This window comes from uncultured Tissierella sp., from assembly GCF_902479755.1.
Classification (GTDB): Bacteria; Bacillota; Clostridia; order Tissierellales; family Tissierellaceae; genus Tissierella; species Tissierella carlieri.
Window position 1 is genome coordinate 57,672 of sequence record NZ_CABSQO010000013.1, and the last position, 43,430, is coordinate 101,101.

Here is a 43,430-nt window from a genome sequence, read left to right on the forward strand (position 1 = left end):
CCAGTTATATTTCTTACATCAAAAAGTTCCCTTTCAGATAGAGTTAAGGGATTGACATTAGGTGCTGATGATTATATAGTAAAACCCTTTGAAATGGTGGAATTACAGGCACGTGTTGAAGCTTTGCTACGACGGACAAATAAGGCTCAAAAGTTTTTTGTACTTAGCAATGTTCGTGTGAATTTAGATGGACGACAAGCATTTCTCAATGATAAATTAGTCGATATTACACCACAAGAGTTTGATTTGCTAGTTGTATTGATTCGAAATCGAAATATTGCTCTTTCACGTGAAAAATTACTAGAACTAGCATGGGGATATGATTTTGAAGGTGATACAAGAACAGTAGATGTTCATATCACAAAGTTGCGGAAAAAACTAGGCTTAGATAATTATATAAAGACAGTATATAAATTAGGATATAGACTGGAGGTGCTGGATTGAAGTTCAGAACATTCGTTGCCACCTTTACTTTATTTTTGATAATATTTTTTGCCAGTTTGTTTTTTATTTCAGCTTTTATTTTTAATAATCAGATGACTATTATAAAAGAACGAGGAATAAATGAGCACTATTTTATTTCTTCTTCATTTGGTAAAGACCTAATGGCTGTTGTCAATCGTGGAGGAGACTTAGATGAAGCAATAGAGCAGCTTTTTGATTTCTATACAGAGTACTATCAAAAGCAAAATGTATTTTTAGAATTATTTTCGCAAGAGGAGATGATATACAGTAGTTTATCAGAACGTCAAGATAAATTAGGACGCTATTCTACAGAAATAGGTATGAGAAAAGCAACTTTTGAAGATATAGGTGATGGCGTTTATTTTAAGGTCATTGGAGAATTGCCGGGAACTGATAATAAATTTAGCATTCAGTATCTTTACGATATTTCGGGTGAATTGAAGGGATGGAAGGATATACAGCGTATTTTGTTGTTAGTTGGTATCATGTTTGCCATTATTTTAGCCGTAAGCCTTCAATATCTTCTAGGACGTGTTTTCAAACCATTGGATATGGTGTCAGCTGCCTCAAAGAAAATTGCTGATGGACAATATGATAACCGTATTACCGTATCTGGAAGCAATGAAATTGCTGAAATGGCAGGGAGTTTCAATAACATGGCAGAGGAAATCCAACGACGCATTACTCAACTTGCGGAAGCGTCGGAGCAAAAACAGCAATTTATAGACAATTTAGCACATGAGATACGCACCCCCCTTACTTCGGTCTATGGATTCGCTGAATATATTCAGAAAGCTACTATAAGTGACGAAGAAAAAATACTAGCTGCCGATTATATAATGTCTGAAAGTCAACGTATGCTCAATATATCGAACAGACTTTTAGAGTTAGCTACATTAAGGAACCAGAAAATTAAAATGAAAGAAGTAGATGTAAAAAATCTATTTGAACACTCTTATAAATCCCTAGCGGCGAAGCTGACTGAAAATCAGATTTCACTTAAGTGGAAAAGTCAGATAGATACTATTTATGGCGATATGGATTTATTACAAAGTCTGCTTCTTAATTTTACTGATAATGCTATAAAAGCTTGCAATTCTAAAGGGGTCATTATATGGAATGCTTATATTGAAAACGGATGTCATGTTCTATCTGTACAAGATAATGGTGAAGGTATTCCGCAAAATGAAATTAACAAAGTAACAGATCCATTTTATCGTGTAGATGAATCACGAAATCGAGCAAAAGGTGGTGCAGGACTTGGACTCTCTATTTGTGAACAAATAGCTCATTGTCACAATGCTATGCTTTCAATTGAATCATTACCAAATATGGGTACTATAGTAAAATTAACTTTTACAAGTTCATAACAAGTTCATAATAATTCAATAATATCTTATGATTATACTTTATTTGTGTCTATCACTAAAATAAATTTGAAAGGAGATTCATCTATGGCACAAAGAAAAGAAATAAAGAAAAAAAGTATCTGGAGGACAGTAGCATCAAGTACAATTGCTATAGGCTTATGTGGTACGATTTTTGTAGGAGCCAGCAATACAGCAATGGCATTAGCATTGGATAAAGAGGAATCAATTCCTACAACGTACAATATTAGTACTACAGTAATTGATAAAGCTGATGATTATGTAAAGGCTGACTACAATGTTTTGGAGAACAAAATCATGTCATCTACAAATGCCAGTGCATTGCCAATTGAAGAGGCAGCTGAGATTGGGGCCCAATATCTTTGGGATATGTTTCAGATTGATTTAGAGGGTAAGACAATTTATATGTCCTACTTCGTTGACCCTTCTGTTGCCAAAGCATACTGGAGTGGCGATATTATTGAAACGGGCAGTGATATTTCAGATGGACCACCAACTTACAGCTTCGTCATCGAAGCTATATCTGGTAAAAGAAATTCTGTTTCAAAGCAATACGGAAGAAAAGAAACAACTGTACCTTTTAACTATCAAAAAGTTACAGAAGAGTATAAAAATAATTGTGATGAATACTTACAGTTGGCAAAGCAATTTACTGAAAAACATTTTGGAACTAAAGCAATTGCAGCAGAGTTCAAAGATATAGCTGCATCTATCGATGGAAAAAGTATTCCAGCTGGAAAATCGCCTTCTGATGCAAGAGCCTATGAAATATTTGTTGTTGTTCTTGTAACCGATGAGGAAGGACAGCAGACAGAAGTCACCATATCAACTGATAGCAAAAATCTCCAAACTATTAATACCATCGATCCTGATAGGAATAATGATGATAATTATCTTGGTTAATAAAAAAGGTTTTTAAGGGTTATTGGGTTATATATTATAATTAATTTATGATATGTTTCTTTATTGTTTCAGTAAAAAATTATTATATACCTTTATAGGATTCAAAAAGCTATATTTTACTTCTCGAATACTTAGAGAAATTACTAATCAAGGCTAGATATCCTTGACTTTAAGTAGTATAATATATTAATGAATCCCACTTTATTGTGGGATTTTTAGACTAAAATTTCAATTAAGGAGAGAAGTAGATGAATGAATTTTCAAGAACCGAGCTTCTGCTTGGAGTTGAAGGTGTAGATAAATTAAGAAACTCATTTGTTGCAGTATTTGGTATAGGTGGAGTTGGATCATTTACAGTAGAGGCTTTGGTAAGAAGTGGAGTAGGTAATATTGCCATAGTTGATGATGATAAGGTCTGCTTAACAAATATAAATAGACAGCTGATAGCAACAAGAAAGACTATAGGAAAACACAAGGTTGAGGTCATGAGAGATAGGATATTGGAAATAAATCCAAAAGTTAATGTAGAGATACATCAGACCTTCTACACTGTAGATAATGCAGATGAGTTTGATCTATCTAAATATACTTATGTAGTAGATGCTATTGATACTGTCTCTTCAAAGTTAACTCTAATTGAGAAAGCAAAGAAATGTAACACTCTAATTATTAGTTGTATGGGCGCAGGAAACAAACTAGACCCAACTAGATTTGAAGTAACTGATATATATAAGACAAGCATATGTCCGCTTGCCCGAACAATGCGTTCCGAGTTGAGAAAAAGAGGTATTGATTCCTTAAAGGTGGTATATTCAAAGGAACCAGCATTAAAGCCGATAGAAAACGAAGAAGATAATTGTAAGAATAAATGTATTTGTCCTCCAGGTACAGCTCGTAAATGTACTATTAGAAGGCAAATCCCGGGAAGTGTATCATTTGTTCCATCTGTAGCAGGTTTAATTATTGCTGGAGAAGTAATAAAGGATATCATTGAATTATAAAGAAAATAAGATATTAATTGTTAATGATAATTTAATATAGTATTAAAACAAAATTTATTAGAGCAACTATTTATTTAGTTGCTCTTTTTTGTATTTTAAATTAATAAGAAAATAATTAAAGTAAGTACTTGGTTAGAAGAAATTCATAATCCTTTGTAAATTTCTATAGAGATGAAAAAAATAGCTATAAATTAGCTAATAAATGCAAATACTGTTTAGGAAATACTAAATGATTGTAACCATTACTATATAGGGAGATGAAAATATGAATGAAGAAAGGAAAAATAAAAGGAAGAAAAGGTTTGAATTTCCCACAGCCTTTACAGTTTTATTTATAATTCTAATACTTGCTGCTATATTAACTTATATAGTTCCAGCAGGATTTTATTCAAAATTACAATATGATTCAGATCAGAATGTTTTTTTGGTAGAAAATCATCAGGGGGAAATAAACACACTTCCGGCGACTCAAGAAACACTAAATACCTTAAACATTAGGATGGATATTAGTAAGTTTACAGATGGTAGTATTAAAAAACCTATAGCTATACCGGATACTTATCAGACTATACCACAGTCGCCACAAGGAGTTTTATCAGTTATCATGTCACCTATTGAAGGTATTATGGATACTGTTGATATTATGGTTTTTGTCCTAATCTTAGGAGGAATTATAGGTTTAGTTAATAAGACTGGAACATTCGATGCAGGGATTGCTGCCCTATCAAAGAGAACAAAGGGAAAAGAGTTTTTATTAGTAGTGTTTGTTACATCACTAATAGCCTTAGGAGGAACTACCTTTGGATTAGCGGAAGAAACCATTGCTTTATATCCTATACTTATGCCTATATTTGTAGCTAGTGGATATGATGCGATAGTTTGTATTGCAGCAATATATATGGGATCTTCAATTGGGTCCATGTATTCAACTGTAAATCCTTTTTCAGTAGTTATTGCCTCAAATGCTGCTGGAATTTCATTTAATGAAGGGCTTACATTCCGTATTATAGCTTTAGTATTGGCTACTATAATAACTTTAATATATATCTACTACTATGCCAGAAAAGTAAAGAGAAATCCAAAGGATTCTTTAATATATGAGGATATGGAAAAGATAGAGGAAAGATTTTTGAAAAATTATGACCCTGAGAATGTAGCTCCCTTTAATTGGAGAAGAATCCTGATACTTGTTATATTTTTAGGTGCATTTCCATTTATGATTTGGGGAGTTTCTAGAGGTGGATGGTGGTTCCCAGAAATGGCGGCATTATTTTTAGCAGTAGCTATTGTCATAGTGTTCTTGTCAGGACTATCAGAAAAAGAAGCTATTAATACATTTATAAATGGTGCAGCAGACTTAGTAGGTGTTGCACTTATAATAGGAGTTGCAAGAGCAATTAATATTGTAATGGATAATGGAATGATATCTGATACATTGCTATTCTATACATCATCTATCATTAGAAATATGAATGGCGGTATTTTTGCAGTAGTTCAGATGATACTCTTTAGTTTTCTAGGATTTTTTATACCATCTTCATCAGGGCTAGCCACACTCTCTATGCCTATAATGGCTCCACTGGCAGATACAGTAGGAGTATCTAGAGATATTGTAGTTACGGCATATAACTGGGGGCAAGGTTGGATGGCATTTATTACACCAACAGGGTTAATTTTGGCAACACTAGAAATGGTAGATGTAACATATAATAAATGGCTAAAGTTTATACTGCCATTAATGGGAGTAATCGGAGTATTCTCTATGATAATGCTTATTATACAAACATTACTATAAGATTACTTTAATCGAAAGGATGATTATATGGATAGAATCGTTGAAAGATTTAAAAAGTATATTGCTATAGATACGAAATCTGATGAAAATAGTAGTACCTGTCCTAGTACTCCAGGTCAATTGGAGCTAGGTACTTTATTAGTGGATGAGCTAAAGGAATTGGGACTTGAAGATGTTAAGCAGGATGAAAATGGATATGTATATGCTACTCTCAAATCTAATACTGATAAGAAAGTACCCACTATAGGATTTATCTCCCACTTAGATACTAGTCCAGATTTAGATGGTAAATGTACAAATCCAAAGATTTTCACATATAGGGGCGGAGATATAGAGTTAAATGAACAATATAGTATAACTATAAAAGAATTTCCTTTCCTAAGAAATCTTATAGGTAAGGAGCTTATTACAACAGATGGAACAACTCTATTAGGGGCTGATGATAAGGCTGGAATTTCTGTAATTATGGATGCGATGGAATATTTAGTCAAACATCCGGAAATAAAACATGGAGATATTAAGATTGGATTTACACCAGATGAAGAAATTGGAAGAGGAGCAGATTTATTTGATATAAAGAACTTTAAAGCGGACTTTGGATATACTGTTGATGGGGGTCCTGTAGGCGAACTGGAATATGAAAATTTTAATGCTGCAAGTGTGAAGATAGAGATCCGAGGAAAAAACGTACATCCAGGTACGGCGAAAAATATTATGGTAAATTCACTTAGAATAGCCATGGAAATTGAATCTATGCTGCCAGTAAATGAAAAACCAGAATATACAGAGGGCTATGAAGGATTTTATTTATTAGATGAAATAACTGGAAGCATAGACCATACAGTTATTAGCTATATTATTAGAGATCACTGTAAGGATAGGTTTGACAAGAAAAAGGAAGATTTTAGAAAGATAATAAATTTCTTAAATGATAAGTATGGAAATACAATTACCATAGAGATTAAAGATAGCTATTATAATATGAAAGAAAAAATCGAACCGCATATGGAAATCATTGAACTTGCTAAAAGGTCTATGATAGAACTAGGAATTCAGCCAATTATTCAACCTATTAGGGGAGGAACTGATGGGGCGAAGCTTTCCTATATGGGTCTTCCGTGTCCTAATATCTTTACGGGAGGTTATAATTTTCATGGAAGATTTGAGTTTATCCCAACAGAAGCAATGAAGCTAGCATCACAGTTAATTGTAAAAATTGTTGAAAATAACGCAAAATAATCAAGTAAAGGGTAGTAAATTAATATAAAAAGATCAAGGATGTGAAGAGAATAAAGTTTTCACATCCTTGATTTTATAAAATTATATTATTACCTAAAATCAAATTGCTTTATTATTATATCATTTATTGCCTTTAACAGTATTGCATATACAGGAATTGAAAGTGCTTGTTTAATACCAGCTTTCCACATATAGAACCATATAGTATTTCTACCAAAAAGTAAAGATGTGAATATAGGTACCATTATTACAGAAGTTATGGTTTGTCCAACAAAAATCCCAATAAAGATTTTCCATAGTTTATAATCTGGATATTTATCTCCTAGAAGTCTTGTTATAAGTATTGGTATTGCTCCGGTTAAAGCTGATGTTAAAGTAAATAAGGGATTAAATGATCCTGTTGAAGATGGTCTAATTAGAAAGCCTACTACATCGGCTAATCCTCCAACTATAAATCCCATTAAAGGCCCAAGGGCATAGCCTGAAAATATTATAGGAAATCCCCCAAAACTTATACTTCCTATTCTCATGGTGTTGATGGCTACGGATAGTGCTACAAATATAGCTCCGTAAGCGATTTTTTTTGTTGTAAAACGACTTTCCTTAATCATTAAAAAAACTCCTTTCTTTTATGACCTGCACATAAGAAAGAAGTCTTATGAGCAGTGAACGCGATAACAAACCGCAAGCATAGCTTTTCGTCTTGAGACAACGTTCCATTCTCAAACACTTAACGCTTGTTATCTACTCTGTCATATATTATTTTATTTTCCAAATTCTATAATAACATATATTAGAATTGATTTACAGATAATTTGTTTATTTATAGATTTTAATTTGCATGGACGAGATTTTAAATATCCAGTAATAAGGTGTTTTTACAGGATATTGATATTATAGTGAAGTTAATTCCCTATGGCAAGTGTACATAAGGTAATTCCTGACTAAGATCAGGATGGAATGTTTTGGAGAATTCTAATGGACCAAACAGCTTTTATTCTGGTTATTCCTTAATCAGAACTGAAATTTTAATTACAAAATTTTCATATCCGACAACAGATAACTCATCTAAAACCGCATCTTCAAAAAAATATTCTATTAGCTGTAGTTGATGCTGCTCTGCAAAGGTAAGTATTTTTTCATAAGTTTCCTCAATTGAAGAATAACCATTTGTGTGATATGCAGTTAAGTATCGACCTGACTTTTTAAGATAAATATCAACCTTTGGTAGTTGCGTAGAAACCTTTGTATAGAAATAATCATAGGCATTAAAATCCTTTTCAAGAATGTTTGAACTACTAATCATCTGACCTACAGAATAAGGGATAAAGATATTATTTTCTATACAAGATTTTATGTGATTTGCAAAGGATATGAATACACTGCGTTCTCCTGTCCATGGTAGAGTAGGTGTTAAAAGCAATAACTCTTCCTTTTCTTCTGATATAGAAATATTTTTTGTATCTACATTAAATAGAGATTTAGTAAGCTGTGATTTTTGCGAAATTAATTCCTTCATGGCAAGAAGCCGATCAATTTTTTTGTCGATTTCATCTTCCTGTTTATTCAATAAATCAATAAGTTTTTCTGGTCCCCGTATATCTAAATAAGCTTTAATTTCTTTCAATGGCATTCCCAATTCTTTTAATGCAGATATGACATAGAAAGGTTCAACTTGAAAAACAGAATAATATCTGTATTCATTTTCTCCTTTTAGTTCTGGAGAAAATATACCTATTTGATCATAATGGAATAAAGTGTGTTTTGTAACCCCTACAATTTTTGCAAATTCTCCAGTTGTAAAGTAATTCTGTAAGTTTTTGTTCATAAATAAAATCTCCTCTTGACTATCGGGTAACACTATACTTTATTATAATCAATGTTATATAAATTATCAATAGGAGAAAATCATCATGAAAAATTCGATAGATAAGGAATTTAGCTTCTATTCACTATTTAAATTTGCCCTTCCAACTATAGTGATGATAGTTTTTATGTCATTGTATACAATTGTTGATGGACTGTTTGTATCTCGTTTTGTTGGCACAACAGCATTATCGGCAGTTAATATTGTATATCCAATTTATAATGTAATTATTGCTATAGGGCTTATGTTTGCTACAGGAGGAAGTGCAGTGATTGCTAAAAAAATGGGGGAAGGGGAAAGTCAAGCTGCAAGAGAAAACTTTAGTTTGATTGTTTTAGTTGGTGTTATGATAGGTTTGATTATTTTGGTAGTAGGTATTGCTTTTATTAAACCCCTAGTAGTTTTATTAGGAGCCAATGAAGCAGTACTTCAGCTATGCCTTGACTATGGGAGAACATTTTTATTTTTTACTCCCCTTGCCATACTTCAAATGCTGTTTCAATGTTTTTTTGTTACTGCTGGAAAACCTGAGCTTGGACTTGTAATGACTATTGTTGGTGGTTGTACAAACATTGTACTTGATTATATCTTTATTGTTCCAATGCAAATGGGTATTGTAGGTGCTGCAATTGCTACTGGAATAGGTATTACAATTCCAGCTGTTTTTGGAATGCTCTATTTTACTTTCCTCAGAAAGGGAACATTATATTTTGTAAAACCAAAGCTAGATAAAAAAGTTCTATGGGACAGCTGCTTTAACGGTTCATCTGAAATGGTGAGCAATATTGCACTTGCTGTGGTTACCTTTTTATATAATATAATAATGATGAAGTATTTAGGAGAAAATGGTGTTGCAGCAATTACTATTATGCTATATGCTCAATTCTTATTAAATGCTGTATTTATGGGATTTTCAATGGGTGTATCCCCAATTATTAGTTTTAATTATGGAAGCCAAAATATAATACAAATTAAAAAAATTTTTCGATACTGTATAACTTTCATTGTGGTAAGCTCGATTATATCCTATGCTGTTGCGACGTTATCTGCACCATTACTCGTTCAACTGTTTGTTCCTAAAAACAGTGTAGTATATAATATTACTATAGAAAAATTTTATATTTTTAGTATCAATTTTCTCTTTGCAGGAATAAACATATTTACATCTGCTATGTTTACTGCATTTTCAAATGGTAGGGTTTCAGCAATTGTTTCTTTTATGAGAACTTTCGTATTTATTACAGCAGGACTTATTATATTGCCATTAATTTGGGGTATAGAGGGCGTATGGTATGCTATGACCATAGCCGAATTTTTAGCTATGATAATGTGTATTATATATTTGGCTGTTTTTAGAAAAGATTATCATTATGCCTAAATATTAGATTAATATAGAGGTTTTATTTATGGTAACGTAAGTCATGGAGTTAGAGGCTAAAAAATAGATTATGACTTAGAGGGATATTAAAAATATATGTATTTTCAAGGGGAGTCTTTTGACTTCCCTTAATTCAATTTTAAAAGAGAATATACATGATACCTGTAAGAGAAAGATGATTAAATAAAATATATGACTATTAAAATAGTCATTGACAGAATATGACTATCGTGATAGTGTAAAACTATACTATTGCAATAGTCATTAAGGAGGATAATATTATGGAGATCAAATTATTTGATTCTGAATTAAAAGTAATGGAAGTATTATGGCGAGAGGGGGATTTGACCGCTGGTGAGATTGCTAAAATCTTAAAAGAAGAAATTGGATGGAATAGAAATACGACATATACCGTAATTAAGAAATGCGTTGAAAAAGGAGCTATTAAAAGGCTAGAGCCTAACTATACCTGTAGGACGTTAATTTCTAAAGAGCAGGTACAGGAACAAGAAACTATAGAACTTATTAATAAAATGTTCGATGGTTCGGCTGAAATGTTTTTCGCTACATTTATTAACAGCAAGCAGTTAAATCAGCATGATATTAATAAGTTAAAGAAAATTATAGATGAACTAAAGTGAGGGGATTTTAATGAGCATTCTTCAGAGAAGTGTTTCAACAGGTATACTCATTATCATTATTGTGATTTCAAGATATTTCTTAATTAACAAACTACCTAAAACAACTTTTAAGGTATTGTGGGGAATTGCAATATTAAAATTACTTATACCTTTCTCTGTGACCTCAGAATTTAGCGTGTATAATCTATTTCATATATCCATTTGGAGTGTACAATCAACAATAAGACGATTACCAGATATTTCTCAAAATAGAAGCCTTAGTAGTTCTTATATTATAGGGAATATTACAGCTAGTAGAATGATAAAATTTAATTTAATTGAAATATGCTGGGGAATAGGATTATTGGCTCTTGTAACTCTTTTTATAGTAGCTTTTTATAAAAGTTATAAAGAGTTGCAAACTGCATTGCCAATAAAAAATAACCCCATTATAAATGAGTGGCTGAGCGGGCAAAGGCTACATCGTAATTTAAAGATTATGGTATCAGATAGAATCACAACTCCCCTGGCCTATGGATTGCTGCATCCCAAAATTATTCTGCCTAAATCAATGGATTTTAGCAATCAACAACAAATAAATTATATTCTCACACATGAATTAGTTCATATTAAAAGCTTTGACATATTGTGGAAGGTTATAATGATCCTTTGCCTATGTTTCCATTGGTTTAATCCTATGGTATGGGTCATGTATATAATAATGAACAGAGACATAGAACTTGCTTGTGACGAAAAGGTTATCAAAATTTATGGTGAAACAACAAAATCTGATTATGCATTAGCTCTAATCAATATGGCAGAAGAAAGAAATAAGTTTAACCCATTATATAGTGGGTTCAGTAGAAATTCAATCGAAGAAAGGATTGTGTCTATTATGAAATTAAAGAAGGTTACTATTTTAAACATTGCTTTTGCTTTTATTTTGGTGATTGGTACTACGGCTGTTTTTGCAACGACGGCAAATGCTACAAGAAAAAATGGGAACGAAAATATAATAATGGATAAGGAAATTGGTTATAGAGAAATCAAAGAGGGAACATCAGTGATTTTAAGTTCGGTAATTCTTGATGACAAAACTGGGAAAATGATGGTAAGTGTAGATGAGGGTAAAACTTGGATGACAGAAGAAGAATTTGAGGAGGCATATCCATCTCCTAAAGTAGAGTGGTATACTTACGATGAATACAAATCTTGGTTAGATGAAGAGAAGAAAGTTCTGCAACAGATGGTGGATGATGGTGAAAAAGGATGGAATCCTTCGGATGGGTGGTTTGTCTGGACACAGGAAAGAGCTGATGAGGCTATTAGACGATACGAACAGATATTAGAAGATATCAAGAAGGGAACATTGGTATCAAAATTAGTAGATGGAGAAGATAGTGTTATGATGTCTTTTATACCTAGCAATGTTGGAATTAGTATAAATCATAGCACTCTTATAAACTTTGATGATGGAGAACTAGTTGAATTTGGACCTTATGAAACAAAAGAAGAAATGATATCTGCTGTGAAATTATATACTGATAGAGAGTTTAAGGCAGGAAGAATAACAAAGGAAGAAGCCGACGAAATATATAAACATATAAATAAGTAAAAACAATATGTTGAAACAAGGGGTTTATAGGAATTAAGAATTATTATAAATCCCTTGTTTAGTCAAATATTTAAAACTATACTTAATTTTAGATGAAAACCTAATTATTATAGAGATTTCTGACATAATTATGATTCTTATTGTCAACATTAATGGAAATTGGTTTTCAAGCTTTTATAGTCTAGTTCTTTTTTTCATCATAAACTTATGGGATTCTCTAGTAAAACCATATTGCTCATATAATCCGTGGGCGTCTTGAGTAGCTAGAATACCTAGCAATCCTTCTAATTCTTTAGTTGTCATAATATTTTCCATCAGTTTTTTTCCTAAACCATTGTTTCGATGATTTATGTCAACTATTATGTCACAAATCCAATAAACTGTAGAGTAATCTGTAACCACTCTACCAAATCCAACTAATTTGCCATTCTGATATACTCCATAACAGATCGAATTTTCAATAGATTTAAATATTGTTTCTTCAGTTCTGTCATTAGCCCAATAAGATTGTTTTAATAATGATTTTACTGATTCAATATTTAATTTTGACTTATCTGTAGAGATATAATATTCAAAGTTGTTCATTTTATTACCTCCATAATTTTAATGATAATTTACCTAATAGCAGATAGGTTATTTAAATTTTATAGTTGAATCAGATTCTAGAATAAGTTCAAGAGAATTGCATAGGTTATCGATTTCTTCACTCTTAATTATTAATGGAGCATAGAAATGTAGATAATTATGAACATCTGAATATCCAATGAAAAAACCTCTTTCGAGAAGGACTTTAAATACTTCTGATGCTTTATGTCTTTTATCAAGAACCGCAACGTTCATCATTCCTCTTCCACGTACTTCCATTATTCCACCTGTACGTTCACCTATTTCAGCTAGTTTATGACGAAAATATTCTCCTATTTTATTTCCGTATTCAACGAGATTTTCATTTAACATGACTTCAATTACTTTCCTTGCGACCATACAACCTAGAGGGTCGTCCGTATGAGATTGGACGTATCTAAAATCTATTGACTCTACTATATCTGCCAATTCTGAACGAACCAGCAAGCTGCTTATAGGATAGCCGTTTCCAAGACCTTTACCTAGCGCAATAAAATCAGGGGAACTTGATTCACAGTCAAAGACCTTATAGTGTTGAAATCCAAACCATTTACCAGTCCTGCCGAAGCCTGTCGTAACTTCATTTGCTATAACAAAGCCTCCTGAATTTCTAATATTTTTAACTAGAAATGTGATTAGCTTATCTGGTGGACATAGGACAAGGCCCCCTGAATTCCCAGGCTCCAGAGCAAATGCAGCAATATATGAGAAATCTATATGATTATACTTACCACATTCTTCGCAGTTGGAATTTTTTGTACAGTTGAGGCACTCATATACATTTAGGTCTACCCATTGATTAGGGTTTCTAGGCATTCTCAGTTCCGGAGATGTACCAAGATAAGAAATTGATAAGGAAAGTTTCTTTAGTCTACCAGTAACAAGTTCAGCCAGTAAAACAGCTAGAGAAACAGCCTCACTTCCCGATGACATAAAGGTTCCTTTATAGTTTCCATTAAGTTTAGACGCTTCAGTAAGTTCTTTTACTAATGCCCCCGGGTGTTCTGTATCAAAATATTGATGAGTATGAAATAAATGTCCCGCATTTTCAACTATAGTCGCCACGACTTCTTTCTTGCTATGACCTAGGACAGCAGCCCAACATCCTGATTCAAAATCAATCAGTTCTCCATATTCTTTAGTTTTGATTCGAGTACCTAAAGCTTCCATGACTGTTATGGAAGTATCTGGATTTGTAAACATTTTCATGCATCTATCTTTGTATAGTTCATCCACCTTTATTACCTCCAATATATTGTATTATTTTAGGTTAAGTATATAATGAAAAATATAGTAGTTCAATTATGTAAAATTCATTCTGTACTATTACAAAATATGGTGTAGAGGTGAAAAATGATGAAAAAAAGTAAAGTTGAGGTGGTTAAGGATTTTATATTTAGAGAAATTAAGGATGGGAAAATAAAAAATGGTCAGCGGCTTCCCAGCTGCAGAGAAGTATCTTCATACCTTTCTATAAATAAAATAACTGTAAATAAAGCATATAACGAATTGGAAAGGGAGCATAAGGTATATAGTATTCCTCGCGGAGGTTTTTACTTGATTGATTCAGAAGAAAGATTAAAGGTGGTGCAGGAAGAGGTGGATTTTAGGACAGTTAAGCCAGATGAAAAACTTATTCCATATAGAGAGTTCACTCATGTAATGAATAAGGCGGTTGATATGTATAAAAATACATTGTTTGAATATGAATCTAGCGGTGGACTATCTTCTTTAAGGGATACATTGAAGTATGAATTCGAGAAGGACGGAATATATACTGCTGCCGAAAGGATAATAATTACCAATGGAGCCCAACAAGCTATAGGGTTAGTATTTCAATATCTATTTGGGAAAAGTAAAGGTAAATTACTTGTTGAATCTCCTACATACAGTCTTGCTTTAAAATTGGCAGATCATTTAGGTATTGATATTATAGGAATTGAAAGGAGAGTTGATGGTTTTGACTATAAAGAAATGGAAATAATATTTAAGTCAGGTGAAATTACTGCCTTCTATGTTATACCAAGACATCATAATCCTACCGGTTATACTCTTTCTGAAAAAGACAAGCAGAAAATTGCCGAACTCTCTTATAAATATAATGTGCTTATTATAGAAGATGACTATTTAGCAGATTTAGGCTCAAGAAAAGGTTCTATGTCAATACATTATTATGATATAAGCAAAGGCACTATTTATATACGAAGCTTTTCAAAGGCTTTCATGCCTGGAATAAGGATGGGAGCAGCAGTACTTCCAGAATCCATGATTGAGGAAGTGATTAATATTAAGCATATTAGTGACTTGAATACATCAAAAATTCCACAAGCAGCACTGGATATTTTTATAAAATCAGGAATGTACGAAAAACATATTAAAAAAGTCAAAAAATCTTATGAAACTAAACTTAAGAAGGCAGCTAAAATCGTTAAATCATTAAGCCCGTTAGGTTTCAGTTGGTATGTTCCAGAACATGGAATATTCATATGGCTCCATCTGCCTGAGAATATAGAGGCTGTAGAATTTGAAAAGAAACTTAAGCATCATGGGATTCTTGTAAAAGCAGCATCAGAATTCTTTCCAGAAGAATGGTCTAAAGAGAAGAATCAGAGGAATTGTAATTACATAAGGATTTGCATATCAGGTGTTCCAGAAGAAAATATGGACGCTTTGGCTACTATAATTTCAGTTATGGAAGCTGAAGGAAAATAATAATATTTATAAAAGTTAGAGAAAAAATTATACTTTTGTAGCTTGATTATGTTATTACTATGGGATATAATCAATATAGTTAATATTTGCAGGGGGACTACAAGTAGTTGAGAAGGTAAAACCTGACCCTTTGAACCTGTTGGTTAATACCAACGTAGGGAAGCAAATCATTTATGTTATTTGTATTTGATTAGGGTGCTTCTCCGTATAGAGAAGTATCCTATTATTTATTTAAAATAGAGTTACTAAGTATAAAAAATGAATATAGTTAATATTTGCGGGGGGACTATAAATAGTTGAGAAGGTAGAACCTGACCCTTTGAACCTGTTGGTTAATACCGACGTAGGGAAGCAAATCACTTACATTATTGTATTTGATTAGGGTGCTTCTCCGTGTAGAGAAGTGCCCTAATTTATTATATATAAAGAACAAAGGGAGGAGTTTCAATGAAAAAGGTACTTAGTATTGCTGGATCAGATTGCAGTGGAGGTGCTGGGATACAAGCAGATTTAAAGACGTTTTCTGCACATGGGGTGTTTGGAATGAGTGTCATTGTTTCAGTAGTAGCAGAAAATACGAGCCGTGTTATCGATATACAAGATATTACTCCAGATATGATTGAGAAGCAGATTGATGCAGTATTTGAGGATATTGAGGTTGACGCTGTGAAAATTGGTATGCTGTCTACACAACTTTGTATGGAGGCAGTAGCAAGAAAACTGGAGCAATATAAGCCGTGTAATGTTGTAATTGATCCTGTAATGTATGCGAAAAATGGTTGCCCGCTTATGGACCCCGATTCCATAGATACGTTGATCAAGGTTGTACTACCTTATGCTGATTTACTTACACCTAATATCCCAGAGGCTGAGAAGATATCAAATATTAAGATAAGCAGTACAGAAGATATGAAAATAGCAGCAAAGCTTATTTATGATATGGGGTGTAAAAATGTTCTTGTTAAAGGTGGTCATGCTATTGGAGATGCACTGGATATTTTATATGACGGTAAAGAGTTCTATTATTTTGAAACCCAGCGTATAAATACAAAAAATACTCATGGAACAGGTTGTACTTTCTCTTCGGCTATTGCTTCCAATCTTGCACTTGGTATGACTATGCCTATTGCTGTAAAGCAGGCTAAAAAATATATTACTACAGCAATTGAGCATTCGTTAAACATTGGTAAGGGTAATGGGCCAACACATCATTTTTATGAGCTATATAAAAATGGTTTGAAAATTAAGGAAAGTAAAGGAGATTTATAATGAAAAGTGAAAATCAAAAGGTGTCTACCTTTAGTCAAATATTATTATGGTTCGGTGCAGCAGTATCGATTGCTGAAATTATGACAGGAGCTTTACTTGCTCCTTTGGGACTAGTCCAAGGTATTTGGGCTATTATTATTGGACATGTAATTGGAGGGGCTATTCTTTTTCCAGCGGGACTGATTGGTGCAAAAACTGGTCTTTCTGCCGCTGAATCTGTTCGTATTTCTTTTGGTAAATATGGGTCCTTTGGGTTTTCGTGGATTAATATATTACAGCTTCTTGGTTGGACTGCGATTATGATTATTAACGGAGCAAAAGCATTTGATGGAATTACAAATCATCTTTGGGGCTATCAGAATGAAAAGTTATGGTGTATGGTTATTGGATTACTTATTTGTATTTGGGTAGTAATTAGTATTAAAAATCTGTCAAAATTAAATACTGTAGTGATGACGGTCTTGTTTATATTTACAATTATTCTTGGTTTTACGGTTTTCAAAAATACTAGTGGAGTAATTGTAATGGAAGAAACTATAAACTTTGGCACGGCGGTTGAACTTAATGTAGCTATGTCCCTTTCTTGGCTTCCTCTTATATCTGATTATACAAGAAAGTTGGAGAAGAAAATCACAGGTACTTTGTGGAGTGTAATAAGTTATTTTGTTGGTAGTACAGTGATGTTTGTAATTGGACTCGGTGCAGCAATTTACGCTGGCACATCGGATATTACAGCCATATTAATGTCTGCAGGACTTGGCTTGGTTGCTCTTGTAATTGTTCTATTTTCCACAGTTACCACTACATTTCTCGATGTTTATTCTGCAGGAGTAAGCACAGCGAATTTAAATAAAAAGGTAAATGAAAAGTTTGCTGCTGTTATTGCATGTGTCGTAGGTTCATTACTTGCAATGTTTGTTCCTATTAGTCAATATGAGAATTTTTTATATCTTATAGGTTCTGTATTTGCACCTTTATTTGCCATCCTGTTTGTGGATTATTTTCTGCTGCATAAAAAAGATATAGACCCTAGTCGCTCCCATAGCATAAGAAACATAATTTTATGGGTGATTGGATTTATCGTTTATCGTTTACTTATGCCTTATAACTCTATTATAGGAATCACGTTACCTGTAATGGTAGCAATGGGTGTTATATGCTTCATTATAAATAAAAGAAAGGTTGGAAATACTAATGAATCACTTAACTAATGCTTGCATGGACTTACTCCGCGAAGTCAGGATAAAAAATCCACTGATTCACAATATCACTAATTATGTGACAGTAAATGATTGTGCAAATGCCATTTTGGCAATAGGAGCATCTCCTATTATGGCAGATGATGTTGCAGAAGTAGAAGAAATCGTTTCAATATCTTCTGCTCTTGTAATTAATATAGGAACTCTAAATCAACGAACTATTACTTCAATGATTATAGCAGGAAAAAAAGCCAATGAACTTCATATTCCCGTAGTTTTAGATCCTGTTGGAGCAGGTGCCTCCTCACTGCGAAACAAAGCAACGCAGGAAATTCTCTCAGAAGTAAAAATAGATGTAATTCGTGGAAATTTATCAGAGATCTCCTTTGTAGCTGGACTAAGTGTTTCTACAAAAGGAGTTGACACTTCAAAAGCAGATGAAAGAAATGATGCGGAAGCTATTGCGAAGTCAGTGGCTAATAAATATTCTTGTGTTGTAGGAATTACAGGACAGGTAGATATCATTTCAGATGGCATTCGTGTTGCTAAAGTAGCCAATGGTCATAAACTGCTTTCCAAAGTAACTGGTACAGGCTGTATGACATCTGCACTTGCAGGTAGTTTCTGCGGTATAACAAAGGATCATTATACAGCAACGGTTACAGGAATTACTGCAATGGGAATTGCTGGTGAGATTTCGTTTGAAAAAACTAGAGAAATGGAAACAGGTAGCTTTCATATTGGTATCATTGATACTTTATCAAATATGGATAGCACATATTTTGTAGAAAGGGCGAAGATAGATGAAATCAAATATTGATTATACACTTTATCTTATAACAGATAGAGAGCTTATGAGTACAGAAAAACTGGAAACTGCTGTAGAGCAAGCCATTTTAGGCGGTTGTACGGTAATACAATTGAGAGAGAAAAATTGTTCATCTTTAGAGTTTTTTGAAATAGCAACGAAAATAAAAGAAATTACAGATAGATATCAGACTCCATTAATTATTAATGACCGAATTGATATTGCATTAGCGGTTGACGCTGCAGGTGTACATATTGGTCAGAGTGACCTACCTGTAACCATTGCAAGAAAATTGATTGGTGACAATAAAATTCTTGGTGTATCTGCATCTACCTTTGAAGAAGCAATAAAGGCGCAGTCAGAGGATGCAGACTATCTTGGTGTCGGAGCAATGTTTACAACTGGTACGAAAACAGATGCAAAGATTACATCCATAGATGAACTTGCACGAATACGAGAACATATTAAACTGCCTATTGTGGTGATTGGAGGAATTAATAAGACTACAATACCAAAATTTGAAGGCATAGGTATCCATGGGCTTGCAGTGGTCTCAGCTATTATTTCACAGCCAGATATAAAAGAAGCGGCTAAGGAGTTAAAAAGTATGTTTAGGAAAGGAAAAAATTGATGACTGCTTTTAGAATTATATATTTGATTTAGATGGTATAGTTTTCAAGAATCAACAGATAATTTTTAAATTATTTGTTGACTCTTACACTATGGCATACTTTATACTATAATTGAGCTCAAAAAACACATATATGTGAGGTAAGATAAATGTTAAAAATAGGTGATTTTTCAAAACTATCAATGATCAGTATAAGAATGCTACGTCATTATGATGAGATTGGTTTACTTATTCCCGAGAGTATAGATGATTTTACAGGTTATAGGTATTACAGTGAAGCACAATTGCCTCTTGCAGGTCGTATTAATGCACTAAAAGATATGGGATTTAGCCTAGCATCTATTTCTAAAATACTGAAAAATTATGAAAATCCACAGGCTCTAAAGGAATATTTATTGTTAAAACAGACAGAAATTCAAGAACAAGCGGAGGAAATAAATCGACGTTTACTGCTCATTGAGACTACTATTCAGAGACTTGGAAAGGATGATAAGACAATGAATTACAATGTAACGTTAAAAGAACTTCCTGAAAGATATGTGGCAAGTGTACGTAAGATAATTCCTAACTATGATCAGGAAGGAATGCTTTGGAATATTCTCATGGAAGAAACAGCATCTCTTCATATGCAAGATGGTGAACCGTGCTATACCTTAGCTATCTTTCATGATGGAGAGTATAAGGAAAGCGGAGTAGATGTAGAAGTTCAGAAATCAGTGCGTGGAAATTATGAAGACACTGAAAATGTTAAATTTAAGACCGTTGCTCCCATTCAAATTGCATCAGCTACCTACAAGGGAAGTTATGACCAAGTTATAGAAGTGAATGAAGCTGTAGCCAATTGGATTCGAGATAATGGATATGAATTTAATGGTTTATCCTTCTGTATTTACCATGTTAGTCCCTATGAAACACAGAATCCTGAAGAGTGGGTAACGGAAGTATGCTACCCTGTGAAAAAGAAATAAAATGAAATGACAAAAATCGTCTGTTATAAATACGGACGATTTTTTGATGTTTTATAAATACTACCCGCTATGAACTGATTTCTAAAAGTTAGAGAAAAGATCTAATATTTAGTTAAAAGTCAAACTTATAGTGGCGATTTCAAACTATCTGTTATAGAATATATGCATAGTACAGATTATTCTGCACGTCAGGCAGCAGAACATTTTAATATAAATCCCATGTAAGGATGTGCAAGACTATCATAATAATAAGGGGAATAAAATGGAGATTAATACAAGGTTAATTAAAGAAGATGATTATATAACAACGGAATGGTCAGGAGGTAAGACTACTCAAATATTTATCTATCCAGAAGGTTCAAATTATAAAGAACTTAATTTTAAATTTAGATTAAGCTCTGCCATAGTAGAATTAGAAAAATCAGAGTTTACTAAATTAGAAGGAGTAAATAGATTTATTACGCCACTTGATGATGAGCTTAAATTAACACATAATCATAAAGAATATATCAATCTAAAGCCCTTTGAAGTATACGAATTTAATGGAGCAACAGATACTACTAGCTATGGTATGGTAAGAGATTTTAATTTGATGCTTAGGAATGGAGCTAAAGGGCAGCTTGAGAGCATTTATATAGACAAAGAACATTTAGTAGTAGAAGAAATTTCTTTCGATTTTAAGGAAGCCTTTTGTTTCATATATGCTTGGGATAATGGGGTATATGTTGATATCAATGGAGATACAAATCCTATTAGCCCATTTCAAACTCTTTTAGTTAGGTCTAATAATAATACTCTAAATCTAAAACTAAGATCTGAAAATCCAGCTAATATTTTAATAGCAAAGGTATATATATAATTAAGCATAGAAGAGCATTTGCTGTATTTTAGATATTATGTCTTTGTTTATTGATATACAGGAATAACAATAAAAGCAATAAAATAATTAAAAAACGAACATGACTGTTCGCTGTAATTATTTTATTGCTTTTTATATTTGTACGTGATATGATATAGGATACGCAATAAATCAAAAAATAATCATATATTATTATCATAACACATTTTAAAAGGTGTGTCAATAGGATATTGAAAAAAATAAAAATAATTTAGCATAGGAGGAGATTTATTTTGTTATTCGAAATAACTAGCTTAGGTTCATCCTTGATACTAAAACAAGCTGTGGCAGAAATAGAAAGATGTAATGATTTTACTGCTCAGTTTAGGCTGACTTTATCCCATCATGATGCTGTTGAACTAGTTGAAACCCGTGCTCTGGCATTAAAAACCAATGGTCGGATTGAATTTGGAGGAGGCTCCATCAACAAGATAATTAAAGAATTTTGTGATTCTCCTCATATTTCTATGTATAACTATGCTGAAACACTTCACGAACTTACGGAAATCTTTTATTTTTATAAAAATGAAACACTTGATTTGATGAACGATGATGAATTGATAAAATTTATGAAGAATAGCTTTGATGGAAAATGTCAGGGATCATTGGAGTTACTTTCAGAAAGAGAACTTGCTAATATGGCTCATAACTTAAGATATGGATATCCTCCGGATTATTCGGAGGATTTGGAAGAATATGAGGAGGATGAATATGGTGAATATTAAAAATCGACATATCATTGATAGTAATAATTTGAATGAAGAATCGTATTTTATTTCGATTCTGCAAGAGGCATATGCTTGTGGGCTTTTATATGATTCAGATATTGAAAATATTCAGTTGCAATGCATTGATTTTTTAGCATATAAAAGTGAGAATTATAATGGTGGCGAAAGTAGTTCCATAAGAGTAGAGGTTGCTGAAAATATAATGAAATCCAATCTGTACACAATAGGACTATATTTAAAATCATTACCTGATGCTGACAGTGCGGTTAGTGAACTCAAATCAACAAGGATTGATGAAATTTATAAGAAGGGGAGAGATTTGATTGATGAGAAAATTCGTACTGTAAAACATATCTACAAGCTGGCTAAAAAGAATAAGGTTTTTACATTAAATTACACTTATAATGCAACCCTTGATGATGATGGAATAGGAATTTTTTTTAGGTCATATAATCCAGATTATGAGGCTCATGAGACTCCTGCATCAATAGATTATCAGCTCTGTAATCCAGTGATTAATTTGGAGGGGATTGAATTTATTCACAAATATCTTGAGGGTTTGCTTATTGAAAATGAGTTTTGTAGAAATTTTGATACACAAGATATTCACTATCTTCTTTATGGATATGACGAAGGATATAAAGATTTGCTAATTAATATCTTTGAACATGTATTGACGGCGGGGCTAGGGTGCTTGCTTGCCAATAAAAGTATTAAAAAATTGGATATTTCAAAAGATGAAATTCAATTTTTAAATAGAGAGCTATCAAAGGATACTAATTATTCACTTGCCTTGAAGATTCAAAATGCGGCTAAAAAATTAATTGAAAAGATGAATATTACAAATCCTTTAGTTCAAGAGTATATTGAAAGAAGCTTACACAAAGTCACATCTAATATTGCCTATGGAATTAAGACAAATGCTTTGGATAAAGTATTTGTAACTCCAATTAATCCTGACTTGAAGCCGAAGATCAAGTTTTCATCTGGTGTAAAGATGGAGGATGAAGATTATAGAAAATTAATTAATCAATTATTAGTCTGTGAATATTCATTGAATAAGATTGCAATTATAAAAGAAAACGTAGAGTCATTTAATGATTTAGAAGATATACTTTTTGATGCAGAATTAAATGGAGAAGAGAAAGCTCTAGTCTTTGATATACTTGAAGATATTGAAGTCGCTGCACTCATTAAGCGTCATCCATTCAAATCGGATATTCAAGCTATAGATTTATCTGAGGCTGAACATGAGCTACGGTTAGATTTACAAAAGTATATAGATAACCTTTCAACAGATAGAAAAGGACGGATTTTTAAAATGGTGAATGTCCTTATTGATGGATAATCTTTTTATGTGGAATGAGAATACAATTAAATCTGGTTGTTTCAGTCAACTCTTTACTAAGGCTCATGGAGTTTGGTATCAAAATATTGAAGAGTATGCAATAAATGTCAGACCCTCAAAATCAACTGTAAATCCTCTGAGCTTTTAATAACAGAAAGTTATAATTAAAGCAAGAGGTGATTAGATGAAGGAAATAAATATTGTAAAAACACTAATAGTTAAGAGAAAAGAAAAAGGCATTACTCAAGAAGAATTAGCAAAGTATATCGATGTTTCAAAGGCCTCTATTTCTAAATGGGAAACAGGACAAAGTTATCCCGATATTACTTTTTTACCACTACATGTATATTATTTCAAAGAAATATTGAAGGAAAATAATTATAATTAAAAATAAAATGGGAGATAAGAAGAATATTTATTTAATTTGATTCCATTATGTAATTATTATGTAATTTTTTTGTAAATACTCCTAGATTTCTTAGTTATATAATAAAGTTAATTCAATAAAAAAGGAGAATAAAAAATGAGACAGAAAATAAGAAGAATTGCTTCAGTTACATTAGGTTTTACTATAGCTATTGCACCACTACCACAAGCATCACTGGGATATTTGAGTGGAATTACAGCTATGGCAGAACAGACTAAAGCAAGTGACAGATTACAAAGCTCAATATCTGCAATTATTAATAAAAATGATAAAAGCTACGATTATATAAAAGATAATAAATATATGAATTTAGCTAATGAGTTAGGAGTTAATCTTTTAACAAAATATAGTAAGGAAAATGAGAGAAAAATAAGTAAACATTTTAATATAGGTAATTTAGATGGGGATAACATTCCTGAAATTATAGTGTATGAGCAAAGAGATTTCAGCAACATGGATGATGAAGGGACATTAGTATTATATAAATATAAAGATGGTGAGTATAAGGAAATAGATAGAGTTTCTATGAATTATGATAATGGAGTTGAAAATATAATTATAGGAGAAGGAAAAACAGGAAAAAATGCGATTTTTATAAATTCCAATGTAGGAGCACATTCAGGACAATTTTATCTTTTTACTCTTGAGAATGATAAATTAGTTAATAGAATAAGCTCTAAAAAAGCAAATCTTTTATCAGTATATCCAGATGGTGAGATAAAAGATATTGATAAGGATGGGATACTTGAATTTTCCATACAAGAAATTGATCCTGAATCTGCGGATAGCAGTTCTGTCAACTCAGAAAAGATTAATATATGGTATAAATGGGATGGAAAAGATGGAGTTAATTTTGTGAAATATGAGAAGGTAGGAGAACCTAAAGAAGAAAAAACAGATAAAAAAATAGTATCTAATTATAATGAATTTATAAATAAAGGGAATTTATCAAAAGCATTTGATTATTTAAATGAAAATAAAGATAAACTTTCTATAAGAGATAATAGTGAAGGGATTAGGACATACTTGTCAGCTTTAAATGAAGAACTTAGTTCAATGAATACTACCTTTAATAAATATCAGGAAAGATATAAAATGTTTGAAAATCAAGGCATCATGAAAACATATAAATTAAAAGCCACTGATTTAAATGATGTAAACATTATTGAAAATGCTTCTGTTTTTTCAAAGGAAAAAGATTTGAAAGAATTACTTCTAAATGCCAACAGTATGGGATTAAAAGTGGCTACGGCCGAAGGAAGTTACTATTTTGTTATAGGTTACGAGAAGTTTTTAAATTTTAGTGACTTTGTAAGTAGTGAGATTAGTGATTATTTAAAGATATTTGCAGCAGAATCTAATAAACCAGGACTTTCTGAAGAATATGTTAAAATACCATTAGATGAAATGGCTTCAAGAATTGCAGCTATGGAAGAGTTTATGTTGATGTATCCTTATTCTAAGTATTTACCAGAAGTTAATCAAATGCATGAATGGTACTTGAGAGGCTATATTTTCTCGACCCACGATCTTACAACTCATAAGGTGAATTCTGATACTCTTAAAAGTTATAATAAGGCAATGAAAGATTATGAGTATTTAATATTACACGATATATTGAAGACTTATACAGAAGAAGTAGCCAAAAATGGTAATAAAGTTACAGAGGATTTAATAGATAAGATGAACCAAATAATAAATGAAGATGAGATAATAGAACTTAAATCAAATACAATAGATTTTTCAGGTATTAAATATAAATCTTCCGAAACTGAAAGAAATGAAAAATTAGAAAAAGCTATTATTGATTATTTAGAGTATGATAAAAATCAAGATGGAAAGATTGCATATTCTTATAATTATATTGATCTTAATGGAGACGGTAAAAAAGAAATCTTCGTTTACTTATTAGGAGAATCTGTATCAGGTTCAGGTGGATCTACAGCTTTAATAATTGAGGAAGAAAGTTATGAAGTAATATCTAAATTCACATTAGCAAGAAATCCAATTATAATAAGTGAAGATAAAATAAATGGTTGGAATGATATTATAATGCAGGTAGCAGGTGGAGGGACAGAATTTTCTTATGCCAGAATGAAATTTGATGGAAAAAAATATCCATCTAATCCTTCGATGGTGCCTAAAGTGGAGGAAAAAGTTGTAAAAGGTACAGCTATTATTTCCAATATTCTATCTATAGAAGATGGGATAGAAATTAAATAGATTAATTTACTTAATTATCTTACATTAGATGTTATTAGTGGGATGGAAATGTTAGAAAATTAATAAATCATATTTACTTTAATTATAATATAGAATATAATACACATAATAATTGAAATACGAAGAAAAGGAAAGTAGCTTTAAGAATGCTTTTACAGAGAGCTCCTAGTTGGTGAGAAGGGGCAAAGAAGATTAAAGTGAAAATGGCCTTGGAGTTGTGCACCGAGATCGTAAGATTTAGGCTGCAACGGGTTCACCCGTTATAGTGATAGAGTATAATCACATTGCTTGTGACGTACTTGATGAGACTTATATCGTGAGATATAGGTAAATTAGGATGGTAACGCGAAGTTAAACTCTCGTTCCTAAGATTATTTCTTAGGTTCGGGAGTTTTTTATATTTATTAAAAAATAATAGGAGGGAAAATTATGAGGATTTTTATAGGAGGAGCATGGCCATATGCCAATGGATCATTGCATATAGGACATATAGCTGCATTATTACCAGGAGATGTTATAGCAAGATATTTTAGAGTCAAAGGTGAAAATGTATTGTATGTATCAGGAAGTGATTGCCACGGTACACCAATATCCATAAGAGCTAAGAAAGAAAATGTATCTCCCAGAGAAATTACTGATAAATATCATAATGAATTTAAATATTGCTTTGATAGGTTGGGATTTTCTTATGATATATATTCTAGGACTGATGATGAATATCACAGGAAAGAGGTTCAGAATATTATCAGCATATTATATGATAATAATTTGATATATGAAAAAGAAGTAGAGCAGTTATTTTGTGAAAAGTGTACTCAATTCTTGGCTGACAGATTTGTGGAGGGTATTTGTCCAGTGTGTAAAAGTATTGCTAGGGGGGATCAATGTGATGCTTGCTCCACTATTTTAGAGCCGCTTGAGCTTGGAGACAGAAAATGCAAACTTTGTGGAAGTGAGCCAATAATTAAAAATGTAAAACAATTATTCTTTAGACTATCAAAGTTTGAAAATGAAATATGGAAGTATTTAGATAAAAGTAGGGGAGATTGGAGAATAAATGCAGTTAATAATACAGAAAGATATTTAAATGAAGGCTTGCAGGATAGGGCTATATCAAGGCAGCTTTCATGGGGGATAGATATACCGATTAAGGGTTATGAAGATAAAAAGGTATATGTATGGATAGATGCAGTATTAGGTTATTTAACTGTAAGCAAAAAATGGGGATTAGAAAATCATAGGAACTGGGGAGAATTTTGGGATAGTAAAACTATAGCTTATTATGTTCACGGAAAAGATAATATTCCGTTCCATACAATAATTTTACCATCGTTGTTAAGCGGTGTTGGGGCTGATAAATTTCCAAACAACATAATTTCAAGTGAGTATGTTAATCTAGAAGGAAAGAAAATATCAACCAGTAATAATTGGGCAGTATGGATTCCAGATGTTATTGAAAAATATAATATTGACTCATTGAGATATTTCTTTATAGTAAATGGCCCTGAAAAAAGAGATACTGATTTTTCTTGGAGAGAATTTGTTAATAAGAATAATGGAGAATTGTTGGGGGTATATGGTAATTTAGTAAACAGAACCTTAGTATTTGTGGAAAAATACTTTAATGGTGAGATACTAAAAGGAGAGCTGGATTATAATATAAGAACAGATATTGATATTTTATATAATGAGGTTGGAATTCTCATAGAGCGTGGAAATTTAAAAGTATCAATAGAAAAAATATTTGATTTTATTAGAAGTATAAATAAATATTTTGATGAGACGGCTCCTTGGATTACAATCAATACAGATAAAATTCAATGTACCAATACCATTTATAATTGCTTAGTAGCCATAGTAAATATAGCTAATTTGCTTCATCCATTTTTGCCTTTTTCATCAGATAAGGTTAAGTATTGGTTAAATTGCGATTCAGATACTTGGGAGTATTTAGATGTAAAAATAGGGAGTGCAATAGGTGAATTTAATATTTTATTTGAAAGGTTAGATAAAAATATAATAGAGGAAGAGCTAAGTAAATTAGGCCGTTATTAAGTTAGAGTCATAGTTATATTGGCTATACTTTCTTAGAAATATGAAGGATATGCTGAGAGATCAGAATAAGAAATTGCTCCAAAATATGAATTTAGGTTTACTCTTTGAAGCAAGCCTAAATTCATACTTATTATCTAAAAAGGTATAATTTTAAGATGGAAGAGAATGCAGCTAATATTCTAGCTTGTATACAATCTCGCCTTCAACAACTCTGCCGTCTGGTGTAAATCCCATGCTTTCATAAAGTGCTTTTGCCCATTCATTTTCAGGTTCAAAGCTAATGAAGATAACATGGTGCTTTTTGTCTTCCTTAATCCTATTTATAAGCAATTCCATTGCCTGTCGTCCATATCCTTTTGACTGATATTTGATGTCAATCATAATTCTATAAATCCAGTATTCCTTGTCAATGCTGTCTATACAGTACATGAGAAAGCCTATGGGGGTTTCATCATTATATATGGCTAGAGGTATACATTCTGGCTGTACTTTTGATTGAGCAATTGAAAAGGTATTAGATGCCACAAATTCTTCTTGTTGTTTTGTTACCTTAAGTTTTATAATTTCCCAAAAATTCTCTGAATCAATGTTTATTAATTTTAACATATAATTACCTCCGTAGTATATAAATGATTTGAAACTTATGCAAATTTTCCAGTACTGTATTATCCAATTTTTTCCTCATCAATCATTATATCACACTTTTTTAGCGGGATATATTCTAAAATTAAAGCTGAAAAAGGTTTTTGAGGGGATATATTACCCTAAGACCTTTTTTATTATATAATAAAGGTAAATTAATTATTTATTATAGAGGTGAAATTATTGAAGAAAATTTTATTAATTGAAGATGATGAAAACATATCCTTTGGAATAAAGACATATTTGGAGAAAAAGGATTTTCAGGTGGAGATAGGAGATACCTTAGCCAAAGGAAAAGAAAAGTTTAAATTAAGCTATGATTTAATTATCCTTGATATGAATCTGTCAGATGGAATTGGATATGAATTTTTTTCCTTTGTAAAATCTAAATCTCATATTCCAATAATTTTTCTCACAGTAAGAGATGAAGATGAGGAAATAGTTAAGGGCTTAGACTTGGGAGCAGATGATTATATTACTAAACCATTTAAGTTATCCATATTAGAATCAAGAATAAATACAGTTTTAAGACGAGTGAAAAGAGATAATATTGTAGATGATATATTGTTTTGTAAGGAGTTAAAGCTGATAAAATCTCAAACTAAGGTTTATAAAGATAACGAGGAAATCAATATAACTGGTAGGGAATATAAATTGCTTGAAATGTTTATGGAAAATCAAAATCAAACCTTAACAAGAGAACGCATTTTAGAAAGGCTCTGGGATATTGAGGGGGATTTTGTTAATGACAATACCCTTACAGTTACAATCAAAAGATTAAGGGAAAAGGTTGAAGGTGATTATAACAAACCTAAAATCATAAAAACAATTAGGGGAATAGGATATAGGATGGGGAATGAAGATGAGTAGCTCAAGAAAAGATTTATCTTATAAAGCAGGAATATCAATTTTTATTTTATTGCTATCATTTATATTCTGTATTTTAATCTATAATTTGCTGGGACATATGTTATTTGAAAAATTATCAACTGTAATAGGAGTCGTAGCTGAGAGTTCAAAGGATATGGAAATATTGGCTATGAGCCAATTGAAATCTGAAGATAGTCAATATATTGCTATCGGAAAAGAAGTCCTGAAAAGATATGGATATAGTTCAACTAAGTTTATATTTTTAAAGGATAAGAAAACTGTTATTTACATAAGTTTTTTATTTTCTATACTGGTTGGTTCTATGGTTTATATCAATATGAGGATATTAAGCAATAACAGAAAGAGAAATATAGAAAAATTGAAGAATTATCTTGAAAGGACAAATAAGGGAGAGTATTCCTTAAATCTAAATATTGATGAAGATTTTACTATTCTTTCTGATGAATTATATAAAACTGTTGTCAGCTTGAGGGAATTAAGGGAGCAAGCCGTACAAGATAAGATTAATTTAAAAGATAATATTGCAGATATATCACATCAATTGAAAACTCCAATTACCTCTATTAATATAATGGCTCAATTAATGGAAAGCAATGAGCATAATAAGGAAACTCAAGAATATATTCAGAGGTTAAATAAACAGATAATAAGATTGGAAAGTTTGACTAATTCCTTACTTACTATGTCAAAATTAGATGCAGATACAATCGAATTTAAAAAAGAGATTATAAACATTAAAAATATAGTAGACCTAGCTATAGAGCCTATTATGCCCTTAATAGAAAAAAAGAATATAGGATTGAATATAATAGGACAAGATATATCAATAAAGGGAGATGCCTACTGGCTAGGTGAAGCTTTTCTAAATATTATAAAAAATTCCGCTGAACATTTAGAAGCTAATGGAAAGATAGATATTTTTCTTGAAGCTAATCCCGTATTTACAGAGGTGAAGATTGAGGACAATGGAAATGGATTTTCAAAGGAGGATTTGCCTTATATTTTCAAAAGATTTTATAAAGGCAAAAATTCTGATAAAGATAGCGTTGGAATAGGCCTTTCTATGGCGAGGACTATTGTTGAAAAACATAGTGGAGAAATTTCAGCAGAAAATAAGGTTGAAGGTGGAGCGAGATTTAAGGTTAAATTCTATCAAAAAATATAAAATGTCACTTAAATGTCACATTAAGAATATAAAATTATAACCATAAGGAGGAATCAAAATGGAAATATTGAGAACGGAAAGCTTGACAAAATCTTATGGTAAAGGAGAATCAAAGGTTATAGCACTTAACGATGTGACTTTTGCTGTCTCAAGAGGACAATTTTTATCCATTATAGGTGCCAGTGGTTCAGGTAAATCTACTTTGCTTCATATATTAGGAGGAGTTGATAGACCTACAAAGGGTAAGGTATTCATAGAGGATGGAGAGATTTCGGCATTAAAAGAAAATGAATTAGCATTATTTAGAAGAAGAAAGGTTGGACTTATATATCAGTTTTACAATCTTATACCAACAATTGATGTAAAGAAGAATATTTTGCTTCCTTTACTATTGGATGGAAGAACACCGAATATGAAACATTTTAGTGAGATAGTAGAGATATTGGGCTTGGACAATAGATTGACACATTATCCAGGAGAATTATCAGGAGGACAGCAACAAAGGGTTGCTATTGGAAGGTCTTTGATTTATCGTCCGGCAATTATTTTAGCTGATGAACCTACAGGAAATTTAGATAGGAAAAATTCTAATGAAATTATTGAGTTGCTGAAGCTATCAAACAAGAAATATAAACAAACAATAATATTGATAACCCACGATGAAAAGATGGCATTGGAAACAGATAGGATAGTTACTATGGAAGATGGTAAGATAGTTTCAGATGAGGTGATTAGGCAATGAAAATCCTCATGGAATATACTTGGAATAGCTTAAAGAAGAATAGGAAAAATACCATATCTATAATGATTGCCGTTACTATAGCAACTATTTTGCTTAGTACAATGGTATTAGCTACTTATATGAACTGGAATCATGATATTAATAAAGCTATATTGCGGAATGGAAACTATCACGGATCTTTTTATAGCGGTATTGATAAATCTCAAATTCCATATTTAAAGGAAAATCAAAAAGTGGATGAGGTATACTTAAGGTCCGAATATTACAGTGGTAAAATCGATACTAAAAGACCCTATTTTAATATTTCATATCTCAATAAAGAATATTGGGAAAACATGTATGAAAAGAATTTTATATTAGAAGGAAGAATCCCAGAGAAATCCGATGAAATTGTAGTTATTGGAAATTTTTTAAAGGAAAATCCCCAATATAAAATAGGGGATAAAATCAAGGTGAATTTAGGATATAGGGAAAAAGAAGGAAAAAATATAGACCCATTTGATTTTATTGGGGAGGGCGAAACATTTATAGGTGGTAAAGAGAAAGAGTATACCATAGTCGCTGCTATTTCTGGAAAAAGCTTATCATATGAGCCATATTATGGAGGATTAGGTTTTTTAGATGAAGATTCAATAGATGAAGATATGAAACTTTTTCCATTTTTAAGGATGGAAAATCCTAGAAGTATATATAAGGATCTGCCTGAGATTGGTAGAATGTTAGGATTTGCAAAGGGAGAGGCAGAGGATTCTCATGACTATTATGGTTCATCTTATAATTTATACTATCTAAGGCTGCAAGGAATATTTCCGCCTTCTCTTAATTTATGGGAAAGAGTCCCTGAATCTACGCTTATATTTTCTATTTTTATATTATTCGTCATACTATTATTTGTCATAATAATCTATAATGTTTTTACAGTATGGTCTAATAATAGGTTACGACAATTGGGGATACTAAAAAGTATAGGTGCAACTCCAAAACAGATAAAATCAACCATCGTATTAGAAGCTATTTTTATTTCAATAGTACCAATAATTATAGGTGTTATCTTAGGTCATCTGTTCTGTTATATAATAATAGATATAGTGAACAGTATGATACAAAGTATTAATCTTGATATGAATGGAAGTATGTTTAATCTAGTATTTAAAACATCTCCTATAGTGATTGGATTAATTTTGATTTTATCGTTTTTAGCTATTTTAATATCAATTAGCAGACCTGCCAAAAAATTAAGTAAAATATTACCCATTGAGGCTATCAAATATGGTGGTTTAGATTATGAGCATCTTAGAAAAAAGAAAAGAAAAGTGAATAACTATAGTCCTAGTAATATAATATCTAGTTTAGCTAAAGATTTTTTGGATGGAAATAAGAAAGCCTTTAAAACTACAATAATATCTATAACCATTAGCTTTGTTATAATGTTTGTTTTTCTTACATTTAGAAGCTTGAATCAAGCAATTACAGATTTAGACACTGAGGAATACTATTACTCTATGCAAACACGAGTCTTAACTAGAGAGCCTGCTGATGAAAATATATTTAAGGAAATTAGAAAGATAGATGAAGTAAATGAAAGTATTACGTATAAAAATCTGTATCTATATTCTAAGGCGAAATTAGAATATGAGTCGGATGGGTTTAAAGATGTAGGCGGATTTGAAGGTATAGATATTAAAAAATATCCTATTAATAAATTAGAAGATGGATATGAGATACCCGTAGTATTGACAGGTATTGAAAATGAGGATTTTAATCGATATATTAAGTCTCAAGGAGAAGAACCAGAAGAATACTATAATAGAGAAAGGCCAAAAGCTATTCTTTTAAATTTAGTGAAGGAGGATATAAATCAACCACTTGCTAGAACAAAGTTTATACCATATTTTCATGAGAAGGTAAATAATATATCAATTAGTGAATATGAAAATCAAAAGGGATATAATTTTCATATAGATATAGGACTTCAAACTTCTGTAAAACCGATAAAAGACTATAATTTACAAGATTATCGTATATATTTATTCATGCCTAAAGAAGTTCTTAATTCTATAATGGAAAATTTTGATTTGCCGGGAGATTATAGTCATTCGGAGAGAATTAACTTATTAGTAGATGAAAAGGATATTAATAGTGTTAAAGAAAAAATTAAAGATATTATGAAATATTATTTATCAGAAGATGATTATTATATCTGGAATATATTAGATGATGAAGCAGAGCAAAAAATGATGAATAAATTGGTTTACCTAATTATATTCTCTATTATATTTTTTCTAGGTATTATAGGTGTATCCAATGCATATTCCAGTATAAATAATAATTTAAGAAATAGGAGACGGGAATTTGCTATGTTGAAGTCTATGGGTATTACGAAAAGTGATTTAAATAAAATGTTAAGATTAGAAGGAATTTATTACAGCATATATTCCTTTATAATATCAATTCCTATATCTTTGATTTTTTTAGTATTTGTAGTTAAGATAAACAAAGCATTTAATTTTAAAGATTTAATAATGTTTTTAAATTATAAAATTATAGTTGGATATGTTATTGCAATATTTATTAGCATATATTTAGCATACTATTTTGGGATTAAGAAAGTGGAAAAAGATGAGATAGTAACTGTCTTAAAAGATGAGAGTATATAGATTCTATAGTAATTGTATGTTCTTCTGATGAAATTATTAAGTTTTTAAAAGACTTATTAGACATTAACAGGTACAAAAGAGTGTTTATGATTTGGGACAATGCTAGAATTCATACTTCAAAAGCTGTTGAAGAGTTTATCAATCAACATGAAGATGCATTATTTATATTGAATCTTCCACCATATTCACCAATGTTAAATCCGCAAGAAAATATTTGGAAAAAGTTTATTTCAGACTATTTTAATCATGCAAATTCTAACAAGACTGAAACTAAATCTCTTGTTAATGCTAGGTCTTATTATAAATAGTTTAATTTTGAATTTGTTTATCTATAATAAAAAAATTTAATGCTATAGTTTAAGGAGAGATAAAAATGAAAAAACTGATGATTATAATTTTAACCGTTTTATTATGTGCTTTTCCAGTGGTTCATGCCAGTGAAATTACGGAAAGGGAAGAAAATTTAGATTTTTTGTATGAAACATTAAAAGGAAGTCATCCTAATATATTTTATAGCACATCAGAAAAAGAATTTATAGAGAAAAAAGCTGAGATTAAAAAGAATGTAAATGAAAAGTCAAATGTGGAGTATGTCCTTGATTTACAAAGCTTAGTAGCTATGGTTAATGATTCGCATACAAATGTGAATATAGGCCATGCTTTGAAAGATGTACATATCTATCCGTTTAGCATCAGACATATTGAAACATGGGTGCTTGATGTTATTGAAACAGAATATGAAGAATATCTTGGCTGGGAAATTGTGGATTTAAATGGATATGATATGGAAACTGTAAAAAATAAAATGGCGCCTATTATCAGCCATGATAATGATGTGTGGCTTCAAAGACAATTAAGACAATTTATCAACGTCAAAGAAATTCTTGATTATGTAGGTATTATAAAAGATGATGAATTAGAAATAACAGTAAAGAAAGAAAATCAGGAAAAAACAATTTATCTTCATACTGTAGATACTTCAGCGGATATGGTAGATGTGGTATATTTAGCCCAAAAACGTATACAAGAGCCAAAAACAACTAAGGATAAATCTAAAATTTATTTTTCTATGCCATTAGATGGAAATGTTTATTATATTCAATATAATGCTTGTCAAGAAGATAAAAACTTGCCCATGGAAACATTTAGTTTAAATGTTCAAAAGGATTTAGAAAGCAATGACTATCAAACTGTTGTTATTGATTTAAGAAATAATACAGGCGGCTCTGATGGGGTGATTATGCCTTTATTATATGTATTAACCGAATATCAAAACAATAATGATGTAGAAATAGTAGGTCTTATTGGTGAAAATACATTTTCTTCCGCTACAATAAATGCCATGATGATAAAAGAAATGGGTGGTATTTTAATGGGGACTTATAGTGGTGGAAGTGTTGACCATTATGGTGCTGTAAATCAATTTCAATTGCCTCAATTGAATATACAAGTAGGTCACTCTACAAAATATATAGAAATTGATAGTTTATTTGACAGTGGTATTCCTTATGGTATTGAGCCTATTAAACCTGATATTATAATGGAACAAACTTATGATGACTATATGCAAGGTATAGATACGGCAGTTCATTACATTGAAAATAATTCAGGAAAGTTGCAGGCTAGAGAGGATAAAAACTTATATATTTCACGAGGAAGATTGGCTTACTTATTACATGAGATATCTCTTGAAAATAATGAATCTTTAGAATATGCAAAAGAAACACCTAAAGATATTTTTTTCTTCACTTATTATGAAGAGGCTAGTCGTTGGGCAGTAAAAAACAATATAATAGTAGGAAAATCATCCAATGTTTTTGCGCCCTCTGATTTATTAACAAGAGAAGAATTGGCTGTTGTACTGGACAGATTTGTGTCTTATTTAAACATGGAACCAGCAGAAAAGCAACAACTTTCATATAAAGATGAAAAAGATATTAGTATATGGGCAAAAGATAGTGTAGAAAAAATAGTAAATATGGGTTATTTAGAACTAGAAAATGAAAAATTTAATCCAAAAGGTAATACTACCATAGAGAAAGTAGAAAGTATATTAGAAAATATTAAGGAAAATAAATAATACACATAAAAAGAGGCTGTCTCAAAATAGAAAATAATTAATGAGGTAAGGCAGCAAAAAAAAATATCAAAAAATATAAAAACGGATTCCGCAGAATCCGTTTTTTGTGTATAATTATTTTTTAAAATTAGTGCTGTTTTTTATTTATATCATATCAAGTAAATCTATGTTTAAACATATGATTATAAGTATGATATAATATTATCAGAATATAAAAAATAGTTATGATAATATTATAATTAACTTAAATTAACTTGCATAAAAGTGAGGTGCTAATATGGAAGATACTAAGGGAAATAATTCTGATAAAGGCAAGGTTAATATGTGCCTAAATTTAGAAAGAATCAAAGACATATTTAATTCATTAGATGTTGGCGTTCATGTAGTAGATGGAAAAGGAATAACAGTTTTATATAATAAAATCTGCGAAGAAATTGAGGGAATCTCAGAGGATTGGATTGTTGGGAAGGATATGAAGAAACTTGTCCATGATGGAGTTTATTCTGAATCAGTTGCTTTGGAAGTTATAGAAAAAGGACAGAAGACTGCAAAGACACAGAAGGTAAACGGAAGATACATTTTTTCAACAGGTATACCTATTTATGAAAATGGAGAGTTAATAAATGTTGTTGTATCTGTTATGGATATGACTAGTCTTGAAAATTTAAAGCTTCAATTTAATGAATTAAAAAGTGTTAATGTGAGAATGCAAAAAGAATTAGATATACTTAATGCAATAGATGGACAAAATGATTCTATTATATCTAAAAGTAAGGAGATAGAGAACATAAAGATTTTAGCACTTAGAATTGCAAAGGTAGACTCCACAGTATTAATAGAAGGAGAATCGGGTGTTGGTAAGGGCATTTTTAGTAAATATATACATGAACATAGTAATAGAAAGAATGGTCCATTTGTTAAAGTAGACTGTTCATCTTTGCCTGAAAGTTTAATAGAATCAGAATTATTTGGATATGAGGAAGGGGCATTTACAGGTGCTAAAAAGGAGGGGAAGGTTGGATTAATCCAATTGGCAAATGAAGGAACTCTGTTTTTAGATGAGATCGGAGAATTGCCATTAAATTTACAAGTAAAACTTTTAAATTTAATTCAAGATAAAGTATTTCAAAAAGTAGGCGGAACAAAAAATATATCTATTAATACAAGAATTATAGCTGCAACTAATAAAGATCTATATACTATGGTAGAAGAAGGCACATTTCGTAGGGATCTGTATTATAGACTAAAGGTTATACCGATAGTGATTCCGCCTCTTAGGGAAAGAAAGACAGATGTTGTACCTTTAGTTAATTTTTTCCTTAAGAAATTTAATGACCATTATAATTATGAAAAAATCATTTCTGCAAAAGCTATGAATTTACTAATTAATTACGATTGGCCCGGAAATGTAAGGGAGCTGCAGAATGAGATTGAAAGGCTTGTAGTTACATCGGAATCTGAAGTGATTAGTGAAGTAGACGTTTTATATGGAGACATTGGCAAAACAAGGTCAATGGACATAGATGAGAATAAACTCTTTAAAGAAAATGTTTATAGCTATGAAAGGGCTTTATTAGAAGATTATATTTATAGGACTAGTGATATACATGAACTTAGTCAGAAAACAGGGTTGGAGGTTAGCACCCTGAGAAAAAAAGCAAAGAAATTAGAAGTTGATCTTAATTTCCAAAAGAGAAAAAATTCCTAAATGAGAGGAAAAAAATCTTCAATTGGTTTTTAATAGTTTCCCTTTGTATTTAGAGGTTTTTAACTTATTATTAAATTTAGAAAGGAAAAAAATCACTTTTAAACTCATTCTAATTGGGTGTAAATTATAGTTGATTCAATATAATAAATCATTATTATTGATTTGATAGAAAATATAAAATAAAAAGCATTAGATAAAATTAGAGATTTCCTATGAATCAAGTATAATTAATGAAAAATAAAACTTACTTTAACTATTTTTTGAAAAGTTACAAGTAAGTTTTATTTTTTGGCATAATACTTGCTTAATATATTATATGTAATGTAGTTTCTGAATATTTTTCTTGGATTTGGGGTAATGAACAAAATCAAGAGGAAAATCCTAAGCAAATTATACCAATAAAAATGCTAAACTGCATTATATATTAGATATATGGAGGTGTCAAGATTGTTTATTGACAAAAGCTTAAAACAATATGCATTGGATACTAAGAGCAGTGATCCTACACCTGGTGGCGGAAGTGTATCAGCTTATGTTGGAACATTAAGTTCAGCCTTGACAAGCATGGTTGGAGGATTAACATTTTCTAAGAAAAATTATTCGGAATTACCAGAAGATGTAAGGTCTAAGATGGAGTCTAATGCTAAAGAATTAGAAGGATTATTTGAAGAATTAGCAAATGACGTAGACAAGGATACAAATGCTTTTGATAAGGTAATGGAAGCGTTTAAGATGCCAAAGGAAACTGATGAAGAGAAAAAAGCTAGATCCCAAGCAATTCAAGAAGGATATAAAATTGCATTAGAAGTTCCATTAAAATGTGCTGAAAAATGTCATAGGATTCTGGAATTACAAGATGTATTTGCCGAATATGGAAATGTAAATGCTATAACAGATATAGGAGTAGGTGTATTACTTGCTTACTCAGGCTTAGAAGGTGCGTTATTAAATGTTACGATTAATCTAGGAAGTATAAAGGATGAGGAATATCAAAAGAATATTTCTGAAAAAGTATCTAGCTTATTAAGTTCAGCTAAGAATTTAAAAGAAAAATCCTTAGAAACTGTATATAAAAGGCTTAACGGCTAAGAACATTTACTATAACTACTTTATTGAGGAGAGAGGATATGGAAAATAAATATATTTTAGCTGTACCTAATTTTAGTGATGGCAGAAGACAAGAGGTAATTGATGCGATTTCTGGTACTATAAAGAATAAAGAAGGAGTAAAGCTTGTTACTTGTGAACCAGAACATGATTTTAATAGAACAGTTCTAACAATTATTGGTGAACCAGCTCCACTTAAAGAAGCTTTACTAGAAATGGCTGCAAAATCATATGAGTTAATTGATATGACAGTACAAGAGGGAACACATCCAAGAATTGGTGGACAAGATACTATTCCATTATTCCCATTAATGAATACAACAGTAGAAGAATGTAAAGAATTAGCAGAAGAAATCGGAAAAGAATTGTTTGCAAAATTCCAAGTGCCAATTTTCTTCTCTGGAGAAAATGCTAGAACCGAAGATAAGAAGAGTATTTCCTTTATTAGAAAAGGACAATATGAGGGATTAAAAGCTCTACTAGAAGATAATAATCATCCAGATTATGAATCAAGAAAGCCAGATTTATCAGTAGATGGAAAATTAAGCCCAAAATATGGGGCAACTATTGTATCAGCAGATAAAGAGGGGCTAACTGCATATAATGTTTTCTTAGGAACAGAGGATTTAAGCATAGCTAAACAAATAGCAAAAGCAGTAAGAGGACCAAGTGGTGGATTCTCAACAATAAGAGCTGTAGGAATTAAATTCCCAGAAAGAGAAGGAGTAGTTGTGTCAATGAATATGTTTGACTGTGCAAATACTCCGCTTTATAGAGCTTTCGAATTAGTTAAACTTGAAGCTCAGAAATATGGTGTGGCAGTAACAGGTTCAGAACTTGTAGGACCAGTTAAATTAGAATATTTACTAAATAATTTAAATCATTATTTAGGCTTACAAGGATTAAAACAAGAGCAAATATTAGAAACTCATTTAATGGGTTAATATAATTTTAGGACTGTCTATTTAATGAAATTGAATAGCAGTCCTATTTATATTTAACAGCTATGAAAATTCGTAGCTAGCAGAATGTACAAGGGAAAAATTTATATAGTAAAAAGAGAAGCTTCTAAAATTTGATCCTTAATAAAAGGATGGCTTATTGGTAGTGAGGCCGATTTTTATTAATTTTTAAACTAGATAAATAAAATAATTAACTTTAAAATATTTTATGGAAGATGAAATTAGAATTTTTAAAAAACTTATAAATGGGTTGACAGATAAATAAATTTATTGTAAGCTATATCAAACAATTGAATAAGGCCTCACTTTTACAAGTGAGGTAGAGGCGCGATATTTAACAGTCTTTAGTTGAGCATGAGAAAGCAAAGATGCTAAGGAGAAGGAAATGTTGCCGAAGCTTGTAATATTCTCAGTATTACTTGCTGGGTCTGCAGTTAAGAGCTGCAGGACTGTCTCAATAAACTTTCCCAGTTTATTGAGTTGTGCTATCTCATTTTGGGAAAAGGAGGGGAATTAGGTATTACTATGTCTATTAGGACCTGAGTCTATCTCAGGTCTTTTTGTTGTCAAAAATAGCATGACTCGTATAACAAGTGGCAAGTTAACCTTTTAGTAAAAATACTATATTAAAATTAAGACAACAGGAGGAACTAGTCATGAGAAAAAAATTATCGGTATTAATCGTAATATCTTTATTAACAACAATCGTTTTAGCAGGATGTGGTACAAACAGTAGTATAAAAGATGTGGGAGTAGCTGAAAAAGAAACATTTAGGGTAGGTCTTGAAGCAGGATATGCACCGTTCAATTGGACCCAAGTGGATGATTCCAATGGCGGGATTAAAATAGATGGTGCCGCAGAATTTGTAGGTGGATACGATGTGGAGATCGCTAAGAAAATTGCAGAAGGTTTAGGAAGAGAATTAGTTATAGTTAAAACCGAATGGGATGGTCTTGTACCAGCATTAACTTCAGGAAAAATTGATGCAATTATTGCAGGTATGTCACCAACAGCTGAACGTAAAGAGACAATTGACTTCTCGGAGAATTACTATAAATCTAATTTAGTTATGGTTGTACAGAAAGGTGGAAAATATGAAGATGCTACTTCTATCCAAGATTTTAAGGGAGCAAAAATAACTGCTCAATTAAATACATTTCATTATTCCGTAGTTAATCAGATTCAAGATGTGGATAAGCAGCCAGCTATGGATAATTTCCCAGCAATGAGGGTTGCACTTGAATCAGGAATGATTGATGGATATATCTCCGAACGTCCAGAAGGTATTAGTGCTGAAACTGCAAACAAAAATTTCAAAATGATAGAATTTAGAGATGGATTCAATACATCAGATGAAGACACTGCGATTGCTGTAGGTGTTGTAAAAGGTAGTAATTTAACTGAAAAAATCAATGAAATATTAAAAGCTATTTCAGAAGAAGAACAAGAAGCTATTATGGATGATGCTATTAAGAATCAGCCTGCAGCAGAATAGGAGGAGAAAAATGAGTTTTGAGTGGATACTAAAAATTATTTCAAATAATGGGATAATGTTTCTTCGTGGAGCTGGTATGACACTTATAATTTCTATGGTTGGTACTATTGTGGGTTTTATTATTGGTTTACTAATAGGAGTTATACGTACTGTTCCAATACCTGAAAGAGGAGTAAAGAAAATTATTTTTAAATTCATTAATGCTATTCTTTCTATTTATATAGAAATATTTCGTGGAACACCAATGATTGTACAAGCAATGGTAATTTATTATGGGTCTGCTTCAGCGTTTGGTATAGATATGAATCGAATTTTTGCAGCTATATTTATAGTATCTATTAACACGGGGGCATATATGTCAGAAATTGTTCGTGGTGGTATTGTTTCTATTGATAAAGGGCAATTCGAAGCAGCTCAAGCTATGGGTATGAACCATATTCAAACTATGATAAATGTAGTATTACCACAAGTAATTCGTAATATTTTACCAGCAATGGGGAATGAATTTGTAATTAATATAAAAGATACATCAGTTCTTAATGTAATTTCTGTAACAGAATTATATTTTCAAACAAAATCAGTTGCAGGAAACAACTTTAGATATTTTGAATCATTTTTTGTTGCGTGTATTCTTTATTTTATAATGACATTTACAGTGACAAGAATTTTACGATATATCGAAATAAAATTAGATGGTCCTGAAAATTATATTATATATGCTAATCAAATGTAAGTATAAACACATGAAGAATATGATAGGTAGAATAGAAGATTTCAATGCGAATCGATATTAGAGAGAGAAGGAGAAATATGGAAAAGATACTAGATATTCGACATTTAAGTAAATCCTTTGGAACTCATGAAGTATTAAGAGACATTAATTTTTCAGTAAATAGAGGAGAAGTAGTTTGTATTATTGGTTCGTCTGGTTCAGGTAAATCAACTCTTCTTCGCTGTGTTAATCTTCTAGAGAAACCAAATGGTGGTGAAATTCTTTATAAAGGAGAGAATATTTTAGATGATAATCACGATATCTATGAATATCGTACAAAGCTAGGAATGGTATTCCAACAATTTAACCTATTTAATAATCATAATGTTTTAAATAATTGTATAGTAGGGCAAATGAAAGTCTTGAAAGGTTCTAAGGAAGAGTCTGAAAATATAGCTATGAAATATTTGAATGTTGTTGGAATGGACCAATATATTAATGCAAAGCCAAAGCAATTATCAGGAGGACAAAAACAGCGTGTAGCCATTGCTAGAGCACTTTCTATGGAACCTGATGTTATGCTATTTGATGAACCTACATCTGCCCTCGATCCAGAAATGGTAGGAGAGGTTCTTAAGGTCATGAAAGAACTTGCGGAAACTGGACTTACCATGTTAGTAGTGACCCATGAAATGGAATTTGCAAGGGAAGTGGCAGATCGCGTGGTATTTATGGATAGAGGAATTATTGCAGAAGAAGGTAGTCCAGAACAAATCTTCAATAATCCAGTTAAGGAGCGTACGAGAGAATTTTTGAGACGTATCTTGTAAAAATGGTTGGGCACCATTTTGGTACCATAAATTTTAAGGAGGGCGACATGAGCAACGAACTTTTAGATAGGGGTATTATACTCCCGTTCTGTGAAGTGAACGACGAAAACTAAATAAGCACCTCATGGGCGGCGTTTACTAATTTCCATGCGGGGAGGAATATAGGAACGCTGCTTTTTTCATGTTCTTCTGTCACGCAGTAGGGGTGAAAGAAGCCATGTATTGATGTTACCCCCTAAATCCGGACACGGATTCAGGGGGTATTATCATGTCTAAA

Annotated in this window: 38 protein-coding genes, 4 riboswitches and 1 other annotated feature (1 of these 43 only partly in view); of the genes, 33 read left to right on the forward strand and 5 right to left on the reverse strand. The window is 31.4% G+C overall.

Features of this window, described 5'->3' with window-relative positions; genetic code table 11:
* From RDK80_RS08775 to pepT, 6 genes are all read left to right on the forward strand, one after another.
* On the forward strand, positions 1-444 hold the 3' portion of the coding sequence (locus tag RDK80_RS08775) for a response regulator transcription factor (RefSeq protein ID WP_256310321.1). The gene continues 216 nt to the left of window position 1, outside the view; only the last 444 of its 660 coding nucleotides appear in the window; its start codon lies beyond the left edge, outside the window; it ends in the stop codon at positions 442-444.
* The gene (locus tag RDK80_RS08780) at positions 441-1,835 is read left to right on the forward strand and encodes a HAMP domain-containing sensor histidine kinase (protein ID WP_308524075.1); all 1,395 of its coding nucleotides are present in this window, start codon (positions 441-443) and stop codon (positions 1,833-1,835) included. The genes RDK80_RS08775 and RDK80_RS08780 overlap by 4 nt, the downstream gene beginning before the upstream one ends.
* An 84-nt stretch (positions 1,836-1,919) precedes the next feature.
* Positions 1,920-2,756 carry a hypothetical protein gene (locus RDK80_RS08785; RefSeq protein WP_308524076.1) on the forward strand — a complete coding sequence of 279 codons (837 nt, stop codon included), beginning with the start codon at positions 1,920-1,922 and terminating at the stop codon, positions 2,754-2,756.
* Positions 2,757-3,004: 248 nt separating this feature from the next.
* The gene (locus RDK80_RS08790) at positions 3,005-3,757 is read left to right on the forward strand and encodes a ThiF family adenylyltransferase (RefSeq protein ID WP_094903414.1); all 753 of its coding nucleotides are present in this window, start codon (positions 3,005-3,007) and stop codon (positions 3,755-3,757) included.
* 265 nt (positions 3,758-4,022) lie between these two features.
* The gene (locus RDK80_RS08795; RefSeq protein ID WP_094903416.1) at positions 4,023-5,552 is read left to right on the forward strand and encodes a YfcC family protein; all 1,530 of its coding nucleotides are present in this window, start codon (positions 4,023-4,025) and stop codon (positions 5,550-5,552) included.
* A gap of 27 nt (positions 5,553-5,579) precedes the next feature.
* A complete protein-coding gene (gene pepT / locus RDK80_RS08800) occupies positions 5,580-6,791 on the forward strand; it encodes a peptidase T (protein ID WP_094903418.1) in 1,212 nt (403 codons plus the stop codon).
* Between the two features lie 89 nt (positions 6,792-6,880).
* Here pepT and RDK80_RS08805 read toward each other — a convergent pair whose 3' ends face one another.
* Both RDK80_RS08805 and RDK80_RS08810 read right to left on the reverse strand, forming a co-directional pair.
* The gene (locus RDK80_RS08805; protein WP_094903420.1) at positions 6,881-7,402 is read right to left on the reverse strand and encodes a folate family ECF transporter S component; all 522 of its coding nucleotides are present in this window, start codon (positions 7,400-7,402) and stop codon (positions 6,881-6,883) included.
* A gap of 50 nt (positions 7,403-7,452) precedes the next feature.
* Positions 7,453-7,545: riboswitch (THF riboswitch) on the reverse strand.
* A 249-nt stretch (positions 7,546-7,794) separates the two neighbouring features.
* On the reverse strand, positions 7,795-8,619 hold the full coding sequence (locus RDK80_RS08810; protein ID WP_094903424.1) for a MerR family transcriptional regulator: 825 nt from the start codon (positions 8,617-8,619) through the stop codon (positions 7,795-7,797).
* Between the two features lie 85 nt (positions 8,620-8,704).
* On the opposite strand from RDK80_RS08810, the gene RDK80_RS08815 reads away from it, so the two are divergent.
* From RDK80_RS08815 to RDK80_RS08825, 3 genes are all read left to right on the forward strand, one after another.
* On the forward strand, positions 8,705-10,036 hold the full coding sequence (locus tag RDK80_RS08815) for an MATE family efflux transporter (RefSeq protein WP_308524077.1): 1,332 nt from the start codon (positions 8,705-8,707) through the stop codon (positions 10,034-10,036).
* Positions 10,037-10,317: 281 nt separating this feature from the next.
* Positions 10,318-10,677 carry a BlaI/MecI/CopY family transcriptional regulator gene (locus tag RDK80_RS08820; protein ID WP_308524078.1) on the forward strand — a complete coding sequence of 120 codons (360 nt, stop codon included), beginning with the start codon at positions 10,318-10,320 and terminating at the stop codon, positions 10,675-10,677.
* Between the two features lie 10 nt (positions 10,678-10,687).
* Positions 10,688-12,271 (forward strand): M56 family metallopeptidase, encoded by a 1,584-nt coding sequence (locus tag RDK80_RS08825; protein WP_308524079.1) that lies wholly within the window; start codon positions 10,688-10,690, stop codon positions 12,269-12,271.
* Positions 12,272-12,445: 174 nt separating this feature from the next.
* Here RDK80_RS08825 and RDK80_RS08830 read toward each other — a convergent pair whose 3' ends face one another.
* Together RDK80_RS08830 and RDK80_RS08835 are read right to left on the reverse strand one after the other, a co-directional pair.
* Complete coding sequence (locus RDK80_RS08830; RefSeq protein ID WP_094903426.1) at positions 12,446-12,856, reverse strand: GNAT family N-acetyltransferase; 411 nt, start codon at positions 12,854-12,856, stop codon at positions 12,446-12,448.
* 48 nt (positions 12,857-12,904) lie between these two features.
* Positions 12,905-14,131: an aminotransferase class III-fold pyridoxal phosphate-dependent enzyme gene (locus RDK80_RS08835; RefSeq protein WP_308524080.1), complete on the reverse strand. Its 1,227-nt coding sequence runs from the start codon at positions 14,129-14,131 to the stop codon at positions 12,905-12,907.
* A 120-nt stretch (positions 14,132-14,251) separates the two neighbouring features.
* On the opposite strand from RDK80_RS08835, the gene RDK80_RS08840 reads away from it, so the two are divergent.
* The 12 genes from RDK80_RS08840 to metG all read left to right on the forward strand — a co-directional run bounded on the left by RDK80_RS08840 (position 14,252) and on the right by metG (position 28,161).
* Positions 14,252-15,607, forward strand: coding sequence for a PLP-dependent aminotransferase family protein (locus tag RDK80_RS08840; RefSeq protein WP_201259991.1), 1,356 nt, complete (start codon positions 14,252-14,254; stop codon positions 15,605-15,607).
* Positions 15,608-15,687: 80 nt separating this feature from the next.
* A riboswitch (TPP riboswitch) is annotated at positions 15,688-15,786 on the forward strand.
* Positions 15,787-15,876: 90 nt separating this feature from the next.
* A riboswitch (TPP riboswitch) is annotated at positions 15,877-15,975 on the forward strand.
* A 79-nt stretch (positions 15,976-16,054) separates the two neighbouring features.
* Positions 16,055-16,876 (forward strand): bifunctional hydroxymethylpyrimidine kinase/phosphomethylpyrimidine kinase, encoded by an 822-nt coding sequence (gene thiD, locus RDK80_RS08845; RefSeq protein WP_094903487.1) that lies wholly within the window; start codon positions 16,055-16,057, stop codon positions 16,874-16,876.
* Positions 16,876-18,087, forward strand: coding sequence for a putative hydroxymethylpyrimidine transporter CytX (gene cytX, locus RDK80_RS08850; protein WP_094903489.1), 1,212 nt, complete (start codon positions 16,876-16,878; stop codon positions 18,085-18,087). The genes thiD and cytX overlap by 1 nt, the downstream gene beginning before the upstream one ends.
* Positions 18,071-18,895 (forward strand): hydroxyethylthiazole kinase, encoded by an 825-nt coding sequence (thiM, locus tag RDK80_RS08855; protein WP_308524081.1) that lies wholly within the window; start codon positions 18,071-18,073, stop codon positions 18,893-18,895. The genes cytX and thiM overlap by 17 nt, the downstream gene beginning before the upstream one ends.
* Positions 18,879-19,514: a thiamine phosphate synthase gene (thiE, locus tag RDK80_RS08860; RefSeq protein ID WP_094903493.1), complete on the forward strand. Its 636-nt coding sequence runs from the start codon at positions 18,879-18,881 to the stop codon at positions 19,512-19,514. The genes thiM and thiE overlap by 17 nt, the downstream gene beginning before the upstream one ends.
* Positions 19,515-19,663: 149 nt before the next feature.
* On the forward strand, positions 19,664-20,482 hold the full coding sequence (locus tag RDK80_RS08865) for a MerR family transcriptional regulator (protein WP_094903495.1): 819 nt from the start codon (positions 19,664-19,666) through the stop codon (positions 20,480-20,482).
* A 262-nt stretch (positions 20,483-20,744) separates the two neighbouring features.
* Entirely contained in the window at positions 20,745-21,341 is a 597-nt protein-coding gene (locus RDK80_RS08870) for a HutD family protein (protein ID WP_094903497.1), read from the forward strand.
* Positions 21,342-21,613: 272 nt separating this feature from the next.
* Entirely contained in the window at positions 21,614-22,105 is a 492-nt protein-coding gene (locus RDK80_RS08875; RefSeq protein ID WP_308524082.1) for a DUF6323 family protein, read from the forward strand.
* On the forward strand, positions 22,092-23,456 hold the full coding sequence (locus RDK80_RS08880; protein ID WP_094903501.1) for a DUF6179 domain-containing protein: 1,365 nt from the start codon (positions 22,092-22,094) through the stop codon (positions 23,454-23,456). The genes RDK80_RS08875 and RDK80_RS08880 overlap by 14 nt, the downstream gene beginning before the upstream one ends.
* Positions 23,457-23,640: 184 nt before the next feature.
* A complete protein-coding gene (locus tag RDK80_RS08885; RefSeq protein WP_094903503.1) occupies positions 23,641-23,844 on the forward strand; it encodes a helix-turn-helix domain-containing protein in 204 nt (67 codons plus the stop codon).
* Positions 23,845-23,979: 135 nt separating this feature from the next.
* Positions 23,980-26,106 carry a hypothetical protein gene (locus RDK80_RS08890; protein ID WP_094903505.1) on the forward strand — a complete coding sequence of 709 codons (2,127 nt, stop codon included), beginning with the start codon at positions 23,980-23,982 and terminating at the stop codon, positions 26,104-26,106.
* A gap of 113 nt (positions 26,107-26,219) precedes the next feature.
* Positions 26,220-26,476: a binding site (T-box leader), on the forward strand.
* A gap of 59 nt (positions 26,477-26,535) precedes the next feature.
* The gene (gene metG, locus RDK80_RS08895) at positions 26,536-28,161 is read left to right on the forward strand and encodes a methionine--tRNA ligase (protein ID WP_308524083.1); all 1,626 of its coding nucleotides are present in this window, start codon (positions 26,536-26,538) and stop codon (positions 28,159-28,161) included.
* Between the two features lie 171 nt (positions 28,162-28,332).
* On the opposite strand, the gene RDK80_RS08900 is transcribed toward metG, so the two are convergent.
* Positions 28,333-28,767: an N-acetyltransferase gene (locus RDK80_RS08900; protein ID WP_094903509.1), complete on the reverse strand. Its 435-nt coding sequence runs from the start codon at positions 28,765-28,767 to the stop codon at positions 28,333-28,335.
* 219 nt (positions 28,768-28,986) lie between these two features.
* Between RDK80_RS08900 and RDK80_RS08905 the strand changes: the two genes are divergently transcribed.
* The 12 genes from RDK80_RS08905 to RDK80_RS08960 all read left to right on the forward strand — a co-directional run bounded on the left by RDK80_RS08905 (position 28,987) and on the right by RDK80_RS08960 (position 43,153).
* Positions 28,987-29,673, forward strand: coding sequence for a response regulator transcription factor (locus RDK80_RS08905; RefSeq protein WP_094903511.1), 687 nt, complete (start codon positions 28,987-28,989; stop codon positions 29,671-29,673).
* On the forward strand, positions 29,666-30,859 hold the full coding sequence (locus RDK80_RS08910; protein WP_308524084.1) for a HAMP domain-containing sensor histidine kinase: 1,194 nt from the start codon (positions 29,666-29,668) through the stop codon (positions 30,857-30,859). Before RDK80_RS08905 ends, RDK80_RS08910 begins: the two co-directional genes overlap by 8 nt.
* A gap of 58 nt (positions 30,860-30,917) precedes the next feature.
* Entirely contained in the window at positions 30,918-31,601 is a 684-nt protein-coding gene (locus tag RDK80_RS08915; protein WP_094903515.1) for an ABC transporter ATP-binding protein, read from the forward strand.
* On the forward strand, positions 31,598-34,258 hold the full coding sequence (locus RDK80_RS08920) for an FtsX-like permease family protein (RefSeq protein ID WP_308524085.1): 2,661 nt from the start codon (positions 31,598-31,600) through the stop codon (positions 34,256-34,258). The genes RDK80_RS08915 and RDK80_RS08920 overlap by 4 nt, the downstream gene beginning before the upstream one ends.
* A gap of 11 nt (positions 34,259-34,269) precedes the next feature.
* Positions 34,270-34,566 (forward strand): transposase, encoded by a 297-nt coding sequence (locus RDK80_RS08925; protein WP_308524091.1) that lies wholly within the window; start codon positions 34,270-34,272, stop codon positions 34,564-34,566.
* A 65-nt stretch (positions 34,567-34,631) separates the two neighbouring features.
* Positions 34,632-36,338 (forward strand): S-layer homology domain-containing protein, encoded by a 1,707-nt coding sequence (locus tag RDK80_RS08930; protein ID WP_308524086.1) that lies wholly within the window; start codon positions 34,632-34,634, stop codon positions 36,336-36,338.
* A gap of 277 nt (positions 36,339-36,615) precedes the next feature.
* Positions 36,616-38,046 (forward strand): sigma-54-dependent Fis family transcriptional regulator, encoded by a 1,431-nt coding sequence (locus RDK80_RS08935; RefSeq protein ID WP_094903522.1) that lies wholly within the window; start codon positions 36,616-36,618, stop codon positions 38,044-38,046.
* A 447-nt stretch (positions 38,047-38,493) separates the two neighbouring features.
* Positions 38,494-39,135: a cyclodeaminase/cyclohydrolase family protein gene (locus tag RDK80_RS08940; protein ID WP_308524087.1), complete on the forward strand. Its 642-nt coding sequence runs from the start codon at positions 38,494-38,496 to the stop codon at positions 39,133-39,135.
* A gap of 38 nt (positions 39,136-39,173) precedes the next feature.
* Positions 39,174-40,097, forward strand: coding sequence for a glutamate formimidoyltransferase (gene ftcD / locus RDK80_RS08945; RefSeq protein WP_308524088.1), 924 nt, complete (start codon positions 39,174-39,176; stop codon positions 40,095-40,097).
* A gap of 330 nt (positions 40,098-40,427) precedes the next feature.
* A riboswitch (Lysine riboswitch) is annotated at positions 40,428-40,611 on the forward strand.
* A gap of 160 nt (positions 40,612-40,771) precedes the next feature.
* Positions 40,772-41,611, forward strand: coding sequence for a transporter substrate-binding domain-containing protein (locus RDK80_RS08950; RefSeq protein WP_094903526.1), 840 nt, complete (start codon positions 40,772-40,774; stop codon positions 41,609-41,611).
* A gap of 10 nt (positions 41,612-41,621) precedes the next feature.
* A complete protein-coding gene (locus RDK80_RS08955) occupies positions 41,622-42,344 on the forward strand; it encodes an amino acid ABC transporter permease (RefSeq protein WP_094903528.1) in 723 nt (240 codons plus the stop codon).
* Between the two features lie 77 nt (positions 42,345-42,421).
* Positions 42,422-43,153, forward strand: coding sequence for an amino acid ABC transporter ATP-binding protein (locus RDK80_RS08960; RefSeq protein WP_094903530.1), 732 nt, complete (start codon positions 42,422-42,424; stop codon positions 43,151-43,153).
* Positions 43,154-43,430 lie beyond the last annotated feature (277 nt).

Excerpts from the sequence above, each read along its gene's own strand:
- RDK80_RS08785 (WP_308524076.1), top strand. The coding sequence starts at position 1,920 with ATGGCACAAAGAAAAGAAATAAAGAAAAAAAGTATCTGGAGGACAGTA.
- RDK80_RS08790 (WP_094903414.1), top strand. The coding sequence starts at position 3,005 with ATGAATGAATTTTCAAGAACCGAGCTTCTGCTTGGAGTTGAAGGTGTA.
- RDK80_RS08795 (WP_094903416.1), top strand. The coding sequence starts at position 4,023 with ATGAATGAAGAAAGGAAAAATAAAAGGAAGAAAAGGTTTGAATTTCCC.
- pepT (WP_094903418.1), top strand. The coding sequence starts at position 5,580 with ATGGATAGAATCGTTGAAAGATTTAAAAAGTATATTGCTATAGATACG.
- RDK80_RS08805 (WP_094903420.1), bottom strand. The coding sequence starts at position 7,402 with ATGATTAAGGAAAGTCGTTTTACAACAAAAAAAATCGCTTACGGAGCT.
- RDK80_RS08810 (WP_094903424.1), bottom strand. The coding sequence starts at position 8,619 with ATGAACAAAAACTTACAGAATTACTTTACAACTGGAGAATTTGCAAAA.
- RDK80_RS08815 (WP_308524077.1), top strand. The coding sequence starts at position 8,705 with ATGAAAAATTCGATAGATAAGGAATTTAGCTTCTATTCACTATTTAAA.
- RDK80_RS08820 (WP_308524078.1), top strand. The coding sequence starts at position 10,318 with ATGGAGATCAAATTATTTGATTCTGAATTAAAAGTAATGGAAGTATTA.
- RDK80_RS08825 (WP_308524079.1), top strand. The coding sequence starts at position 10,688 with ATGAGCATTCTTCAGAGAAGTGTTTCAACAGGTATACTCATTATCATT.
- RDK80_RS08830 (WP_094903426.1), bottom strand. The coding sequence starts at position 12,856 with ATGAACAACTTTGAATATTATATCTCTACAGATAAGTCAAAATTAAAT.
- RDK80_RS08840 (WP_201259991.1), top strand. The coding sequence starts at position 14,252 with ATGAAAAAAAGTAAAGTTGAGGTGGTTAAGGATTTTATATTTAGAGAA.
- thiD (WP_094903487.1), top strand. The coding sequence starts at position 16,055 with ATGAAAAAGGTACTTAGTATTGCTGGATCAGATTGCAGTGGAGGTGCT.
- cytX (WP_094903489.1), top strand. The coding sequence starts at position 16,876 with ATGAAAAGTGAAAATCAAAAGGTGTCTACCTTTAGTCAAATATTATTA.
- thiM (WP_308524081.1), top strand. The coding sequence starts at position 18,071 with ATGAATCACTTAACTAATGCTTGCATGGACTTACTCCGCGAAGTCAGG.
- thiE (WP_094903493.1), top strand. The coding sequence starts at position 18,879 with ATGAAATCAAATATTGATTATACACTTTATCTTATAACAGATAGAGAG.
- RDK80_RS08865 (WP_094903495.1), top strand. The coding sequence starts at position 19,664 with ATGTTAAAAATAGGTGATTTTTCAAAACTATCAATGATCAGTATAAGA.
- RDK80_RS08870 (WP_094903497.1), top strand. The coding sequence starts at position 20,745 with ATGGAGATTAATACAAGGTTAATTAAAGAAGATGATTATATAACAACG.
- RDK80_RS08880 (WP_094903501.1), top strand. The coding sequence starts at position 22,092 with ATGGTGAATATTAAAAATCGACATATCATTGATAGTAATAATTTGAAT.
- RDK80_RS08885 (WP_094903503.1), top strand. The coding sequence starts at position 23,641 with ATGAAGGAAATAAATATTGTAAAAACACTAATAGTTAAGAGAAAAGAA.
- RDK80_RS08890 (WP_094903505.1), top strand. The coding sequence starts at position 23,980 with ATGAGACAGAAAATAAGAAGAATTGCTTCAGTTACATTAGGTTTTACT.
- metG (WP_308524083.1), top strand. The coding sequence starts at position 26,536 with ATGAGGATTTTTATAGGAGGAGCATGGCCATATGCCAATGGATCATTG.
- RDK80_RS08900 (WP_094903509.1), bottom strand. The coding sequence starts at position 28,767 with ATGTTAAAATTAATAAACATTGATTCAGAGAATTTTTGGGAAATTATA.
- RDK80_RS08910 (WP_308524084.1), top strand. The coding sequence starts at position 29,666 with ATGAGTAGCTCAAGAAAAGATTTATCTTATAAAGCAGGAATATCAATT.
- RDK80_RS08915 (WP_094903515.1), top strand. The coding sequence starts at position 30,918 with ATGGAAATATTGAGAACGGAAAGCTTGACAAAATCTTATGGTAAAGGA.
- RDK80_RS08920 (WP_308524085.1), top strand. The coding sequence starts at position 31,598 with ATGAAAATCCTCATGGAATATACTTGGAATAGCTTAAAGAAGAATAGG.
- RDK80_RS08930 (WP_308524086.1), top strand. The coding sequence starts at position 34,632 with ATGAAAAAACTGATGATTATAATTTTAACCGTTTTATTATGTGCTTTT.
- RDK80_RS08935 (WP_094903522.1), top strand. The coding sequence starts at position 36,616 with ATGGAAGATACTAAGGGAAATAATTCTGATAAAGGCAAGGTTAATATG.
- ftcD (WP_308524088.1), top strand. The coding sequence starts at position 39,174 with ATGGAAAATAAATATATTTTAGCTGTACCTAATTTTAGTGATGGCAGA.
- RDK80_RS08950 (WP_094903526.1), top strand. The coding sequence starts at position 40,772 with ATGAGAAAAAAATTATCGGTATTAATCGTAATATCTTTATTAACAACA.
- RDK80_RS08955 (WP_094903528.1), top strand. The coding sequence starts at position 41,622 with ATGAGTTTTGAGTGGATACTAAAAATTATTTCAAATAATGGGATAATG.
- RDK80_RS08960 (WP_094903530.1), top strand. The coding sequence starts at position 42,422 with ATGGAAAAGATACTAGATATTCGACATTTAAGTAAATCCTTTGGAACT.